Annotated in this window: 44 protein-coding genes, 3 tRNA genes, 3 rRNA genes and 1 pseudogene; 19 read left to right on the top strand and 32 right to left on the bottom strand. The window is 71.2% G+C overall.

Translation table 11 applies throughout. The features are described 5' to 3' along the window. Positions 1-127: 127 nt before the first annotated feature. Positions 128-913 (bottom strand): IS21-like element helper ATPase IstB, encoded by a 786-nt coding sequence (gene istB, locus CITRIK5_RS00570; RefSeq protein ID WP_010078636.1) that lies wholly within the window; start codon positions 911-913, stop codon positions 128-130. After that, on the bottom strand, positions 910-2,433 hold the full coding sequence (locus CITRIK5_RS00565; RefSeq protein WP_031943827.1) for an IS21-like element ISMlu14 family transposase: 1,524 nt from the start codon (positions 2,431-2,433) through the stop codon (positions 910-912). The genes istB and CITRIK5_RS00565 overlap by 4 nt, the downstream gene beginning before the upstream one ends. 233 nt (positions 2,434-2,666) lie before the next feature. Between CITRIK5_RS00565 and CITRIK5_RS00560 the strand changes: the two are divergent. The 3 genes and pseudogenes from CITRIK5_RS00560 to CITRIK5_RS00550 all read left to right on the top strand — a co-directional run. Then, positions 2,667-2,918: pseudogene (locus tag CITRIK5_RS00560) on the top strand (integrase core domain-containing protein); the annotation flags it as partial. 9 nt (positions 2,919-2,927) lie between these two features. Continuing rightward, positions 2,928-3,833 (top strand): inositol monophosphatase, encoded by a 906-nt coding sequence (locus tag CITRIK5_RS00555; protein ID WP_036317028.1) that lies wholly within the window; start codon positions 2,928-2,930, stop codon positions 3,831-3,833. Between the two features lie 67 nt (positions 3,834-3,900). Next, on the top strand, positions 3,901-4,425 hold the full coding sequence (locus tag CITRIK5_RS00550) for a pyridoxamine 5'-phosphate oxidase family protein (RefSeq protein WP_122053937.1): 525 nt from the start codon (positions 3,901-3,903) through the stop codon (positions 4,423-4,425). A gap of 23 nt (positions 4,426-4,448) precedes the next feature. On the opposite strand, the gene CITRIK5_RS00545 is transcribed toward CITRIK5_RS00550, so the two are convergent. The 6 genes from CITRIK5_RS00545 to CITRIK5_RS00520 form a co-directional block, all read right to left on the bottom strand. Then, positions 4,449-5,474 carry a 3,4-dioxygenase subunit beta gene (locus CITRIK5_RS00545; protein WP_159832859.1) on the bottom strand — a complete coding sequence of 342 codons (1,026 nt, stop codon included), beginning with the start codon at positions 5,472-5,474 and terminating at the stop codon, positions 4,449-4,451. Between the two features lie 258 nt (positions 5,475-5,732). After that, on the bottom strand, positions 5,733-7,448 hold the full coding sequence (locus CITRIK5_RS00540) for a thiamine pyrophosphate-binding protein (RefSeq protein ID WP_101967283.1): 1,716 nt from the start codon (positions 7,446-7,448) through the stop codon (positions 5,733-5,735). Further along, the gene (gene speB / locus CITRIK5_RS00535; RefSeq protein ID WP_129867225.1) at positions 7,445-8,461 is read right to left on the bottom strand and encodes an agmatinase; all 1,017 of its coding nucleotides are present in this window, start codon (positions 8,459-8,461) and stop codon (positions 7,445-7,447) included. The genes CITRIK5_RS00540 and speB overlap by 4 nt, the downstream gene beginning before the upstream one ends. 74 nt (positions 8,462-8,535) lie before the next feature. Further along, positions 8,536-9,105: an XRE family transcriptional regulator gene (locus CITRIK5_RS00530; RefSeq protein ID WP_041103047.1), complete on the bottom strand. Its 570-nt coding sequence runs from the start codon at positions 9,103-9,105 to the stop codon at positions 8,536-8,538. Beyond that, positions 9,102-9,818, bottom strand: a complete 717-nt coding sequence (locus CITRIK5_RS00525) for a cyclase family protein (RefSeq protein WP_255476792.1) — start codon at positions 9,816-9,818, stop codon at positions 9,102-9,104. The genes CITRIK5_RS00530 and CITRIK5_RS00525 overlap by 4 nt, the downstream gene beginning before the upstream one ends. Further along, positions 9,808-11,148 (bottom strand): cytosine permease, encoded by a 1,341-nt coding sequence (locus tag CITRIK5_RS00520; protein ID WP_129867224.1) that lies wholly within the window; start codon positions 11,146-11,148, stop codon positions 9,808-9,810. The genes CITRIK5_RS00525 and CITRIK5_RS00520 overlap by 11 nt, the downstream gene beginning before the upstream one ends. A 182-nt stretch (positions 11,149-11,330) precedes the next feature. On the opposite strand from CITRIK5_RS00520, the gene CITRIK5_RS00515 reads away from it, so the two are divergent. Together CITRIK5_RS00515 and CITRIK5_RS00510 are read left to right on the top strand one after the other, a co-directional pair. Beyond that, positions 11,331-12,938 (top strand): sodium:solute symporter, encoded by a 1,608-nt coding sequence (locus tag CITRIK5_RS00515; RefSeq protein ID WP_236557116.1) that lies wholly within the window; start codon positions 11,331-11,333, stop codon positions 12,936-12,938. Between the two features lie 95 nt (positions 12,939-13,033). Continuing rightward, on the top strand, positions 13,034-14,227 hold the full coding sequence (locus CITRIK5_RS00510) for an alcohol dehydrogenase catalytic domain-containing protein (RefSeq protein ID WP_101967281.1): 1,194 nt from the start codon (positions 13,034-13,036) through the stop codon (positions 14,225-14,227). Positions 14,228-14,302: 75 nt separating this feature from the next. On the opposite strand, the gene CITRIK5_RS00505 is transcribed toward CITRIK5_RS00510, so the two are convergent. Then, complete coding sequence (locus CITRIK5_RS00505) at positions 14,303-14,626, bottom strand: DUF202 domain-containing protein (RefSeq protein ID WP_061866963.1); 324 nt, start codon at positions 14,624-14,626, stop codon at positions 14,303-14,305. A gap of 4 nt (positions 14,627-14,630) precedes the next feature. After that, on the bottom strand, positions 14,631-15,050 hold the full coding sequence (locus CITRIK5_RS00500; RefSeq protein WP_041103054.1) for a YidH family protein: 420 nt from the start codon (positions 15,048-15,050) through the stop codon (positions 14,631-14,633). 98 nt (positions 15,051-15,148) lie between these two features. On the opposite strand from CITRIK5_RS00500, the gene CITRIK5_RS00495 reads away from it, so the two are divergent. Continuing rightward, positions 15,149-16,279 (top strand): VIT1/CCC1 transporter family protein, encoded by a 1,131-nt coding sequence (locus CITRIK5_RS00495; RefSeq protein ID WP_095353376.1) that lies wholly within the window; start codon positions 15,149-15,151, stop codon positions 16,277-16,279. A 179-nt stretch (positions 16,280-16,458) separates the two neighbouring features. On the opposite strand, the gene CITRIK5_RS00490 is transcribed toward CITRIK5_RS00495, so the two are convergent. Further along, positions 16,459-17,166: an ABC transporter permease gene (locus CITRIK5_RS00490; protein ID WP_060973830.1), complete on the bottom strand. Its 708-nt coding sequence runs from the start codon at positions 17,164-17,166 to the stop codon at positions 16,459-16,461. A 46-nt stretch (positions 17,167-17,212) separates the two neighbouring features. Beyond that, entirely contained in the window at positions 17,213-18,133 is a 921-nt protein-coding gene (locus CITRIK5_RS00485) for an ABC transporter ATP-binding protein (protein WP_060973829.1), read from the bottom strand. Between the two features lie 211 nt (positions 18,134-18,344). On the opposite strand from CITRIK5_RS00485, the gene CITRIK5_RS00480 reads away from it, so the two are divergent. From CITRIK5_RS00480 to CITRIK5_RS00470, 3 genes are read left to right on the top strand one after another with little or no spacing between them, the layout of a single operon-like run. Next, entirely contained in the window at positions 18,345-18,593 is a 249-nt protein-coding gene (locus CITRIK5_RS00480; RefSeq protein WP_060973828.1) for a hypothetical protein, read from the top strand. 40 nt (positions 18,594-18,633) lie between these two features. Then, positions 18,634-19,743: a sensor histidine kinase gene (locus tag CITRIK5_RS00475; protein ID WP_060973827.1), complete on the top strand. Its 1,110-nt coding sequence runs from the start codon at positions 18,634-18,636 to the stop codon at positions 19,741-19,743. Beyond that, positions 19,740-20,348, top strand: a complete 609-nt coding sequence (locus CITRIK5_RS00470; RefSeq protein WP_230956215.1) for a response regulator transcription factor — start codon at positions 19,740-19,742, stop codon at positions 20,346-20,348. The genes CITRIK5_RS00475 and CITRIK5_RS00470 overlap by 4 nt, the downstream gene beginning before the upstream one ends. Before the next feature lie 118 nt (positions 20,349-20,466). Here CITRIK5_RS00470 and sucD read toward each other — a convergent pair whose 3' ends face one another. The 3 genes from sucD to pcrA all read right to left on the bottom strand — a co-directional run bounded on the left by sucD (position 20,467) and on the right by pcrA (position 25,328). Further along, positions 20,467-21,387 carry a succinate--CoA ligase subunit alpha gene (sucD, locus tag CITRIK5_RS00465; RefSeq protein ID WP_159832857.1) on the bottom strand — a complete coding sequence of 307 codons (921 nt, stop codon included), beginning with the start codon at positions 21,385-21,387 and terminating at the stop codon, positions 20,467-20,469. A gap of 27 nt (positions 21,388-21,414) precedes the next feature. Further along, the gene (gene sucC / locus CITRIK5_RS00460) at positions 21,415-22,584 is read right to left on the bottom strand and encodes an ADP-forming succinate--CoA ligase subunit beta (protein WP_063190196.1); all 1,170 of its coding nucleotides are present in this window, start codon (positions 22,582-22,584) and stop codon (positions 21,415-21,417) included. A 182-nt stretch (positions 22,585-22,766) separates the two neighbouring features. After that, positions 22,767-25,328 carry a DNA helicase PcrA gene (pcrA, locus tag CITRIK5_RS00455; protein WP_159832855.1) on the bottom strand — a complete coding sequence of 854 codons (2,562 nt, stop codon included), beginning with the start codon at positions 25,326-25,328 and terminating at the stop codon, positions 22,767-22,769. 214 nt (positions 25,329-25,542) lie between these two features. Between pcrA and CITRIK5_RS00450 the strand changes: the two genes are divergently transcribed. Together CITRIK5_RS00450 and CITRIK5_RS00445 are read left to right on the top strand one after the other, a co-directional pair. Further along, the gene (locus CITRIK5_RS00450; protein ID WP_044659023.1) at positions 25,543-26,190 is read left to right on the top strand and encodes a hypothetical protein; all 648 of its coding nucleotides are present in this window, start codon (positions 25,543-25,545) and stop codon (positions 26,188-26,190) included. A 43-nt stretch (positions 26,191-26,233) separates the two neighbouring features. After that, positions 26,234-26,307: transfer RNA gene (locus tag CITRIK5_RS00445), tRNA-Arg, on the top strand. Positions 26,308-26,333: 26 nt separating this feature from the next. On the opposite strand, the gene CITRIK5_RS00440 is transcribed toward CITRIK5_RS00445, so the two are convergent. The 3 genes from CITRIK5_RS00440 to CITRIK5_RS00430 form a co-directional block, all read right to left on the bottom strand. Then, a complete protein-coding gene (locus tag CITRIK5_RS00440; RefSeq protein ID WP_186319878.1) occupies positions 26,334-28,202 on the bottom strand; it encodes an ABC transporter ATP-binding protein in 1,869 nt (622 codons plus the stop codon). Positions 28,203-28,278: 76 nt separating this feature from the next. Continuing rightward, positions 28,279-28,773: an HNH endonuclease gene (locus CITRIK5_RS00435; protein ID WP_020628346.1), complete on the bottom strand. Its 495-nt coding sequence runs from the start codon at positions 28,771-28,773 to the stop codon at positions 28,279-28,281. Positions 28,774-28,932: 159 nt separating this feature from the next. Beyond that, on the bottom strand, positions 28,933-29,655 hold the full coding sequence (locus CITRIK5_RS00430) for a metal-dependent transcriptional regulator (RefSeq protein ID WP_020628347.1): 723 nt from the start codon (positions 29,653-29,655) through the stop codon (positions 28,933-28,935). Between the two features lie 128 nt (positions 29,656-29,783). Here CITRIK5_RS00430 and serC point away from each other — a divergent pair, with 128 nt between their 5' ends. Continuing rightward, on the top strand, positions 29,784-30,911 hold the full coding sequence (serC, locus tag CITRIK5_RS00425; protein WP_020628348.1) for a phosphoserine transaminase: 1,128 nt from the start codon (positions 29,784-29,786) through the stop codon (positions 30,909-30,911). A gap of 91 nt (positions 30,912-31,002) precedes the next feature. Here serC and CITRIK5_RS00420 read toward each other — a convergent pair whose 3' ends face one another. Then, on the bottom strand, positions 31,003-31,488 hold the full coding sequence (locus CITRIK5_RS00420) for a DUF3027 domain-containing protein (RefSeq protein ID WP_101967277.1): 486 nt from the start codon (positions 31,486-31,488) through the stop codon (positions 31,003-31,005). A 3-nt stretch (positions 31,489-31,491) separates the two neighbouring features. Beyond that, positions 31,492-31,875 carry a cold-shock protein gene (locus tag CITRIK5_RS00415; protein ID WP_010079414.1) on the bottom strand — a complete coding sequence of 128 codons (384 nt, stop codon included), beginning with the start codon at positions 31,873-31,875 and terminating at the stop codon, positions 31,492-31,494. A 211-nt stretch (positions 31,876-32,086) separates the two neighbouring features. On the opposite strand from CITRIK5_RS00415, the gene CITRIK5_RS00410 reads away from it, so the two are divergent. From CITRIK5_RS00410 to CITRIK5_RS00390, 5 genes are all read left to right on the top strand, one after another. Then, positions 32,087-32,350, top strand: a complete 264-nt coding sequence (locus CITRIK5_RS00410) for a hypothetical protein (RefSeq protein ID WP_010079416.1) — start codon at positions 32,087-32,089, stop codon at positions 32,348-32,350. 78 nt (positions 32,351-32,428) lie between these two features. Further along, a complete protein-coding gene (locus CITRIK5_RS00405; protein WP_063190189.1) occupies positions 32,429-33,136 on the top strand; it encodes a response regulator transcription factor in 708 nt (235 codons plus the stop codon). A 1-nt stretch (position 33,137) separates the two neighbouring features. Further along, positions 33,138-34,943 (top strand): HAMP domain-containing sensor histidine kinase, encoded by a 1,806-nt coding sequence (locus tag CITRIK5_RS00400; RefSeq protein ID WP_101967276.1) that lies wholly within the window; start codon positions 33,138-33,140, stop codon positions 34,941-34,943. A gap of 55 nt (positions 34,944-34,998) precedes the next feature. Then, entirely contained in the window at positions 34,999-35,289 is a 291-nt protein-coding gene (locus tag CITRIK5_RS00395) for a WXG100 family type VII secretion target (protein WP_010079419.1), read from the top strand. Between the two features lie 67 nt (positions 35,290-35,356). Continuing rightward, the gene (locus tag CITRIK5_RS00390; RefSeq protein ID WP_101967275.1) at positions 35,357-36,289 is read left to right on the top strand and encodes a DUF4031 domain-containing protein; all 933 of its coding nucleotides are present in this window, start codon (positions 35,357-35,359) and stop codon (positions 36,287-36,289) included. Positions 36,290-36,399: 110 nt separating this feature from the next. Here CITRIK5_RS00390 and groL read toward each other — a convergent pair whose 3' ends face one another. From groL to CITRIK5_RS00375, 3 genes are all read right to left on the bottom strand, one after another. After that, the gene (groL, locus tag CITRIK5_RS00385) at positions 36,400-38,031 is read right to left on the bottom strand and encodes a chaperonin GroEL (RefSeq protein ID WP_036315916.1); all 1,632 of its coding nucleotides are present in this window, start codon (positions 38,029-38,031) and stop codon (positions 36,400-36,402) included. A 320-nt stretch (positions 38,032-38,351) separates the two neighbouring features. Beyond that, positions 38,352-39,350 carry a LytR C-terminal domain-containing protein gene (locus tag CITRIK5_RS00380; protein WP_101967274.1) on the bottom strand — a complete coding sequence of 333 codons (999 nt, stop codon included), beginning with the start codon at positions 39,348-39,350 and terminating at the stop codon, positions 38,352-38,354. Positions 39,351-39,353: 3 nt separating this feature from the next. After that, positions 39,354-39,698: a DUF3263 domain-containing protein gene (locus tag CITRIK5_RS00375; protein ID WP_152743975.1), complete on the bottom strand. Its 345-nt coding sequence runs from the start codon at positions 39,696-39,698 to the stop codon at positions 39,354-39,356. 36 nt (positions 39,699-39,734) lie between these two features. Here CITRIK5_RS00375 and CITRIK5_RS00370 point away from each other — a divergent pair, with 36 nt between their 5' ends. Continuing rightward, complete coding sequence (locus CITRIK5_RS00370) at positions 39,735-40,412, top strand: uracil-DNA glycosylase (protein WP_101967273.1); 678 nt, start codon at positions 39,735-39,737, stop codon at positions 40,410-40,412. 13 nt (positions 40,413-40,425) lie between these two features. Here CITRIK5_RS00370 and CITRIK5_RS00365 read toward each other — a convergent pair whose 3' ends face one another. The 5 genes from CITRIK5_RS00365 to CITRIK5_RS00345 form a co-directional block, all read right to left on the bottom strand. Continuing rightward, positions 40,426-42,342 (bottom strand): threonine/serine exporter ThrE family protein, encoded by a 1,917-nt coding sequence (locus CITRIK5_RS00365; protein WP_101967272.1) that lies wholly within the window; start codon positions 42,340-42,342, stop codon positions 40,426-40,428. Positions 42,343-42,510: 168 nt separating this feature from the next. Further along, a tRNA-Val gene (locus CITRIK5_RS00360) sits at positions 42,511-42,584 on the bottom strand. A 201-nt stretch (positions 42,585-42,785) separates the two neighbouring features. After that, a complete protein-coding gene (locus CITRIK5_RS00355) occupies positions 42,786-44,237 on the bottom strand; it encodes a S8 family peptidase (RefSeq protein WP_233569911.1) in 1,452 nt (483 codons plus the stop codon). A 276-nt stretch (positions 44,238-44,513) separates the two neighbouring features. Then, positions 44,514-44,590, bottom strand: a tRNA-Thr gene (locus tag CITRIK5_RS00350). Positions 44,591-44,709: 119 nt separating this feature from the next. After that, positions 44,710-45,582, bottom strand: coding sequence for a thioredoxin domain-containing protein (locus CITRIK5_RS00345; protein WP_036315925.1), 873 nt, complete (start codon positions 45,580-45,582; stop codon positions 44,710-44,712). A 107-nt stretch (positions 45,583-45,689) separates the two neighbouring features. On the opposite strand from CITRIK5_RS00345, the gene CITRIK5_RS00340 reads away from it, so the two are divergent. Beyond that, on the top strand, positions 45,690-46,991 hold the full coding sequence (locus CITRIK5_RS00340; protein WP_036315928.1) for a DUF4032 domain-containing protein: 1,302 nt from the start codon (positions 45,690-45,692) through the stop codon (positions 46,989-46,991). A 13-nt stretch (positions 46,992-47,004) separates the two neighbouring features. Here CITRIK5_RS00340 and treZ read toward each other — a convergent pair whose 3' ends face one another. The 4 genes from treZ to CITRIK5_RS00320 all read right to left on the bottom strand — a co-directional run bounded on the left by treZ (position 47,005) and on the right by CITRIK5_RS00320 (position 54,385). Beyond that, complete coding sequence (gene treZ, locus CITRIK5_RS00335; protein ID WP_159832853.1) at positions 47,005-48,975, bottom strand: malto-oligosyltrehalose trehalohydrolase; 1,971 nt, start codon at positions 48,973-48,975, stop codon at positions 47,005-47,007. Positions 48,976-49,025: 50 nt separating this feature from the next. After that, a 5S ribosomal RNA gene (gene rrf, locus CITRIK5_RS00330) occupies positions 49,026-49,142 on the bottom strand. Between the two features lie 192 nt (positions 49,143-49,334). Beyond that, positions 49,335-52,426 (bottom strand): 23S ribosomal RNA (locus tag CITRIK5_RS00325). Positions 52,427-52,862: 436 nt separating this feature from the next. Further along, positions 52,863-54,385 (bottom strand): 16S ribosomal RNA (locus CITRIK5_RS00320). The 16S, 23S and 5S rRNA genes sit together here, the layout of an rRNA operon. Between the last annotated feature and the right edge of the window lie 617 nt (positions 54,386-55,002).

Genomic DNA, 55,002 nt, shown 5'->3' with positions numbered 1-55,002 from the left:
TGTCAAGGGCCATTGAGTTCTGCCCATAGGCGGCCAGTGTTTCTTCCCGCTGGTGGCCATCAGAACTGCCCACTGGTGGCCAGCTGGTTTGCCCGTTTGGGTGGTGGTGCTGGCCACCGTGATGGGATCAGTTCAGTGGCATGACTCCCTTCCCGGCCATTGCCTGGGTCATCCGTACGGAGTCTCCGGTGGTCTGGCACACGTGGGCGTGGTGCAGGAGCCGGTCCACGGTGGCGGTGGCCAGGGTCTTGGGCATCAGCTCGTCGAAGCCGGCCGGGTGCAGGTTCGAGCTGATCGCTACGGAGCGTTTCTCGTAGGCGGCGTCCACGATGCGGTAGAGGCCCTCGGCGGCATCGTCGGCGACCGGCAGCAGGCCGATGTCGTCGATGACGATCAGGTCGGCGCGCAGGATTCGGGCGACGGCTTTGGTGATGGTGTCATCGGGCCGGTGGGCCCGGATCATCGCCCCGAGGTCCTCCAGGGTGAACCAGGCCACCCGCTTGCCCTCCTCCACGGCCTGCTGGCCCAGGGCCTCGAGGAAGAAGGTCTTGCCGGTGCCGGAGGGCCCGCAGACCACGAGGTTCTCTCTGCGCGAGAGCCATTCCAGGGTGCGCAGGGACTGCTGGGTCGGGGCCGGGATCGAGGAGGCGCCCGGATCCCAGGTCGTGAAGGTCTTGCCGGTGGGGAACCCGGCGGCCTTGCGCCGGGCGGCGAGCATGGATCGGGCCCGACCGGTGGTCTCCTCGACCAGCAGGGCCTTGAGGACCTCGGCCGGCTCCCAGCGTTGGGCCCGGGCGGTGGCCAGTACCTCGGCGGCGATACCGCGGGCGTGGGGCATCTTCAGCTGCCGCAACAGCGCCTCCAAATCGGCCGGCAGCGCCGGTGCGGCGGTGTTCGGGGTGTGGATGCTCACCGGGCTGCCCCCTCGGTGTTGGAGGTACCGAGGCCGGCCCAGCCGGCGGTGCCCTGGGTCAGGGACCGTTCCTCGGTGGCGGTGTGCATCCCGGTGCGGTGGCCGGCGGCGGTGAGCAGGGAGGCCAGGTCGCCGTGGGCGAAGCGCTGGTGCACCGCGGCCACCCCGAGGGCGCGGTCGACCTGGTCGGTGCCGGCGAGCTTGGCCAGGGTGACGGCCTCGGCCATCTTCTGACCGATCCGGCTGGTGCCGGCCGCGGCGGCCTCCACCAGCCAGGTCCTCGCTCCGGCCCCGATGGCCAGGAACTCGGCCTCCGCCGCCGAACGGGGCACCGGGGTGTAGTCCCCGGGCACCTTGTCCGTCTCGTGGCCGGGGAAGTGCGCGTCGTCGATGGCCGGGGACCCGGGCCGGGCCACCCGGTGCCGGGCGACCTCCACCGGCCCCTGCGCACCGGCGTGCATGATCACCACCATCGAGTCCGGTCCGGTGCCGTGATGGCGCACGAACACCTCGGCCCCGAGCAGGTGCGCGGGCACCGAGTACTGGGCGTTTTCGAAGGAGACCATCGGCGTGTTCTCCGGCACCTTCCGTCCCACCCCGTAGGCCACGGTGTGCGCCGTGGCGGGGATCCGATGCAACGCGCTGGTCTCCTCGGCGAGCATGTGGTCCGGGCGGCGCCGGGTCACCCGGTGCTCCCGGGAGTTCACCATGGCCATGAACCCCGCGCAGGCGGCCTCGAGCTCAGCGAACGAGGCGTACTGGTCCCGCAGGTTGGTGTCCTTCGGGACCAGGTCGGCCTTGGCCAGCTTCACCGCGTTCTCCACCCCGCCCTTGGCGGCCGGATCCGCTGGCTGGCAGGTCAGCACCTCCACGCCGTAATGCCGAGCGAACGCCACGGTGGCCTGGTTACGCACCGGCACCCCGGCCACATGAGAGACCGTCACTGTCTTCTCGTTATCCGTCAGCACATAGGTCGGCGCGCCCCCGATCAGCCGGAAGCACCGGTCCAGGGCGGCGAACACACTCGGAGCCGTCCTATCACGCAGGGCGATGACGATCCGGTAGCGGGACCAGGCCAGCCAGGCCACGAACAGCACCGTCTTGGCCCCGTCGATCGCCGGCCCATCGCCGAAGTCGTACTGCAGCCATGCGCCCGGCTCGGTGATCCAGGGCCGGTGCACCCGGCGCTTCCCGGCCCGCCAGGCGGCCTTCACCTCGGCCACCGCCCGCCGGGTGGAGCGCTCAGAGCCGGTGTAGCCCATTGCGGTGAGCTTGGCGTGCACGACATCGGCGCGGATCCTGCCCGTGGAGGCCTCGACCCATTCCTCGATCTTGGGCAGCCAGACATCGGTGACCTTCGGGCGGCTGGCTCCGGATCCAGGGGTCTGGCCGGCGTCGCGGGCCCGCACCAGCCGGGCCACGGTGTGATGGGAGCAACCGGCCAGCTCGGCGGCGCCCCGCAATGACTTGGTCAGGTCATAGGCACTGAGTATTTTCATGGTTTCTGCGGCATCCTTCATTCAGGGCCTCTTCCTCGCTGGATTCGATTCGACACCGATATCCAACCCGGGGAGGAGGCCCCCGCCGGCTCACGACGCGGCGGGCAACGAGCAACGCGGGCAAACCAGATGGCCAGCACCGGGCAGTTCCCGTGGCCATCACTGGGCAGTCCTCATGGCCGTCAGCGGGTCATTCCCTGGCCACCTATGGGCAGCTTTTCATGGCCGCTTACATCACCGCGAAGGTGGTCTCGCTCGGGGGCCGGCATCACCGGATCCGCCCCTACACCCCGCGCCATAACGGGAAGGTCGAGCGGTACAACCGGCTGATGGTCGATGAGGTCCTCTACGCCCGCCCGTATACCTCAGAGACAGCTCGGCGTGAGGCCCTGGCGGTGTGGGTGAACCACTACAACTACCATCGGCCTCATACCTCCTGCGGGGACGCCCCTCCGGCCTCGTTGGCCCCGGCCCGAGTCAACAACGTCATGACCTCTTACACCTAGGCTCGGGGCATGAGCCCAGCCCTGCCCCGCCCCGCCGAGCTCCGCGCGATCGCCCTCGACGCCGCCCGCGCGGTCGTCGGCGACCTCGCCGCCGCCTTCCGCTCCCCCACCGCCATCGGGCCCGAGGCCAAGACCACGCACCACGACCTCGTCACCGTGCACGACCGACACACCGAGGCCCGGCTCGTCGCCGCGCTCACGACGGCGGTCCCCGGCTCCGGCGTGCTCGGCGAGGAGCTCGGGGCGCAGGCCGGCACCGGTGAGGCCGCCCGGCTGACCTGGATCGTCGACCCCATCGACGGCACCTCCAACTTCACACACGGCTTCGCGATGTTCTCGGTGTCCCTGGCCGCCGAGGTCGACGGCGAGGTGGTGGCCGGCGTCGTGCTGGACCCCGTGGGCCGGCTGGCGTTCTCCGCCGACGAGGACGGCGCCTACCTCACCCGCGGCGACGGGCCGGAGCGCCCGCTGGCCGAGGTCGCCCGGCCGGCGCCGGCCGGCGGCGAGCGCGCCCAGAACCTCGTGACCTCCTACCCGGCGGGCGAAGCGATCGCGCGCGAGGGCGAGGACGCGCTGCGCCGCTTCGGGCGGCTCGTGACCGCCCACGCGACCGTGCGCCGCACCGTCTCCGGCGCCCTCGAGCTCGCCCACACGGCGGCGGGCTGGGCCGACGCCGCGCTGTACGTGGACACCAAGCCCTGGGACGTCGCGGCAGGGCAGCTGATCCTGCGCCGCGCCGGGGGCAGGTGGCTCACGCCGGACCCGGCCGCGCCGTCGTCGGGCCGGCTCGTCGACGACGGCCCGCGCGCCCACACGTGCCCGTTCGCGCTCGCCGTCGCCCCGGGCCGCGAGGCGCCGACGACGGCGGCGGTGCTGGGTGACATCGTCGCCTCGCGGGCGACCGACCATGTATAGAGTGGATGTGAGCCCGATCTCAGCGCCGCGCCCGACGGCGCCCGTCCCGGCATGCCAGGAGGCCCCGATGACCCAGCAGCACCATGACACCGACGACGCCCCGTCGATGCAGCGCCCCGATCCGGTCGCGGAGCCCGGGGACCACCTGATGTTCGAGCACCCGGACGGTGAGGCCGTCCTGGTGCTGGACGAGGACCAGGTCTGGCGACTGCTGCGCCGTGTGCGCCACGCGCGCCTCGGGCTGGCCGTGGACGGGCGGCCGGACATCGTGCCGGTGAACGTGCGGGCCCACGACGGCGCCATCTACTTCCGCACCGCGCCCGGCTCGAAGCTCGCCGAGCTCACGGTGAACCCGCGCGTCGTGGTGCAGGCCGACGGGATCCTGGCCGACCAGGCCTGGTCCGTGCTCGTGCACGGCACCGCGCGACGCCTGGACACGGAGGCGGAGATCGCGGAGGCCGAGTCCCTCGGCATCGAGCCGTGGGTGCCGACGCTGAAGGACTTCTACGTCCGCGTGGACGTCCAGCGCGTGTCCGGCCGCCACTTCGTGTTCGGCCCGCACCCCGAGCGCAACGAGTCCCAGACCGACTGAGCCGGTGACCGGGCCGGGAAGGCTCAGGGACGCGCCGGGGGCTGCCCGCCGCCGGGCCCGCCCATCCCGCCCTGCTCCTGCTCGGTGGTGGTGTCGATCGGGACGTCGATGGTGATGGCGAAGCCCTTCTCCACGGAGCCCGTGATCTGCGGCAGCTGCGTCTCGTAGCCGTCCGAGAAGACGTTGTCCGTCTCGAGGCTGACCCTGGCGAAGTTCGCCGCCGACCCGTCGTAGGCCGAGGTGGCGTAGACCTGCGCGGACTGCTCCTCGGGCATGGCGATCTGGGAGGTGAGGACGTTGTTCGTCGCGTCCGTGATGGACGCCTTGTCCGGGAACACCTCGAAGTGCAGGTGGGGCCACCGGCCGTCGTAGCAGCCGGGCCACACCGTGGTGAAGGTGACCGTGCCGTCGTCGCCCACCACCTGGACGCCGCGCAGGTAGGTCTCCTCCGTGATGCCGTCCGAGTACATCGAGTAGCGGCCCTGCGCGTCGGCGTGCCAGAGGTACACGGCGGCGCCGGTCATCGCGGCGTCGCCGTTGGCCATGTCGATCACGTTCATCGTCACCGTCAGCGGGACGCCCTCGGCGGCGGTGCCCGTGTCGATGCTCGTGGTCAGGTCGGAACGTTCGATGCCGGACGCGTCGAGCACGTCCGGGCCGTTGGAGCCGTCGCCCGGGTACGGGCCTGCGGTCTCGGTGACCATCTCGGTCAGGGTGGCGGACGGCGAGGCGCTCGCCGCCGACGAGGAGGAGGCCGCGGGTGACGAGGAGCCGGCGCTCGCCGACGTCGAGCCGGAGGAGGACGAGGCGCCCTCCTGGACACCGCACGCGGCGAGGACGAGGGCTCCCGCCCCCGCGCCGAAGATGCCCAGCGCGTTGCGGCGGGAGACGAGCGTGCCGACGTCGAAGGCGGCGCCCTGGTCCTCGACGTCCTCGGCGGGGCGATGGAAGGCCCGGCCCTCGAAGGTGGGCGTGACGGCGGGGGCCTCGTCTCCCTCGGTGACCTGGGGGAAGGGACGGCGGGAGCGGGTCGGGAGCCCGGGGGCCATGGAGTTCCTCTCGTGGGGCGCCCGCCGGGTGGCGGGCCGCGTCGAGAGGCCAGCATGGCAACGGATGCCGGACGTTTTCGTGAGATCGGCGGGATGGTTCCAGGACATCTCCTGGGCGGTTTCTGACACGGGCGGGACCGCCGGCGCCTCGGTCGACGTCTCAACTACCTGCCGGTCCAGCTCCGTTGCTGAAACATGCACCTGGAAAGGTGGCGCACACTCTCAGGGTCGAGTCAGCGATTCCGGCGCCGGGCCGCGTCAGACCTCCGGAGCCTCCCCCAGGTGGCTCGGCGCCCACATCGCCAGGCGGGTCTGCACCACGACGACGTTCGGCCCGTCCGCCTGGAACGCGCGCTCGAGCGCGCCGCGCACGTCCTCCACTCCCACCGTCTCGGCGGGCACGCCGAAGGAGGCGGCGAGGGCCTGGAAGTCCGGCCGGTCGAGCTCGGTGGCCGTGGCCTTGCCGAACGCGCCCTCCATGTACTCGCGCAGGATGCCGTACCCGCCGTCGTCGATGATCAGCCACGTCACCGCCGCACCGTGCTGCCGGGCGGCCGCGAGCTCGGCGAGGGAGTACATCGCCGAGCCGTCGCCGGCGACGGCGAGCACGCGCCCCTCGATCCCCGTGCGACCCTGGTGGGCCAGGCCCACCGCGCCGCCGAACGCGGCCGGGAACCCGTAGCCGAGCCCCCCGGCGCCCTGCGCCGAGTGGAACTCGCCGTCCTGCGCGTCCCAGCAGTTCCACGCCCAGTATGCGGCGATGGTCATGTCCCAGTACGTCTGCATGGTCGACGGGACGGCGGCCCGGATGTCCGCCAGGAGCCGGCGCTCCACGCCGAGGTCCTGGGCGTCGAGGCGGGCGGTGATGCGCGCGTTGACGTCGGCGACCACCTCGGCCGGGGTGCGGCCGTGCCAGACGGCGGCGTCCTGCGCCACCGAGCCCGACTCGCGCAGCGCCGCGGCGAGGGCCTCGAGCGCCTGGCCGGCGTCGGCGCGCACACCCAGCGTGGGGTGGTTGGTCTCCAGCACACGCGGCTCCGCGTCCACCTGGATGAGGCGGCCGCGCGGCTCGAGCGTGAAGTAGTTGGAGGTGACCTCGCCGAGCGAGGAGCCCACCACGAGCAGCACCTCCGCGTCCTCGAGCAGGTCCGTGACGAGGCGGTCCTCCACCCAGCCGCCGAGGCTGAGCGGGTGCCCCCACGGGAAGGCGGTGTTGCCGCCCGGCGAGCAGACCACGGGCGCCTGGAGCAGCTCCGCGACCTCCCGCAGGCTCTCCATCGCGGCCCGGCCGGAGCGGCGCACACCGCCGCCGGCCACGATCGCCACCCGCCCGGCCCCGCGCAGCCAGCGCACGGACTCGGCCACGAGCTCGGCGCGCGGCGGATGGTCGTAGGGCACGGCCAGGGCGTCCTCGACCGGGGGCACCATCACCTCGCCGAGCAGCACGTCCTGCGGGATCTCGACCCACACCGGCCCCTGCGGCACGGTGACGGCCTCGGCCCACGCGTCCTGGATCGCGGACGGGATGCCCGAGGCGTGGTGCACCGTGAACTGGGCCTTGGTGACGTTGCGGGCCGAGGCCTTCTGGTCGTCCAGCTGGTGCAGCATGCCCTTGCGCCGGGCGCCGAGCCCGGACAACGGGATCTGCGAGGCGATCACCAGCATCGGCACGCCCGTGGCGTAGGCCTCCTGCAGGCCGGCCAGCGCGGTGAGCGCGCCGGGGCCGGTGGAGAGGAACAGCACCCCGACCTCGCCGGTGGCCCGGGCGTACCCGTCGGCGGCAAAGGCGGCGTTGTTCTCCACGCGGTTCGAGACGAACTCCAGCGGGGAGCGGGACAGGGCGTCGAAGAGGCCCAGGGCGTGCTGGCCCGGGATGCCGAAGACCGTCCGCGCGCCCAGGGCGTGGAGCGTCTCCACGGCCAGGTCGCCGCCGTTGCGCCGCGGGGCCGCCGTCGTCGTCTGCTCGTCGGTCATCGGCCCGGCTCCTCACCGGCGGCCGCGCGGGTGGCGCGGCGGTCGGCCATCAGGGAGATGAGGTCGTAGGCCACATGGGAGGCGGCGACGCCGGTCAGCTCGGCCTGGTCGTAGGCCGGGGCCACCTCCACCAGGTCTGCGCCCACGATGTCGAGCCCGCGCAGCCCACGCAGGATCTCGAGCAGCTCGCGGCTCGTGATGCCGCCGGCCTCGGGGGTGCCGGTGCCCGGCGCGTGCGCGGGGTCGAGGACGTCGATGTCCACCGAGATGTAGAGCGGCCGACCCCCGATGCGCTGGCGCAGCTGGTCCACGATCTCGTCCACGCCCTGACGGAACACGTCCGAGGAGGTGACGATGCCGAAGCCCATGCGGTGGTCGTCGTCGAGGTCCTTCTTGCCGTAGAGCGGACCGCGCGTGCCCACATGCGAGATGGCCTCGGTGTCCAGGATCCCCTCCTCCACGGCGCGGCGGAACGGCGTGCCGTGGGTGTACTCGGCCCCGAAGTAGGTGTCCCACGTGTCCAGGTGGGCGTCGAAGTGCAGCAGGGCAACGGGCTCGCCCGCCCGGGCGGAGGCGGCGCGCAGCAGCGGCAGCGCGATGGTGTGGTCGCCGCCGATGGTCATGAGCGAGGAGCCGTCCTCGGTGAGGTCCATCGCGTCCTGCTGGATCGCCTCGATGGCCTCGCCGATGTCGAACGGGTTCACCGCCATGTCCCCGGCGTCCACCACCTGGGCCTGCGCGAAGGGCGAGGTGTCCGTGGCGGGGTTGTACGGGCGCAGCAGCCGCGAGGACTGCCGCACGTGGCCGGACCCGAAGCGTGCACCGGGGCGGTAGGAGACGCCGGCGTCGAACGGCACGCCGACCACCTTGATCTCCGGGGCGACGCCGGCCGCGGCCGCCTCGTCCAGGCGCGGCAGCAGCGCGTAGGTGGGGGTGCCGCCGTAGCGGGGCACGAGGGCGGAGTTCACGGGGCCGAGGCGGCCGTTGTCCTCGACGCGGGGGATCTCGAGCATCTGGATGTCCTCTCTGGGCGGTTCGGTTCGGTCTGGTCGGTCTGGTCTGTCCGGTGTGGGCGCGCCGGACGGGGTCACGCGTGGCCCACGAGGGTCCACAGCACGACGGCGGGGCGGTCGTCCGGATTGGCCCACGAGTGGGGCTCGCGGCCGGGGAAGGTGACGGTGTCCCCCTCCTCCAACAGGTGCACGGCCTCGGTGGTCCGCAGCTCGAGGCGGCCGGTGACCACGTGCACCGCCTCCACGCGGCAGTCCACGGTGTACAGCTCCGCCTCCCCGCGGCCGCGCGGCGCGATGTCAGCGCGCAGGATCTGCAGGTCACGACTGCCGCGCGGGGTGATCAGACGCTCGCGGATGCCCTCGCCGCCGAGGTTGACCGCGGGGGCGTCGGCGAGGCGCACGACCGTCACCTCGGGCGCGTCCAGGACGTCGCCCGGGCTCGCGCCGAGCACCTGGCACAGGGTCACGAGCGTGCTCACGGACGGGCTCGTCAGGTCCCGCTCGAGGCGGGAGAGGAAGCCCTTGCTGACGCCGGCCGCCTCGGCCAGCTGGGCCACGGTGAGCCGCCGCGCCTCGCGCAGCGCACGCAGCCGACGGCCGATCAGCGCCTGGCCCGGCGCGGTCTCGAGCGGGAGGGCCTTCATCGCGCTCCTCCCGACGTCGGCCAGGCGAGGACGCGGGCCGGGGCGCCGTCGCCGCCGGCCAGGGGCAGCGGATGCACCTCGAGCCGGGAGCGGGCGGACCAGTCAACGCGCGGCGCCGTTCCTGCGGGGCGGAGCGCGTCCAGCCCCACGAGGTTCTCGACGATGATCCCGTCGCCGCCGAGGAAGACCGCGTGGGTCGGAAAGTCTGGCTCACCGGCGAGCCCGGTGGGATCAGGACTGAGCATGTCCACCCCTAACAGACGGATGCCACGATCCCACAGCATGGCCGCGGCCTCTCCTGTGAGGAAGGGATGACGTGCGCGGAGGAGGTCGTCGCGCCAGTGTCGATCCCAGCCCGTGGCCAGCAGGAGTCGGGCGGGCGTCCACGCATCTGTGCCGGGCAGGAGGGGGGCCAGGCGCGCGGCGGAGATCGACTCCCCGGGGCCGAGCCCGGCCAGACCGAGGACGAGGGCTTCCCCGCACAGCTCGTCCCAGTTCAGCCCCTCGACGGTGCGGCCGCCCGGCACGGTGTGGCACGGGGCGTCCACGTGGGTGCCGGCATGCGATCCGATCTCGAGGGCCATGACCGCGACCCCGTCCTGGGCGACGGTGAGGGCGGGGCGGATACGCACACCCGGATCGCCCGGGTACACGGGCATGCGGTCCTCCAGGGGGCGCGAGAGGAGCAGGGGGGCAACGGTGTCAGGCGCCACGGCGTCCCTCGATCGACGCGCCGGCCTCGGGGCGGGCCTCCGGCCGGTGACGCGGCCAGGCGAGCAGGGCGTAGAGCAGGGCGCTCAGGAGGAACACCGGCACGGTGGCGCCGACGGGACTGGGCCACACGTCTGTGAGCAGCCACGACGTCGCGGCGCCGACGGCCCACACGGCGACTGCTCGCCAGTGGACACCCACGCGGAACCAGGCGCGCGGGCCACGGGCCACGAGCACGTCCAGGGTGATGCGGCGGCCCTGAAGCACGTAGTCCACGAGGATCACGGCGAACACCGGCACGAAGAAGGCACCGATCAGCGCAAGGAAGTCGGTGAAGCGGGTGAGCAGGTCGAACCACATCGCACCGATGACGCTCACCGCGCCGAGCACCAGGGCGACGGGAACGAACGGAAGGGGCCGGCTCAGCGAGGCGTGGGTGACCGACGTCGCCATCCCGTAGACCACCATCGTGTTCGTGGCCATGACCGAGAGGAACATCACCACGGCCAGCGGCCACCCGAAGGCTGTGACGAGGGTCGCCGGATCGAAGGGGGTGGCCGCGGCGTCGCCCAGGAGCACATGGGCGAAGGCCGTGAGGCCCAGGCTCATCGCGATGACGGTGGACAGGGTATAGCCGATGCCGGAGCCCAGCGCGGCCGCGCGCGGGGTGCTCGCGTTCCGGGTGATGTCGGCGGAGAGGACGGTCCAGGAGATGGCCGTGGCGAAGACGAGATCGAAGGCGAGGGCGGGAGTCAGCCCGACGGTGGGGTCCACCGGGATCGACGCCAGCTCGGCCGGGCCGTGGGCACGGAAGGCGGTGACGAAGATCCCGCCCATCACGGCGAGCATCACGAGGGCGAGCCAGGGTTCGATCCGCGCGATGCCCTCGTGCCCGAGGATCGCCAGGGCCACGACGACGAGCTGGCACAGGACCGCGAAGAGCATCGGTGAGGAGAATCCGGTGGCCGCGGACACCAGGGCGTCCACCGCGAGGCCGGCCAGCATGGCCTGCACCCAGGACCACCCCATCAGGACCACCACGTTGAACGTCACCGGCAACAGGGATCCGCGGTGGCCGAAGGCCGCACGGGTCAGCGCCATGGTGGGCAGACCGGTGCGGGCACCGATGACCCCGACCCCCACCAAGACGAGGGCGCCGAGGACGGTGCCCAGCACGATGCTGGTCAAGGCGGTGGCATAGGAGACCCCGGGCTGGAAGAGGGTCCCCGTCAGGAGCGTGGTGACCACGAGGTTGGCGGCCAGCCAGATCAGGAGCATGCGGAGCGTGCTCACGGTGCCGCGGGGCGGCGTCTGGACGACATGCTCGGACACACGCGCTCCTCTCTCTCGGCCCGGAGCCTGCACCCCGTCACCCTGGACTACATGTTGCCTGACAAGCAACATGTGTTTACCGTAGACCCGGTTCGTGTGATCGGCAACACGCCGATCACTCCTGTCCCGCCGCGGCGCCCCCACATCCGGCGCCCCGGATCCCCTCGCCCCAAGGACCGCCCGTGACCCTCAACCTGACCATCGTCGCCGTCTACCTGGTCGGCATGCTCGCCTTCGGCTGGTGGGGCAAGGCCCGCGCCGCCAGCTCGGAGGACTACCTCGTGGCGGGCCGCCGTCTCGGGCCGGTGCTGTTCACCGGCACCATGGCCGCCGTCGTGCTCGGCGGCGCCGCCACCGTGGGCGGCGTCGGCCTGGGGTACGAGTTCGGGCTCTCCGGCGCGTGGCTCGTGGCCGCCATCGGCGTCGGCGTGCTCATCCTGTCGGTGGCGTTCGCCCCGATCCTGGCCCGCCTGAAGATCTACACCGTCTCGCAGATGCTCCGCCTGCGGTACGGCCGCGGCGGGGCCTCGCACGCCTCCTCGTTCGTGATGCTCGCGTACACGCTCATGCTCGCCGCCACCTCCACCGGCGCCTACGCGTCGATCTTCGTGGTGCTCTTCGGCTGGGACCGCTGGCTGTCCGTCCTGGTGGGCGGCGGCATCGTGCTGGCCTACTCCGTGCTCGGCGGCATGTGGTCCATCACCCTGGCGGACATGGCCCAGTTCCTCATCATGACCGTCGGCCTGTTCGCCCTCATGCTCCCCCTCTCCCTGGCCAACGCCGGCGGCTGGGGTGCCATGCAGGAGCGCCTGGGCGCCGAGTTCTTCAGCTGGGACGGGATCGGCGTGCAGTCGATCGTCACCTACTCCGTGGTCTACACCCTCGGCCTGCTGATCGGCCAGGACGTCTGGCAGCGCGTGTTCACGGCCCGCTCCCCCCGCGTGGCGCAGATCGGCGGCGCCACCGCGGGCCTGTACTGCATCATCTACGGCGTCGCGGGCGCCGTGATCGGCATGGCCGCCCGCACGGTCACCGCGGACATCGCCACCCAGGACGACGTGTTCGCGTGGGTCGCCCAGAACCTGCTGCCCGTCGGCGTCGGCGGCGTGGCCCTGGCGGCCGCCGTTGCGGCCATGATGTCCACCGCCTCGGGCGCGATCATCGCGGCCTCGACCGTGATGCGCACGGACATCCTCCCCATCCTCCGCGGCGAGGCCACCGCCTCCGAGGACGGCGCCACCGCCGGGGACGAGGCCCCGGAGACCGCGGCGGAGCTCGCCTCGAACCGCGGCTGGGTGCTGCTGCTCGGCGCCGTCGTGCTGGGGCTGGCGATCGTCGTCCCGGACGTGGTGGCGGCCCTGACCATCGCGTACGACATCCTCGTGGGCGGCCTGTTCGTCGCGATCGTCGGCGGCCTCGTGTGGAAGCGCGGCACCGGGACGGCGGCCCTGTGGTCCATGGTGGTCGGGACGGTGGGCACCCTCGGCACCATGGGCTGGCTCGAGCTGAACGCGGCGGAGCCCTTCGAGGGCGTCTTCGCGAACGAGCCGATCTACGTCGGCCTGGCCGCCTCCGCCGTCGTGTACGTCCTCCTCAGCCTGATGACCCCGCCCACCGACCCCGCGGTCCTCGAGGCCTGGCGCGTGCGCTCCCGCCACGGCGTCGACGCCGTGGCGGGAGCGTCTCTGACCAGGAATCCCGGGGCCTGCGATCCTCCGATGCCCGCACGATGGTCAGGCCAGACGATGCGGCGGCGGGCGATCCTTCCTCAGGCTCCTCCCGGCCCCTAGTGTTTCCGTATAGCTCGGGACCGGGACGCCCCCTCGGGGCCGTTCCGGCTTCCATTCACCCGGGCCTCGCTGGAGACAGAAAGGCAACGGTTCCCATGACCACCAAGAATCGCGCCGTGGCATTCCACGGCATCAAGGACGTGCGCGTCGACGAGCTCGACTTCCCCAAGCTGGAGATGCCCGACGGCTCCGCCGCCCCGCACGGCGTCATCCTCAAGATCGTCGCGACCAACATCTGCGGCAGCGACCTGCACATCTACCGCGGGTCCTTCCCCGCACCCGAGGGCATGGTGCTGGGTCACGAGATGACCGGCCAGGTGCTGGAGGTCGGCAGCGACGTCCAGTTCCTGCAGGAGGGCGACCTCGTCTCCGTGCCGTTCAACGTGGCCTGCGGCCGCTGCCGCAACTGCCGCGCCGGCCGGACCGAGATCTGTGAGACCGCCAACCCGGAGCAGGCGTGCGCCGCCTACGGCTTCAATCTGGGCGGCTTCCAGGGCGGACAGGCCGAGTACCTGTTCGTGCCGTACGCCGACTTCCAGCTGCTGCGCTTCCCGGGCCAGGAGCAGGCGATGGAGAAGATCCTGGATCTGGCCGTGCTCTCGGACATCCTCCCCACGGCGTTCCACGGCCTCATGGAGGCCGGCGCCAAGCCCGGCTCCACCGTCTACATCGCCGGTGCCGGCCCCGTGGGCCGGTGCGCCGCGGCCGCCGCTCGGCTGCTGGGCGCCTCGTGCATCATCGTGGGCGACCAGGACGCCTCGCGGCTGGAGCTGGTGCGCAAGCACGGCTGCGAGACCATCGACCTCTCCGTCACGGAGAACCTGCAGGACGCCGTGAACGACATCCTCGGCGAGCCGATGGTGGACTGCGCGGTGGACTGCGTCGGCTCCGAGGCCCACGGCCTGGGCTCCGCGTCCGATGAGATGCAGCCGATCGCCGCCGTGAACCAGGTCCTGGACATCACCCGTCCGGGCGGCGCCACGGGCATCATCGGCATCTACGGGCCGGACCCGATCGCGGAGACGAAGGCCGAGCAGGAGGGCACCTTCCCGGTGGACTTCGGCAAGGCCTGGATCAAGTCGCCCCACATCATCGGCGGCCAGGCGCCCATCATGCGCTACAACCGCCAGCTGATGATGTCCATCCTGTGGGACCGGATGCCGTACCTGACGGAGATGGTCAACCCGCGCGTCATCAGCCTGGACGAGGCACCCCAGGCCTATGCGGAGTTCGACCAGGGCTCCCTGGAGAAGTTCGTCATCGACCCCCACGGCATGATCGCCCGCTGAGCGGTCCGCCTCCGGAGGCACGACGGCGCCCCTCACCTGCCCGCGCAGGTGAGGGACGCCGTCGTCGTCCGCGGATCATGCCGCGTGCAGCAGCGTGGCGGTGATCCCGAGGGCCGCCAAGCCCACCACCAGCGCGACCATGCAGGCCACCGACGCCAGGGCCGGCCGGGCCTGCTCCCGCGCGATTCCGTCCGCGTGCGCCACGTAGCGCCGGCGCTGCGTGGCCAGCACCGCCGCCCCGCCGACGGCCGCCACCACCGCAGGCCCGAACGCCCACGCGCCGACGGCCGGCCACCACCTCAGGAACGTGAGGCTGAGGACGCCCAGCGCCAGGACCGTGCGGCCCCAGCTCATCACGGTGCGCTCGGGCTGCAGCCCCGGGTCGTGATGCAGGCGCATCGTCTCAGCCTCGCGGAAGGACGACGGCGGCCAGCAGCACCACGACGGCCAGCACGACGCCCCCCGCGAGGACCGGGACGATCAGCGGCAGCGGCAGCGGACGGCCGCGGCGCATCGCCCGCTCCACCCGGAGCCAGCGCGCGCCCGCGCCCAGGGCGAGCAGCGCCGCCAGGACGAGCAGCACCGTGCTCAGCACCACCCGGACCGGCGGCGCGAAGAGGGCGCCGGTGAACGCCTCCACCGCGACCCCGCCGGCCAGCAGCGCCAGCGCCGTCCGGACCCAGGCCAGGAACGTGCGCTCGTTGGCGAGCGTGAACCGGGGGTCCGGCTCCTCCCCGCCCGCCAGGAGGCGGTGCTGCCAGGCCGGCCGGCCGCCGTCGTGGGCGGCGGTCTCGGGGCCGTCGGGGGTCTCTGCTGCGTCCATGCGGCCATGGTAGCGACGGCGTAGACTGGCCGGTCGGGCGCGCCCGGCCGCCGCGGCCGCGACGGCGCCGCCCCCCCCCGCCCATCCGATGGAGCCCCATGAGCCCCGCCCACACCGCCACTCCTGCGGCACGTCCCGAGCCGACCCGCGAACAGGTCCGACGCTGGCGCCGCTACCTCGCGGATGAGATCGCCGAGGGCCAGATCTACCGCGACATCGCCGCTCGCAAGGACGGCGTGGAGCGCGACATCCTGCTCGGCCTCGCCGAGGCCGAGCGCCGCCACGAACAGCACTGGCGGGCCCTCCTGGGCGAGCACGCCGAGAACCCGCCGCGCCCCTCCCTGCACCGCATCCTGCTGCGCTGGCTCGCGCGGATCTTCGGCTCCGTGTTCGTGCTGGCCCTGGCCCAGCGCGCCGAGTCGGACACTCCCTACGCGGAGGACCAGGACGCCCCCGAGGGCATGGTGGCGGATGAGGCCATCCACGAGGAGGTCGTGCGCGGCCTCGCCGCCCGGGGTCGCGAGCAGCTGGCCGGCAACTTCCGCGCCGCCGTCTTCGGCATGAACGACGGGCTGGTCTCCAACCTGGCGCTCGTGATGGGCATCGGCGCGACGGGCGTGGCGCCGTCCGTGGTGCTGTTCACCGGCGTGGCCGGCCTGCTGGCGGGCGCGCTGTCCATGGCGGCCGGCGAGTACGTCTCGGTGCGGTCCCAGCGGGAGCTGCTCGAGGCCTCCTCCCCCACCCAGATCACCCTCGAGGCGGCCCAGCACCTGGACCTGGACCACAACGAGCTCAAGCTCGTCTACCTGGCCCGCGGCATGACGCCCGAGGACGCCGAGCACCGCGCGCTCGAGCGCCTCGGCTATCTCACGTGCGACTGCAACCCGCAGTTCTCCGCCCGTCCCGACGGCTCCCAGGGCCCGGTGGACCACTCGGACTCCTTCGCGGAGATCGGCTCGGCGTGGAGCGCCTCCCTGTCCAGCTTCGCGTTCTTCGCCTCCGGCGCACTCATCCCGATCCTGCCGTACATCTTCGGCATGTCCGGGCTGTGGGCCCTGGGCCTGGCGGCGGCGATGGTGGGCGTGGCCCTGCTCTTCACCGGCGGTGTGGTCGGGCTGCTGTCCGGCTCCTCACCGCTGGCTCGGGGCCTGCGCCAGCTCGCGATCGGCTTCGGCGCCGCTGCCGTGACGTACGTGCTCGGCCTGCTCTTCGGCGCGAACGTGGGCTGACGCGGGGAGGGCGGTCTGGCGCCCCGGCCACGAGAAGAGGGTCCGGTCCTCTCCGTCCTCTCGGCGGCTCAGTTCCTCCAGAGCCCCGATGAGTGCACCGACAGCGGTGGGCCGGCCCGCTGTCGCAGTGTCGCTCTGCTCTGTGTCATGAGGAGCGGAAGGTGGTGACCATGCGGGCCTCAGGTACGCGGTTCCCACCGGAAGGTGCTCTTTGCCATGGCGAACGCCGCCACGACGAAGGCGAGGCTCGGCAGCAGCAGGCTGACGGCCTCGTGGAGGGCCATGCCGCTCCATCCCTCGATGATCAGCTCGGTCACCGCACCGCCGGGGAGCAGGCGTTTGACTCCGGCAAGCTCCTCCGTGCCGGTCAGACCGACCCACATGGAGGCGCCGAGGGCGACGACGAACAGGGGCAGCGTGGTCACCTGCGCGTGGTCCGGGGAGTTGGTGAGACCCGCCGTCGCGATGGCCGCGCCCACGAACATCAACTCCAGGACGACGACGGCGGCCACGACGGCCACGACCCCCACCGGAGGGGTGCCGACGACCGACAGGATCGCGACGATGACCCCGGCCTGCACCAGGTTCACCAGCGCAATCGGCAGCACGAGACCGCTCAAGATGGAGGCGTCCTTCGCCGACGTGGAGCGCAGCCGCTTGAGGAACAGGTTCTGGCGGCGGGAGGCCAGGGTGGTCGTCGCCGTGATGTAGGTGCCCATGGCGGTCACGGTGACCAGGATCAGAGCGGCCGTCACCGGGGTGCCCCCGAAGTTCTCGCGGTTGAAGATCAGGACCGCGCTGAAGGCGAGGGGGATGAACAACGACGAGGCTGCGACGAGGCGGTTGCGGACGAGCTGTGTCATCTCGCTGCGGGCGATGGCGAACATTGCGGGCTCCTCTTGTGGTGGTCGAGTCGGTCGTGAGGACGTGTGATCAGGCGTTAAGGGCGCGGAAGAGGGATTCGAGCCCCTCGGCTCCGACGTTCAGGCCCTCGAGCTCCACATCGCGGGAGCGGGACCACACCAGGAGGCGGTACAGGTCCTCCTGGAGGTTCGTGGTGGGGATGGTGACCGCGCCGCCGGGTGCGATCGTCGCGTCCTCGAACGGGACGGTGGGCTCACCACTCAGCCGGAAGCTGATGGTCGAGGGGAAGGCCGAGGTGAGCTCGGCGACTGTCCCCTGCCGATGGATGCGGCCGCTGTGCATGAGCGCGATGCGGTCGGCCCGCTCCTGGGCCTCCTCGAGGTAGTGCGTGGTGAGCAGGATCGTCGCGCCCTCGTCACGCAGCCGGTCCACGACGTGCCAGAGTGCGTCGCGTGCCTCGATGTCCAACCCCGTGGTGGGCTCGTCAAGGAAGATCAGCTCCGGTGAGCCGAAGATCGCCGTGGCGAAGTCGAGGCGGCGCTTCTCGCCGCCAGAGAGCTGCCCGGTCCGGGTGTCCCGACGCCGGCGGAGGTCCACGAGGTCCAGGACACGGTCGACGTCGTCGTCCCGCCGCGTCAGACGACCGATCAGCGCGAGGGTCTCGCGTACGGTCAGGTCCGGGGCGAACCCGCTCTCCTGGAGCATGATCCCCACCCGACGACGCAGGGTGCGGTCGCTCGGGTCCTGCCCGAGGACCCGCACGGAGCCGGCGGTCGGGGCCCGGTGACCCTCCATGACCTCGATGGTGGTGGTCTTCCCGGCACCGTTGGTGCCGAGCAGGCCGAAGAACTCCCCACGTCGGATCTCGAGATCGATCCCGTCGACGGCAGTGAAGTCCCCGTAGTCGACCCTGAGGTCGTGGATCTCGACGATCGTCTCCGTGCGAGAGTCGACGGCGGTGGGGGCGGGGAGAAGCGTCGTGTTCTGCATGTCCCCCACACAACCAACCGGAATCCGCCCCCGACAGTGAGGTCACGTCACTGCGCGGCATGACAGAGTTGGTGCGCAAGCATGACGCTGCGTCACTGGTGCGGGGCGGGCCGGTGACGGAAAGGTGGATGTCGTTCCGATCCCGCGGCACCCGCGGCGGATCGGGACCGCCGAAGAGAACCAACCATCGACCTGGACACGGGAGGCTCCCATGAAGACCATCCGGACCATCGCATTCATCCTGTTTCTCTGTGCCACCGCGTTCGGCGTCATGTTGACGCTGCACTACCTGCCCATCCCCGAGATCCTGCCCTCTGAGATCACCTCCTGGGTCCCCGCACGGGACACCGCCGACGCCACCTGGCTGATCGTCGGCATGGTGGTCGCCGTCGTCGCGACCGCTGTGGGGTTCTCGGCCAGCCACAAGGCCGTCGAGCGAGAGACGCAGGTGACCTCCTGAGGGGCACCCGATCCACGCGCTGACTGAACATGGAGTGCCCATGACCTCCGAGCACACGTCGGAGACGCGAAGGCTGCGCAGTAGGACGAGCTTCGTCCTGCTCGCAGTCTTCGGTGTTGCCGCCATCGTCGCCCTCCTGACGTCCGCTGTGGAGCCGTGGCCCCCTCTCGTCCTGGCACCCGGCCTCATCGCCGGCCTCTGGCTGCTGTCCCAGTGGCACCGGGAGGTGGCTGCTCCGACGCGTTGGGCAGTGCTCGCCCTGGGCACTCTCACCTGGGCGCTCAGCGCCCTCTGGGATCTGACTCCCCTGGGCGCCCTGGCCTTCGCCCTCGCCGGTGCGCTCGAGGTCATGTGGAGCCGACACGCCAGGGCCGTCGTGACCCTGCTGGTGCTCACTGTCGGGTCGGCGGCCGGCGCTCTCGTGTTCGTCACCGATCCCCAGGCCTTGTGGGTCTATGTCGGCATGGGCGCCCTGCTGACGGGCGTCGCGTGCGTGACCATCCCCGTTTCCCGAATCTCCTTCGACCTCATGCGCCTGCAGGACCAGCGTGCGGAGCAGGAGCGGGCAGCCTCTCTCGATGCCGAGCGGCTGCGCTTCTCCCAGGACCTCCATGACATCCAAGGCCATGCGCTGCACGTGGTGAAGCTCAAGATCGCCGTCGCCCAGCGGATGCTTTCCACGGACACCGACGCGGCCCAGCGGGAACTCGATGAGGCTCAGCAGACCCTGCGCCAGACCATGGCCGAGACCAAGGCGCTGGCACAGGACGGGCACACCTTGACCCTGCGCGGTGAGCTCGCGAACTCCGTCGCGCTGCTCGAGGCCACAGGCATCACCGTCACCACCGACGACGACGGCGGCCCGCGAGGCGAAGAGTTCGAGCATGTGGCCGGCGTCGTGATCAGGGAGGGGACCACCAACATCCTGCGTCACTCCGACGCCCGCAGGGTCGAGATCAGCCTTGCCCCCGGGCACGTGGTGATCTCCAATGACGGTGCGGCCGGTGTCTCCGCCGAGGACCACACGGGAGGGCTGGACAACCTCCGGTCCCGCCTCGCGGGGGTCGGAGGCCGCCTGGACGTCTCCTGTGTCGACGGACGGTTCACCCTCGGGGCACGATGGGAAGCGGACGAGGAGGAGTCGGTGTGAATGACATCAGGATCGTCCTGGCGGACGACGAGAAGCTCCTGCGCACAGCACTGGCCACTCTGCTGGAGATAGAGGGCGGCATCCGCGTCGAGGAGGTGGCCGCCGACGGCCATGAGGCGGTCGAGGCAGTGCGCCGCATCGATCCCGACATGCTGGTGACGGACATGGAGATGCCCGGTCTGGACGGCGTCGCAGCCGTCGCGACGCTCCGCGAGACCCACCCCGACCTCCCGGTGGTGATGCTCACCCGCCACGCCCGTCCCGGGGTGCTCCGACGGGCGCTGAAGGCTGGCGTCACCGGGTTCGTCACCAAGTCTGCGGAGCCGGGGGAAATCGCCGATGTGATCCGCAGGGTGAACAGCGGGCAACGATGGATCGATCCGGACACCACGGCCCGGGCGATCTCGGACGACTGTCCCCTCACCGACCGGGAGCTCGACGCCCTGCGTGCCACGGGCGAGGGGTACTCCGTGGCCAGGATCGCGCAGCAGCTGCACCTTGCGGAGGGCACGGTCCGCAACTACCTCTCCAGCGCCATGCAGAAGACCCAGACGTCCACGCGCCATGACGCGGCGCGGTTCGCCCGCCGCCACGAGTGGCTCTGACTACGCGTCTCCCGTCACCTCACAGGACCTCACCACGACGACGGCCCCTCACCCTGGCGGGTGAGGGGCCGTTCGCTGTGGTCGCCGTGCCGTCAGGCCCGGCGGCCGAGGGTCGGGATCAGGCCTGGGCCTGCAGGATCTCCCGCATGAGCTGGGCGGTCTCGGACGGCGTCTTGCCGACCTTCACGCCCGCGGCCTCGAGGGCCTCCTTCTTGGCCTGCGCGGTGCCGGCGGAGCCGGAGACGATGGCGCCGGCGTGGCCCATGGTCTTGCCCTCCGGGGCGGTGAAGCCGGCCACGTAGCCGACGACCGGCTTGGTGACGTTGGCCTTGATGAACTCGGCCGCACGCTCCTCGGCGTCGCCGCCGATCTCACCGATCATCACGATGGCCTGGGTGTCCGGGTCGGCCTCGAAGGCCTCGAGGGCGTCGATGTGGGTGGTGCCGATGACCGGGTCGCCGCCGATGCCGATGGCGGTGGAGAAGCCGAAGTCACGCAGCTCGTACATCATCTGGTAGGTCAGCGTGCCGGACTTGGACACGAGGCCGATGGGGCCGGAGCCGGTGATGGTGGCCGGGGTGATGCCGGCCAGGGCCTCGCCCGGGGTGATGATGCCGGGGCAGTTCGGGCCGATGATGCGGGTCTTCGGCTTGCCGTCCTCGCCGGTCTTCGACTGCGACAGGGCGAAGAACTCCGCGGAGTCCTGCACCGGGATGCCCTCGGTGATGACCACGAGCAGCGGGATCTCGGCCTCGATGGCCTCGATGGCGGCGTCCTTGGCGAAGGCCGGCGGCACGAAGGCGACGGACACGTCCGCGCCGGTCTTCTCCATGGCCTCCGTGACGGTGCCGAAGACGGGCAGCTCGACGGCGTTGCCGTCCTTGTCCTCGTGGGACACGGTGGTGCCGGCCTTGTGGGCGTTCACGCCGCCCACGATGTTCGTGCCGGCCTTGAGCATGAGGCGGGTGTGCTTGGTGCCCTCACCGCCGGTGATGCCCTGGACGATGACCTTGGAGTCCTTGTTCAGGTAGATCGACATAGCTGTTTCCTCAGTCTTTCCGAACGGTCAGTTCGCGGAGTGGGCGAGCTCGGCGGCCTTGTCGGCGCCCTCGTCCATGGTGGCGGCCAGGGTGACGAGCGGGTGGTTCGCCTCCTGCAGGATGCGGCGGCCCTCCTCCACGGCGTTGCCGTCCAGGCGCACGACCAGTGGCTTGGTGGCGGTGTCGCCCAGGATCTCGAGGGCCTTGACGATGCCGTTCGCGACGGCGTCGCACGCGGTGATGCCGCCGAAGACGTTCACGAACACGGACTTGACCTGCTCGTCGCCCAGGATGACGTCGAGACCGTTGGCCATGACCTCGGCGTTGGCGCCGCCGCCGATGTCCAGGAAGTTGGCCGGCTTCACGCCGCCGTGCTGCTCGCCGGCGTACGCGACGACGTCGAGGGTGGACATCACGAGGCCGGCGCCGTTGCCGATCACGCCGACCTGGCCGTCCAGCTTCACGTAGTTGAGGCCGTTGGCCTTGGCCTTGGCCTCCAGCGGGTCCTCGGTGCGCTCGTCGACGAGGGCGGCGTGGCCCTCGTGGCGGAACGCCGCGTTGTCGTCGAGGGAGACCTTGCCGTCCAGGGCGAGGATCGTGCCGTCGCCGGTCTTCACCAGCGGGTTCACCTCGACGAGGGTGGCGTCCTCCTTCTCGAAGACCTCCCAGAGCTTCTGGATGACCTCGGCGACGTCGGCGCGCAGCTCCTCGGGGAAGCCCGCCTCGGTGACGATCTTCTGGGCGGTCTCGGCGTCGATGCCGGTCAGCGGGGAGACGGGCACCTTGGCGAGGGCCTCGGGGCGCTCCTCGGCGAGCTGCTCGATCTCCATGCCGCCCTCGACCGAGCACATGGCCAGGTAGGTGCGGTTGGCGCGGTCCAGCAGCACGGAGAAGTAGTACTCCTCGGCGATGTCGGCGCCCTGGGCGATCATGACCTGGTGCACGGTGTGGCCCTTGATGTCCATCCCCAGGATGGCCTTGGCGTGCTCGTAGGCCTCGTCGGCCGTCTTGGCGACCTTCACGCCGCCGGCCTTGCCACGGCCGCCGACCTTCACCTGCGCCTTGACGACGGTGACGCCGCCGATCTTCTCCGCGGCCGCCTTGGCCTCGTCCGGGGTCTGCGCAACGATGCCGGCCAGCACGGGGACGCCGTGCGCCTCGAACAGATCGCGCGCCTGGTACTCATACAGGTCCACGGTGGTATGTCCTTCTTGGTCGAAGACAGGGTCTGCCGGCCTCGCCCGCGGGCGCGGCCGACGTCGACGCCCCCTCCGTGGCCGGGCCGGGCACGGAGGCACGGCAGGGCGCCGGACGGCGGCGTTCCACGGCTCACTCTAGTCCACCCCCGGGGAGACCGGGGGCCTGCGGGCCGGTCCCGTCAGCCCTCGACCTTCGTCAGCGGGGCGTAGCGCAGCAGCAGCCGCTTCTGCGCCCCGGTGGCGTCGAAGGTGACGGTCGCGACGGTCTTGTCCCCCGCGCCCGCGACGGCGTCCACACGCCCCTCGCCGAAGGTCGCGTGGGAGACGCGGTCACCCGGGCTGAGCGCCACGATCTCCTTCTGCGGCTGCACCCGGCTCGGCGCCTTCCCGCGCACCACGGCGGAGGGCACCGTCAGGTCCGCCGGCTCGTCCCCGCGGGTGAGGCGCTGGGGCCGCGCGCCGTCGTCGTCCCGGGACCGCCAGGCCGGTCGCCCGCCGCCGAACCGCCCCGCGTAGCGCGAGGTGCCGGCGCCGGTCAGGCTCAACGAGCCGGCCGAGCGCGTGGTGCCCTCCCGCTCCCAGTCGATGAGCGCCTCCGGGATCTCCCCGAGGAACTGGCTGGGCGGGTTGAACTGGTGCTGGCCCCACAGCGAGCGTGCCTCGGCGCGCGTCAGGAACAGGCGACGGCGGGCGCGCGTCAGGCCCACGTAGGCCAGACGGCGCTCCTCCGCGAGCTCCTTCTCGTCCGTCATCGAGCGGGCGTGCGGGAACACCCCGTGCTCCATGCCCGTCAGGAACACCACGGGGAACTCGAGGCCCTTGGCGGTGTGCAGCGTCATGAGCGTGACCTGGCCCTGCTGCTCGGCGAGCGCCTCGCCCTCCACGTCCGGGGCCGTGGGCAGCTGGTCCGCGTCCGCCACGAGCGCCACCTGCTCGAGGAAGTCGGACAGGGTGCCGTCCGGGTGCGTCGTCTCGAAGGAGCGGACGACGGCGACGAGCTCGCCGAGGTTGTCCGCGCGGGACTCGTCCTGCAGGTCCTCGGACTCGCGGAGGGCGGCCAGCATCCCGGACTGCTCGAGGACGGCCTCCAGGACGGTGGCCGGGCCGGCGGACTCGGCGACCTGGCCGAGGTCGTCCATCATCTGCACGAAGCCGCGGACGGCCTTGAGCGAGCGCGCGGCCATGCCGGGGGCGTTCTCGGCGTCGCGCAGGGCCGCGGAGAACGTGGAGCGGTTGCGCTCGGCCCACGCGGCGATGGCGCCCTCGGCCCGGTCCCCGATGCCCCGCTTGGGCTCGTTGAGGATGCGGCGCACGTTGACGTCGTCGTCGGGGTTGACGATCACCCGCAGGTAGGCGAGCGCGTCCTTGATCTCCTTGCGGTCGTAGAAGCGCGTGCCGCCGATGACCCGGTACGGGATGCCGCGCGTCACCAGCCGCTCCTCGAGCGCACGGGACTGCGCGTTGGTCCGGTAGAACACGGCGACGTCGGCCGGGCGGATCCCGTCCTCGTCCTGCAGCCGGTCGATGGTGGTGGCGATCCACTCCGCCTCGGCGGACTCGTTCTCCGCGGCGTAGCCGACGATCGCGGGGCCCTCCCCCTCGGCCGTCCACAGGCGCTTGGGACGGCGGTCCGGGTTGCGCTCGATCACCGCGTTGGCGGCGTCCAGGATGGTCTGCGTGGAGCGGTAGTTCTGCTCGAGCTTGATGGTGACGGCGTCCGTGAAGTCCTGCTCGAACTCGACGATGTTGCGGATGTCCGCGCCGCGGAACGCGTAGATGGACTGGTCCGAGTCGCCGACGACGGTCAGCTCGCCGCCGGGGGTCTCCACGCCCTCGGGGTCGCCCGCCGGGCCGGCGAGGAGCCGGATCAGGCGGTACTGTGCGTGGTTGGTGTCCTGGTACTCGTCCACGAGGACGTGGCGGAACCGGCGGCGGTAGTTGTCCAGCACGCGCGGGAACGCCTCGAACATGTGGACCGTCATGCCGATCAGGTCGTCGAAGTCCAGGGCGTTGGCCTGGCGCAGGCGGGCCGTGTAGTCCCGGTAGACGGCGGCGACGGCGCGGCCCCACGGGTCCCCCTCGGCCACGGTGGCGGCGTAGTCGTCCGCCTCCACGAGCTCGTTCTTCAGGGAGCTGATGCGGTTCAGCAGGGCCTTGGGCGCGAAGCGCTTCGGGTCCAGCTCGTGCTGCTTGGCGACGGTGGTGACCAGGCGCAGGCTGTCCGCCGAGTCGTAGATGGTGAACGTGGACTTCAGCCCGATGTTGGCGGCCTCGTTGCGCAGCAGCCGCACGGCGGAGGAATGGAACGTGGAGATCCACATCCGCTGGGCGGTGGGACCGATCAGACCGGCCACGCGCTCGCGCATCTCCGCGGCGGCCTTGTTCGTGAAGGTGATGGCGAGGATCTCGTGCGGCCGCGCCCGTCCGGTGGCGAGCAGCCACGCGATGCGGTGGGTCAGCACCCGGGTCTTGCCCGAGCCGGCGCCCGCCACGATCAGCAGCGGCGCCCCCGTGTGGGTCACCGCGGCTGCCTGCTGCGGGTTGAGCCCCGCCACGAGCGACTCGGGAGTGTGCGTCGGCGCGGCCGGCCGGACGTCCTCGCCCCAGGCCTCGGGGTCCGCGGCCGCGCGCGTGACGGCCGGGGGCACGAGCCCGGGCAGGGCGGTCTCCGGGTCCGCCGGGCGGCGGGTGCGGTCGAGGTTCAGGGGCGTGCGTCCGAGCGCGGAGAAGAGGTCAGCCATGGCGGACCCAGTCTAGGCGTGGCCCCGGACGCGACAGCGGGCGCCGCCGTCGTCGCCCCCCGCCCCCACCCCACCCGCACTCTCGAACGTGATGTGGGGCCTATCTCGCGTTCGAAAGTCCCCATGACCCCGATTTCACGTTCGAAAGTGAGCTGGGCGGCGCGGGACCGGACCGGCTCGGCCGGTCTGGGAGGATGGACCGCGGAGGTGCCCCGTGTCCCAGAAGTCTCGCAAGTCCCGTCCGCGCCCGTCGCGGCCCGCCGCGCGCCCGGTCGCCGAGTCCCCGCGCTCCCGTCCCACGCTGCGGGACGTCAACGTCCGTGAGGACCTCGCCGCGGCCGCTGAGCGCGAGGGCAGCCCGGCGATCCCGGTGAGCGCGCTGATCGTGACCACCCTGCTCGTGGGCGCGTACCTCCATCTGCTGGTGCTGCAGCAGATGACCCAGCTCAGCGGCGGCCTGGCGATGCCGGACTCCCTGCTGTTCTACGGGCAGGACCACATCCGCGCGCTCTCCGCGGTCATGGACGAGGACGCCCGCGGCCAGCTGAACTGGGTGCACAAGACGGCCGGCGTGATCTTCCCGATCGCCGTGGCACTGACGGTCACCGCGGTCGGCGCATGGCGCCTGCGTCCCGTCGGCGCCAAGTGGGCCGTCTTCGGGCTGGGCGTGCTGTTCGCGGTCGTGGACATCTGCGAGAACATCGCGATCGAGCAGGCGATCGCCGCCGGCGGCCCGGGCACCGGCCTGGCCGCCGCCCTGACGCTGACCCGCTGGGTCCTGCTGGCGCTGCTCGCGCTGGCGGTGGCCGTGATGCTGTGGGCCGGGCGGCGCCGTCGTGGTCGCGCCACGCGGGCGGCCTGAAGGGCTCGGCTAGACTCGCTCACCGGACCGACGCACGGTCCGCGCCCCAGTAGCTCAGTTGGATAGAGCGACCCTCTCCTAAAGGGTAGGCCGTCGGTTCGATTCCGGCCTGGGGCACCTGGGCGGCCGGTCCGGTCGCCGCCTCATTCCGCGTCGGCGAACTGCGTGGTGTAGAGCTCCGCATACCGCCCGCCCGCCGCGAGCAGCGCGGCGTGCGTGCCGCGCTCCACGATCCGCCCGGCCTCGACCACGAGGATCTCGTCCGCGCTGCGCACGGTGGAGAGCCGGTGCGCGATCACGATCGCGGTCCGCCCGGCCAGCGCCTCCCCCAGCGCCTCCTGGATGGCGCGTTCGTTGGTGGAGTCCAGCGCCGCCGTCGCCTCGTCCAGCACCACGACGCGCGGAGCCGCCAGCAGCAGCCGCGCGATCGTCATGCGCTGCCGCTCGCCGCCGGAGAGGCGGTAGCCGCGCTCGCCGACCACGGTGTCCAGCCCGTCCGGCAGCGCCTCGACCACGGGGCGCAGGCGGGCCCGCTCGACGGCGTCCCACAGCTGCTCGTCCGTCGCGTCGGGGCGGGCCAGCGTCAGGTTGGCGCGCACGGTCTCGTGGAAGAGGTGGCCGTCCTGGGTCACCATGCCCACGGCCCGCTGCAGGTCCGCGAACGCGAGGTCCCGCACGTCCACGCCGCCGATCTCGACGGCGCCGGAGGTGACGTCGTGCAGGCGCGTGACGAGCGAGGCTATGGTGGACTTGCCCGCACCCGAAGAGCCCACGAGGGCCACGGTGGCCCCGGCGGGCACGGCCACGTCGATCCCGTGCAGCACCTCCTCGCCGCCGCGCGTGTCCAGCACGGCGACCTCCTCGAGGGAGGCCAGGGACACCTGCTCCGCGGTGGGGTAGGCGAAGCGCACGTCCCGCAGCCGCACGGACAGGGGCCCCTCCGGCAGGGCCGCGGGCCGCGCGGGCTCCGTGATGAGCGGCTCCAGGTCCAGGACCTCGAACACGCGCTCGAAGCTCACGAGCGCGCTCATGATCTCCACGCGGGCGTTCGCCAGCGCGGTCAGGGGGGCGTACAGGCGGGTCAGCAGCAGGGCGAGGGTGACGACGTCGCCGGCGTCGAGGGTGCCCGCGATCGCCTGGAGCCCGCCCACGCCGTACACGGCCGCGAGCGCGAGCGCGGAGACCAGGGTGAGCAGCGTGGTGAAGACGGCCTGGCGCACGGAGATGTCCACGCCGGTGGCGCGCACGCGGTCCGCGCGGCGGGCGAACTCGGCGGACTCGGCGGCGGGGCGGCCGAAGAGCTTGATGAGTGTGGCGCCGGGAGCGGAGAACCGCTCGGTCATCTGGTCGCCCATGGCCGCGTTGTGCCCGGCCCGCTCGCGGGACAGGCCCGCCAGCTTCGAGCCGACCGCCCGGGCCGGCAGCAGGAACAGCGGCAGCATCACGAGGGACAGGACGGTGACCTGCCAGCTGGTGGCCACCATCACGCCCAGGGTCAGCGCGACGGACACCACGTTCGCGACGACGCCGGAGAGCGTCCGCGAGATCGCCGACTGCGCCCCGATCACGTCGTTGTTCAGGCGCGAGACGAGCGCGCCGGTGCGGGTGCGCTGGAAGAACGCCACCGGCATGCGCTGCACGTGGTCGAACACGGCGGTGCGCAGGTCGTAGATGACCTGTTCCCCCAGCCCGGCGGAGAGCCACTTGGTGAACACGGACAGCGCCGCGTCGAGCACCGCCACGAGGGCGATCAGCAGGGCCAGCCGCACCACGAGCCCGCGGTCCGCGCCGCCGGTGATCGCGTTGACGACGTCGCCGGCCAGCACGGGCGAGGCCACGCCGAGCACCGCGCCCACGATGGACGCCGCGACGAACACGATCAGGCGGGTGCGGTACCGGCCCGCGAACGCGATGGTCCGGCGCACCGTGCCGCGGGCGAGGCTCTGCTGGGCGTCGGACTGCCCGCGGGTCATCCGCATCATGGACATCCGTGCCGCCGACTCCATGCTCATGGGCCCCTCCGCTCTCTCGACCGTTGGAGAGTCTAGGAACCGCCGGGCACGGGCGGGCGCGATTCCGCTTCCGGCGTCAGGCCGCCAGGCGCAGGTAGTCCCGCCACGCTTCGGCGGGCCGCTCCAGCTCGCGGATCCGCCACTGGGCCCCGCGCGGGCGCACCGGCTCCACCCGCAGCCGCCAGCCCAGGGCCTCGAGCGAGCGGTCCGCCTTCGCCCCGTTGCAGCGCAGGCAGCAGGCCACGAGGTTCTCCCACGAGTTCTCGCCGCCCCGCGAGCGCGGCCGCACGTGGTCCACGGTGGTGGCGTGGGCGCCGCAGTAGGCGCAGCGGTGTCCGTCCCGGCGCAGCACGCCCTTGCGGGAGACCGGGGCCGCATCCGTGTGGGGCACCCGGATGTACTGGTGCAGCAGGATCACGAGGGGTCGGCCCCACGCGCGGGTGGGGCTGCGCATCGGGTCACCGGCGTCCTCGAGCACGCTCGCCTTGCCGGTGGCCACGAGCAGCAGCGCCCGGCGGTCGGAGACGACCGAGAGGGGTTCGTAGCCGGCGTTGAGGACGAGTGTGCGCATCGGGGGCCTCGGAAGCGTGGGGACACAGGGGCGTCGTGTCCCCACGCTAGACGCGGGTGCATCGGCGCGCCGCGTGTCGCCTGCGGCGGCGGAAGAGGTTCACCGGCCCGTCACCGGGCCATCACGCCCCCGTCACGCACGACGACGGCGCGCCGCGCCTCAGCCGTCGAGACGCTCGACCCACACGTGCGCGGCCGTGGCCTCGGCCAGCTCGAGGGCCCCGCCGTCCGCGGCCGCGCCGTCCTCCGCCTCGCCCTCGACCCGGATGTACCCGGCGTCGCGGGCGGCCTCGGCACGCACCACACGGCCGGGGGTCACGCCGGCGCCGGCCAGCTGGGCCAGCAGCTCGGGGTCGGTCTGCACGCCCTCGGCCAGCCCGCGGACGCGGAACCGGCCGGCGGTGGCGGCCTCCTCGGAGAGCCGGGCGCCCGCCAGGCCCATGTCGCGGCTCCAGTCCTCGGCGGAGGCCTGCTCGGGCCGGGGCGGGATCGGGGTGCCGTAGGGGGTCTCGGTGGGGTTCTCCAGGAGCGTGAGCAGGCGGCGCTCCACCTGGTCGCTCATCACGTGCTCCCAGCGGCAGGCCTCCTCGTGGACGAGCTCCCACTCGAGGCCGATCACGTCCGCGAGCAGGCGCTCGGCCAGGCGGTGCTTGCGCAGCACGGACACGGCCCGCTCGCGGCCCGCCACGGTCAGCTCCAGCCGACGGTCCGCGCCCACGTGCACCAGCCCGTCCCGCTCCATGCGGGCCACGGTCTGGGAGACGGTGGGGCCGGAGTGCTCCAGACGCTCGACGATGCGGGCGCGCAGCGGGGGGATGCCCTCCTCCTCGAGCTCGAGGATCGTGCGCAGGTACATCTCGGTGGTGTCGATCAGATCCGTCATGGCACGTCCTCTTCCCTCGGGCTCTTCGTCCCGGACATCCTAGCGAGGCGTGAGTCACGTGGACGGCCGGTGGTCCCGGGCGCGGGAGAATGGGCGCGACCCGCGACCCCGAAGCGTCAGGAGCACGCATGACCTCCCCCGCCGAGATCACCATCCCCCAGGACCTGCTGCCGGCCGACGGCCGCTTCGGCGCCGGCCCCTCCAAGGTCCGCCCCGAGCAGCTGAGCGCGCTCCAGGACGCAGCCGGGCTGCTCGGCACGTCGCACCGTCAGAAGCCGGTCAAGGACCTGGTGGCGAGCGTCCGGTCGGGCGTCGCCGAGCTGTTCTCGGCGCCGGAGGGCTACGAGGTGATCCTCGGCGTCGGCGGCTCCACCGCGTTCTGGGACGCGGCCGCCTTCAGCCTGGTCCGCGAGCGCGCCCAGCATCTGAGCTTCGGCGAGTTCGGCTCGAAGTTCGCCAAGGCCACCGACCAGGCGCCGTTCCTGGCGCCGTCGGACATCCGCACCTCCGAGCCGGGCACCCGCCCCGAGCCGGAGGCCGTGGCCGGGGTCGACGTGTACGCGTGGCCGCACAACGAGACCTCCACCGGCGTGATGGCGCCCGTCGTCCGCCCCGCGGGCATCGACGAGGACGCGCTGGTCGTCGTCGACGCCACCTCGGCCGCGGGCGGCCTGCCGGTGGACGTGTCCGAGGCGGACGTGTACTACTTCGCGCCGCAGAAGAACTTCGCGTCCGACGGCGGTCTGTGGCTCGCGCTGTTCTCCCCGCGGGCCCTGGCGCGGGTCGCGGAGATCAAGGAGTCCGGCCGCTGGATCCCGGCGTTCCTGGACCTGGCCACGGCCGTGGAGAACTCCCTCAAGGACCAGACCTACAACACGCCCGCGCTGGCCACGCTCGTCATGCTGGACGCGCAGCTGCGCTGGATGAACGGTCAGGGCGGGCTGGACGCGATGACCGCCCGCACCGCCGACTCCTCCTCGCGCGTGTACGCGTGGGCCGAGGCGTCGTCGTTCGCCACGCCCTTTGTGGCCCGGTCCGAGGACCGCTCCGCCGTGGTCTGCACCGTCGACTTCTCCGACGACGTCGACGCGGCGGCGGTCGCCCAGGCCCTGCGCGCGAACGGCGTGGTGGACGTGGAGCCCTATCGCAAGCTCGGCCGGAACCAGCTGCGGATCGCGACCTTCGCCGCGACCGAGCCCGAGGACGTCGCGGCGCTGCTGCGCTGCATCGACCACGTGGTCGAGCGCCTGGCCTGAGCCGTCCCCGGACGGGGACACGGGCCCGCGGGGGACTCCACCGCGGGCCCGTTGCGTGTCCGCCCCGGCGGGTCAGCCGGGGCGCGCCGTCTCAGCCGCGGTCGTCCGGCGCGGTCTCAGGCGCCGGGGCGCCGGGCACACGGCCCTCGGCCACGGCCTTGAGCCGCTCGCGCTCCTCCTCGTTCACGCGCTCGGCGTACGGCACCCACGGGGGCGCCACGAGCGCACCCTCCCCCGCCATGAGGCCGGTCTCGCACACGGTGACCTGCTTGGCGCGTGGGGCCCGGGCGATCGTCACGTACCAGAGCCAGCCCGCGTAGCCGGGCATGCGGCACGCGAAGCGGTGCGTCAGGAGCCGGTCGTCGTCCACGAGCACGTCCACGTGCTCCCCCACCTCGTCCGGGGCGGCCAGCCCGGCCAGCCCCGCGCGGGCGGCGTCCACGGCGGCGGCGAGCAGCTCGTCGCGGCGCGGGGCCCGGCGACGCGCGGGCGGCGCGGCCGTCCTCTCCTCGGCGGGCGCGGGCTCGGCGTCGGGGCTCCGGTGGTCGACGCGCGGGGCGTCGTCGTGGGTGGTCATGGCTCAGGCCTCCAGGTCGTCGGCGACACGGCGCAGCACCTGCGCCATCTTCTGCGCCTGGGCGCGCTGGGGGTAGCGGCCGCGGCGCAGGCCGTTGGAGGCCTGGTCCAGCCACGTGATGAGGTCCTCCATGAGGACGGCCATCTCGGTGGCGCCGGGTCGGTGGTTGCGGACCACCGAGGGCGCGGCGTCGAGCACGCGCAGCGAGAGCGCCTGCTTGCCGCGGCGGCCCTCGGCCACGCCGAACTCCACGCGGGTGCCTCCGCGCAGCTCGGTCACCCCGGCCGGCAGGGCCGAGGCGGGCACGTGGACCTCCTCACCCTCGTCCGTCTGGGCGAACCCGAAGCCCTTGGTCGAGTCGTAGAACTTGATGCGTCCGGTGGGCATGTGCGTCACCTGCTCCTCGTCATGTGGGTCCACCGCGTCGGGCCGGCGCCGCAGGGGCGGCCGTGCTCTCGTCTCGGGTCGGCGGGGTCCGGCACCGGCGTGGCGGTGCGCCGCGGCATCGGTGGGACCAGCCTGGCCGTGCGCCCGGAGGGGACGGCGGAGGACGTGGTCGTCAATGACCTCCCAGGATAGCCCGACTAGAGTGGCAGGCATGCCTCGGACCTCCACCCTCCCCGCCTCCGCGCCCGCCGCCGACCCCGCCGATCACCGGGGCGGTCGTGGCGTCGTCCTGGTGCTGGGCGTGGCCGTGACGGCGGTGTCCGCTCTGGCCCTGGTGGTCCTGCTGGTCGCGTACTTCCTGGCGTGGCCGGCGTCCCCGGCGCTGTTCGCGCTCGCGCTGTTCGGCCTGCCCGTCGGCTTCGGCCTGATGCTGCTGCACGTCGTGCTGGGTGCCGTCCGGCGCTCGCGCCCCTGAGCCGCCGGGCCGACGACGCCCCGCGACATCCAGCGCCCTTTCAGGGTGCTCCCAGGTCGGAGCGGTTGACTGGGTCCCATGCAGCCTCAGAACCCCGAAGCACGCCTCCTGGTGGTGGACGACGAGCCCAACATCCGCGAGCTGCTCTCCACATCCCTGCGCTACGCCGGCTTCGAGGTCACGGCCGCGGCCAACGGCCGGGAGGCCCTGGACGCCGCCGAGGAGTTCCAGCCGGACCTGGCCGTGCTGGACGTGATGCTCCCGGACATGGACGGCTTCACCGTGACCCGCCGCCTGCGCTCCGCCGGCCGTCACTTCCCCGTCGTGTTCCTCACCGCGCGGGACGGCACCGAGGACAAGATCACCGGCCTGACGGTCGGCGGCGACGACTACGTGACCAAGCCGTTCTCCCTCGACGAGGTGGTCGCCCGCATCCGCGCCGTGCTGCGCCGCACTGCCTCCCTCGACGACGACGCGGCGGTGCTGCGCGTGGACGACCTCGAGCTCGACGACGACGCGCACGAGGTCCGCCGCGGCGGCGAGGTCGTGGACCTCTCCCCCACCGAGTTCAAGCTGCTGCGCTACCTCATGATGAACCCGAACCGGGTGCTCTCGAAGGCCCAGATCCTGGACCACGTGTGGGAGTACGACTTCAACGGGGACGCCTCGATCGTCGAGTCCTACATCTCCTACCTGCGCCGCAAGATCGACGTCGGCGGCCGCGAGAAGATGATCCACACCAAGCGCGGCGTCGGCTACATGCTCCGCACCGCGGACAAGCGCTGACGTGCGTGCGCGGCTCGACGCCGCGGCGGCCCACGTCCGCCATCCGCGCGCCTGGCTGAGGGGCACGTGGCAGGGGCAGTCCCTGCGCACCAAGCTGGTCGTGATGATCGCGGCGCTCATGCTGGCCCTGGTCGCCGTCACCGCCCTGGCGACCGCTGCGCTGTTCCGCCAGGAGGCGGTGCGCCAGCTGGACGAGGACATGGCCGCCAACCGGGACACCGTCTCGATGTACCTGGCCAACGTCGCCCAGACCGGCGAGTACTACATGCCGCAGCTGCCCATCCTGCGCTTCTACGGCGTCGTGTGGGACAACGAGGGCGCGCGGGTCGTCCAGACCCCGGTGATGCCGGGTGCGGACGAGCCGGCCCTGCCGGACATCACCCCGGCCGAGGCCCTTGAGCGCGGCTCCGCCTCCTTCGAGGTGCCCGGCACACAGCCGGACTCGAGCGGCTGGCGCGTGCAGCTGTACGGGCTCAGCAGCGGCGACGGCACCATGGCCGTGGCCCTTCCCCTGCAGAGCGTGACCTCCTCCGTCGAGCGCGTCACCTCGATCGTCGTGACCATCGGCCTGCTCGCGACGGCGGGCACCGTGATCGTGGCCAACCTGGCGGTCCAGCGCGCGTTCCGCACCCTGAACCGCGTGGAGCGCACCGCCGCCAAGATCGCCGCCGGCGACCTGAGCCAGCGCGTGGAGAGCGCGGCGCCCGACACCGAGGTGGGCCGGCTCTCCCGCTCTCTCAACGCGATGCTCGCGCACATCGAGTCCGCGTTCCGGGACAAGGAGATCTCCGAGGACAAGATGCGCCGATTCGTGCAGGACGCCTCCCACGAGCTGCGCACCCCCCTGGTCACCATCCGCGGGTTCTCCGAGCTGTACCGGCACGGCGGGCTGCGCGAGGAGGAGGACGTCGCCGCCGCCATGCAGCGCATCGAGTCCGAGGCCACCCGCATGACCCGCCTCGTGGAGGACCTGCTCACCCTGGCCCGCCTCGACGAGCAGCGCCCCCTCGAGCACGCCCCGGTGGACCTGCTCATCCTCGCGATGGACTCCATGATGGACGCCTCCGTGAACGCCCCGGACCGCAAGGTCACCCTCGTGGGCCCCGACGGCGACCGGGCGGCCCCGGCGCCCATCCTCGGCGACGAGAACCGGATGCGCCAGGTGGTGGTGAACCTCATGGCCAACGCCCTGCGCTACACCCCCGCCGGCACCCCCATCGAGATCGCGGTCGGCACCGTCGACCACCTCGGCGGCCAGGCCGGGGCGGACGGCGCGGGCCGCAGCTCCGTGATCGAGATCCGTGACCACGGGCCGGGCGTGTCCGAGGAGGACCGCGCCCGCATCTTCGAGCGGTTCTACCGCGCGGACACCTCCCGGCACCGCGAGACGGGCGGCACGGGGCTCGGCCTGGCCATCGTCGCGGCGATCGTGGCCCAGCACGGCGGCTCCGTCCGGCTGCTGGAGACCGAGGGCGGCGGCGCCACCTTCTCCGTCCACCTGCCGTGGGCGCCGTTCGAGGACGAGGCGGACGAGGACGTCGAGGACGAGCGCCCGTCCGCACGGGACACCGACGACGACGCGGCCGGCCCACCCACCGGCCCTCTCGCCCAGACCGCGCCGTCGGGCGCCGGCGCCAGCGCCGCGGACGCCGCCCGGCGCAGCCGCCTGCTGCGGGCGGCGGAGCGGTTCCGTCGCGCCTCGGCCGAGCGCCGCCGCCGGGTGTCTGCTCCTGCACAGGCGCCTCAGGCCGACGCCCCGTCCCCAGGCGGGGACGACCCGGCGGCCGGGCGCGACGCGCGTCCCTAGCGTGGTGCCCGGCGGCACCCGCCGCCCATCAGCACTCATCAGAGGGGACAGTCACATGAGCATCGTGCAGATCGACGTCGAGGACCTGCGGGCCAAGAGCGGGGCGGTGGAGGGCTCCATCGGCCGCCTCCAGGCGGAGGTGAGCACCATGGAGGCCAACCTGCGCCAGCTGCAGGACACCTGGCGCGGCCAGGCGGCCGCGAACTTCCAGGGTGTGCTCACCGAGTGGCGCGCCACCCAGCAGCGCGTGGAGGAGTCCCTGGCGGGCATCCGCCGCGCGATGGACGCCGCCGCCACCCAGTACCAGGACGCGGAGACCGCCAACGCCGCGATGTTCCGGTTCTGAGCGCCCGGAACGGTCCGGGGTGCGGCCGGCCGGCCGCGCCCCGGTCCGTGCTTCCTAGAGTGGGGGCATGACCGTCCTGATCGACCCGCCCGCGTGGCCCGCCCACGGCACCGTGTTCTCCCACCTCGTCTCCGACGCCTCCCTCGAGGAGCTCCACGCGTTCGCGCGGGCGGCGGGGCTCTCGGAGCGGGCCTTCGACCGGGACCACTACGACGTGCCCGCGCACCGACGCGCCGAGCTCGTGGCCCGCGGGGCGGTGCCCGTCACCGGACGGGAGCTGGTGCGCCGCCTCGCCGCCTCGGGGCTGCGCGTGCCCGCCCGGAGCCGCGCCGAGAAGCGCGACGTCGTCCTCGCCCGGCGCTGGGCGCGGCTGTTCGAGGGCACGGCGGCGAGCCCGGACGCGGTGACGACGGCGGGACGCGACCTGCTGGCCCGCTGGACGGAGCCGCATCGGCACTACCACGACCCGGCCCACCTGCTCGCGGTGCTCGAGTCCGTGGACCTGCTCGAGCGGGCGGGGGCGAAGGCCGGGCCGGATCCGCGTGCGGTCCGCCTGGCCGCGTGGTTCCACGACGCCGTCTACGTCGGGGACCCCGCCGCGCCCGCCGGCCAGGACGAGGCGGACTCGGCCGCCCTGGCCCGGGACGTGCTCACCGACCCGCGGCTGGCGGTGCCGGCCGACGTCGTCGACGAGGTGGCGCGCCTCGTGTTGCTCACCGCCGCCCACGACCCCGCCCCGCACGACGCGGCCGGGGCGGTGCTCTCGGACGCGGACCTCGAGGTCCTCGGCCGCTCCCCCGAGGCCTACGCCCGCTACGTGGCCGCGGTCCGGCAGGACTACGCGCACGTGTCCGACGCGGACTGGGCCCGCGGTCGCGGCGCGGTGCTGGACGCCCTGCTGGACGCCGAGCGGCTGTATCGGACCGCGCCCGGCCGAACGCGCTGGGAGGCCGCCGCCCGCCGCAACCTGGCGGCGGAACGAGCCGCGCTGTCGGCCTGAGCGGGGCGCCCCGGTGCCGGCCCCGGACGCGGCGAGGCCCGCCTCCCCGGACGGGGAGACGGGCCTCGCTGGCTGGGCGCCCGAACGGGCCGGGCCGGCTCAGCGGCTGATCACATCATGCCGCCCATGCCGCCCATCGGGTCCATGCCCTCGGCGCCGGCGGCGGCCTTCTCGGGCTTGTCCGCGACGACGGCCTCGGTGGTCAGGAACAGGCCCGCGATGGACGCGGCGTTCTGCAGGGCCGAGCGGGTCACCTTCACCGGGTCGTTGATGCCGGCGGCCAGCAGGTCCTCGTACTCGCCGGTGGCGGCGTTCAGGCCGTGACCGTCGTCGAGGGTCTTGACCTTGTCCGCCACGACGCCGGGCTCCAGGCCGGCGTTGAAGGCGATCTGCTTCAGCGGGGCCTCGATGGCGACCTTCACGATGTTCGCGCCGGTGGCCTCGTCGCCCTCGAGCTGCAGGCCGCCGAACGCCTTGGCGCCGGCCTGGATCAGGGCCACGCCGCCGCCGGCGACGATGCCCTCCTCCACGGCGGCCTTGGCGTTGCGCACGGCGTCCTCGATGCGGTGCTTACGCTCCTTGAGCTCCACCTCGGTGGCCGCGCCGGCCTTGATGACGGCCACGCCGCCGGCCAGCTTGGCGAGGCGCTCCTGCAGCTTCTCGCGATCGTAGTCCGAGTCGGTGTTCTCGATCTCGGAGCGGATCTGGGCCACGCGGCCGGCGATCTGCTCGGCGTCGCCGCCACCCTCCACGATGGTGGTCTCGTCCTTGGTGACGACCACCTTGCGGGCGGTGCCCAGCAGGTCGAGGGTCGCGTTCTCCAGGGACAGGCCCACCTCGGAGGAGATGACCTGGCCGCCGGTGAGGATGGCGATGTCGGCGAGCATGGCCTTGCGGCGGTCACCGAAGCCCGGGGCCTTCACGGCCACGGACTTGAAGGTGCCGCGGATCTTGTTGACCACGAGGGTGGCCAGGGCCTCGCCCTCGACGTCTTCGGCGATGATCAGCAGCGGCTTGCCCGACTGCATGACCTTCTCGAGGATCGCCACCATGTCCTTCACGGAGGAGATCTTCGAGTTGACGATGAGGATGTAGGGATCCTCGAGGACGGCCTCCTGGCGGTCCGCGTCGGTCACGAAGTAACCGGAGATGTAGCCCTTGTCGAAGCGCATGCCCTCGGTGAGCTCGAGCTCGAGGCCGAAGGTGTTGGACTCCTCGACGGTGATGACGCCCTCCTTGCCGACCTTGTCCAGGGCCTCGGCGATGAGGGAGCCGATCTGCTTGTCCGCGGCGGAGATCGAGGCGGTGGCCGCGATCTGGTCCTTGGTCTCGATCTCGCGGGAGGCGGAGAGCAGCTCGGAGGTGACGGCCTCCACGGCCTTCTCGATGCCGCGCTTCAGGGACAGCGGGTCGGCGCCCGCGGCCACGTTGCGCAGGCCCTCGCGGACCAGCGCCTGGGCCAGCACGGTGGCGGTGGTGGTGCCGTCGCCGGCGACGTCGTCGGTCTTCTTGGCGACCTCCTTGACGAGCTCCGCGCCGATCTTCTCGTACGGGTCCTCGAGCTCGATCTCCTTGGCGATGGAGACGCCGTCGTTGGTGATGGTGGGGGCGCCCCACTTCTTCTCCAGCACCACGTTGCGGCCGCGGGGGCCGAGGGTCACCTTCACGGCGTCGGCCAGGGTGTTCAGGCCCTTCTCCAGGCCGCGGCGGGCCTCTTCGTCGAATGCGATGGTCTTGGCCATGTGCAGGTCCTTTCTGGACGTCGGCTTCCTACTTCTGGTGGCTGACCCGCGCCGATGCCCGCGACGGACGGCCCCTGGGGGCCTCATCGGTGGACAGGTCCTCCTCCACGGCGCCGGACCGACCGGGGTACGGCTGGCAGTCGCGCCTTCGGAGTGCTAACCCCATTATGAGCACTCGCACCGGGAGAGTGCAAAGGGTCCGCGGTGCGGGAGCCCGCTCTTCCGCGGACGGCGGACGGCCCCCGGCAGAACGCCTCGGGAGGCGCCCCGCCGGGGGGCCGGGAAGGGTGCGCGTCCGGCACGGCCGCACGGCGGGCGGGTCAGCCGGTGACGACCACCGCGACGCCGTTCACCTGCAGGTTCGGGGTCTGCATGACCGGGAAGCCGAGCTCCTTGCCGACCGCCTCGGCGGCGGCCTTGTTGGCCGAGCCGTTGTACAGGACGGTGGAGGACTGGATGCCGTAGCCGCTCCAGTTCTTCGCGTCCACCGAGGTGTAGCCGGCGCTCGTGAGCCGCTGCGCGTAGGAGGCGGCGAGGCCCTGGGAGCGGGTCGCGTTGTACACGGTGACGTGGGTGCCGCGCACGGCCGCGGACTGCGCGGCCGCACGAGAGCTCGACGCGGCCGCAGACTGCGCGGCCGCACGGGAGCTCGACGCGGCCGCGGACTGCGAGCGCGAGGCCTCCGCCGCGGCGGCCGAACGGGACGCGGCGGCGCGCGAGGACTCCGCCGCCTGGACGGCCGCCGCCGACCGGGACGCCTCTGCGGACTGCGCGGCGGCCTCGGAACGCGAGGCCTCCGCCGCCTGTGCCTCGGCGGCGGCACGGGACGACTCAGCGGCCTCCGCGGCGGCACGGGACGACTCGGCGGCCCGGGACGACTCGGCGGCTTCTGCGGCGGCCGCCTCCTGCGCCACCCGCGAGGACTCAGCCGCGGCCGCAGCCGCGGAACGGGACGCCTCCGCCGTGTCCTCGGACGGGGTGGCGGACTCGGTCGCGGATGCAGTCGACGCCGACGCGGAGGACGCCGAGGAGGACTCGGACGACGCCGACGTCGACGTCGACGGCGACGGCTCGACCGCCGGGGCCGTCGTCGAGCTCTCGGCGGCGACGGGCTCGGAGCGGTCGCCGGTGAGCCACGGCAGGACGACGCCCACGAACAGGCCGGCGAGCAGGACGAGGCCGGCCACCCAGAGCAGCGGGCTCAGGCGGCGACCCCCGCCCGCGGCGGTCGCGCCGGCAGCGGCGAAGGACTCGCGGTGCGCGCCGCGCTGGTCCGTGTACTCGGGGACCTCGTCGAAGCGGTCGGGCTGGTAGGCCATGGGTCAGTTCTCCTGGCGGGAAGCGGGCGTGGACGGCGCCGGATCCGCGGGTCCCCTCCGGGCCCGGCTGCGGGTGCCGCGCTTGCGCAGCAGCCGCGTGACCAGCAGGGGTCGGTAGGCCAGGGCGGCCTCACGGTCCAGCAATCCGTTCAACACCTGATAATAGGCGGTCGGAGGCAGCCCCAGACGCTCTCGGACGGCGTGGTCCTTGGCCCCGCCGTACCGCCAGGTGGCGGCCTCCAGGTCCAGGACCGCACGCTCCAGGTCCGTCAGCTCGTCCCGTCGCGCCCGCGCGCGGGCACCCTCGTCCGGGGCCGGATCGGGCGAGACGGGCGTGGGGTGGGACATGGCGGCCACTGTACCCACCCGGTCTACTCTCGGGGCATGGAGTTCATCGCGCCCCTGGATCCGGGCTGGGAGGCGGCCCTCGCCCCGCAGGCCGCCGCGTTCGAGCAGGTCGGCGAGGCCCTGCGTGCCCGCCGGGCGGCCGGAGAGCAGGTGCTGCCGGCGCCGGAGCACATCCTGCGGGCGTTCCGTCAGCCGTTCGCGGACGTCCGCGTCCTCGTGCTGGGCCAGGACCCCTACCCGACGCCGGGCCATCCGATCGGCCTGAGCTTCGCGGTGGACCGCCACGTGCGGCCGCTGCCCCGCTCCCTGGCCAACATCCACCGGGAGCTGCACGACGACCTCGGCATCACCCCGCCCGCCCACGGCGACCTCTCCGCGTGGACGGACCAGGGCGTGCTGCTGCTGAACCGCGCCCTCAGCGTGCGGGCCGGCGCACCCGGCAGCCACCGCGGCCTCGGCTGGGAGCAGATCACGGAGGCCGCGGTGCGGGCCCTCTGCGCGCGCGGCACCCCGCTCGTGGGGCTGCTGTGGGGAGCCGACGCGCGGCGCATGGCGCCGCTGCTGGCGGCGGCGGGGGCCGGCGTCGTGGAGTCCCCGCATCCCTCTCCCCTGAGCGCCCACCGCGGGTTCTTCGGCTCCCGGCCCTTCAGCCGGGTGAACCGGCTCCTCGAGGCGGCCGGCGCGGCGCCGGTGGACTGGCGCCTGCCCGACTGAGCCGAGCCGCCGGTCAGCGGCGCTGGTGCATCACGAGTTCGGTGGGCAGCAGCGTGCCCATCCGGTCGGTGATCGGCTTGGCCAGGGTGTTGCCGAAGGCGACGCCGGCCGCGATCGCCACGACGATGACCGCGGCGTTGAACAGTCCCTCGACGCCCAGCAGCGTGGCCCCGGTCTCCACGGTGAACCCGTAGACGGACCGGAACATGGTGAGTCCGGGAAGCAGGAACAGCATGGACGGCAGGACGATCACGAGCGCCGGGGCTGCGAGCCGCTGGGCCACCAGGCGGCCGAGGAACCCGACCGCCGCCGCGGCGACCGCGGGCACCAGCCGGTCGCTGACCCCGATCTGCTGCGCCGCCAGGTACGCGCCGAAGCCGGCCCCGGACACGAGACCGCAGGCCAGGATCTGGGGCCACCGCGACTGCTCCACCACCGCGTCCGCCATGCCCGCGGCCATCACGAGGCCCAGCAGCAGCAGCGGCGGATAGCTCAGCGTCCCCGCCTCGGCCAGGTCCAGCTGTTCGAATCCCAGGAGATCCCCGATGCCCACGGCGATCATGATCCCGGCCATCACGCCGGCGAACACGAGCAGCGCGGAGAGGAAGCGGCCCGCGGCGGTCACCGGGAAGCCGTGGATGGCGTCCTGCACCGCGGTGACGAACCTCGCCGTGGGCAGGAGCATCATGATGCCGCCGGCGATCACCAGCGCCGGGTTGACCGGCAGGTCGAGGGCGTGGGCCATCAGCGCGATCACCGTGGCCGTGATCGCCCCGAACATCGTGGAGAAGATCTCCGGGAAGCGCGCCTTGTCCGCCTGGACCTTGAGCCAGAAGACCAGCCAGGTGGAGACCATGCCCAGGGCCGCGCTCGTCCAGGTCCCCCCGATGAACGGCACGAAGCAGGCCACGAACACGCCGGAGAAGAGGACCTCGAAGACGGCGGGGAACGGCTTGGGCTGATGCCGGATCTCCACGAGCCGGCGCTGGGCCTCGGCCCGGTCCACCTCGCCCGCGGCGATCTCCTCGACGAGCCGGTGGACGGCCACGAGCCCCTCGAAGTTCACCGAGGACGAGCGGACCACCCGCTGGAGGGTGAACGGGGTCTCACCGCGTGAGGAGTCGGGCGCGTAGTTCAGGGAGATGGACTGGTTGGTCAGGTCCACCTCGGTCTCGAGGATCCCGTAGGCCTGCGTGGCCACGATGATCGAGGTCTCCACGTCCAGCGAGGCCGCGCCGAAGCTGAACATCGTCTCGCCCAGCTTGAGCGCGAAGTCCAGGGTGGTGCGGGCCTCGAGGGCCTGCGCCTCCGCGCGGCGCTGCTGCAGCGTGGAGCGCATGCGGCGCCCGTACGGCGAGGAGTGCAGGCGGTCGGCCAGCACGAGCGCCTGCGTCGGCAGGTTCTCGACGAAGACCTCGCGGGAGCGCCGGCCGCGCCGACGCCCGCGCTTCTCGGGCGGGCCCACGGGGACCACCGGGTCCGGGACGGTGACGTCCGGCTCGGGGATCACATCCGGGGCGGGCAGGGCGCCGTCGGCCTCCGCGGGCGCCAGGACGGAGGTGGGCACCTGCTCGGACGGCGGCGGCTCGGTCAGGGGCGCGTCCGCGGCCGGCTCCGGCAGCGTCTCCGCCTCCGGCTCGGCCGATTCCTCCGGCTCCGGCGCCGGCGTCGAGACCGGATCGGCGGCGGCGGGGCGGACCACGGGCGGCAGCGGCTCCGTCGGCTCGACGGCGACCGCGGCCGGGTGGGCCGACTCCGCCGGGTCGAGGTCGAGCAGGCCGGGGTCCTCCGGGTCGAGCGTGAGGTCGCCGACAGCGGCGGCGTCCTCGGCGCCGGCCGGGCGCAGCACGGGGATGAGCGTGGGGACGGCCGGGGGCTCCGCGATGCGGGGGTCGAACCGCGCCGGCTCCTGGGTGCCCTCCTGCTCCATGCGGCTCACCCTCTCCTTCCGTGTGCGGGCGCTGGACGCGCCACGGCGGTGGGCCGAGCCCCCCGCCGACGCGTCCATCCAACCACGCCGGCACCTCCCCCGCCGGGGCCGTCGGCACCGCGGCCCGGGGACGCGAAAGGGCCCTCCCGGAGGAGGGCCCTGCTGCGGTGGATCTTACTGGACTCGAACCAGCGACCTCTCGCGTGTGAAGCGAACGCTCTAACCAACTGAGCTAAAGATCCGGGCGTCGCCCCATGGGGGTGACAACTCGAAGAACGATACCTCAGGCGGCGCCGCCTGTCCACCCGGGCGACGGCCGCCCCGCGCACGGCGGAGCGGCCGTCGAGAGCCGACGAGCACGTCAAGGCGTCGGTCAGCGTGGCGCCGGGCTCGACGCCGCCCTGGGCGACCAACGAGGTCCCGGCGCCCGGGGCGGGCTCCGGTCAGGAGCTGCCGCCGAGGGAGGAGACCGCCCTGGTGGCGTCCGCCAGGCCGGCGCCGCAGCCCGCGGAGCAGGACACGGGCATGGACCGGGCCGTGGACGTGAGGGTGGACTCGACCTGGGCCGGGGTGAGGCTCGGCCGCTCGGCCAGCAGCAGGGCGGCCAGGCCCGCGACGTGCGGGGTGGCCATCGAGGTGCCGTTGTAGGCGGCGTGGCCGGCCGTCGTCGGGGTGGTGGCGCCGTTGTTCACGGTCGAGATGATGTTCGCGCCCGGGGCGGTCACGTCCACGGCGGAGCCGTAGTTCGAGAACGAGGCGCGGGCGCCCTGCGAGGTGGAGGCGGCCACCACGATGGTGTTCCGGCAGTTGGCCGGGCGCACGTTGGCGGCGGGCTGGTTCTCGTTGCCCGCCGCCACGACGACGGGCACGCCGCGGGAGACGGCCGCGTTGATCGCGTTCTGGTAGGTGGTGCCGCACGTGCCGGAGCCGCCGAGGGACATGTTGATGACGTCCGCCGGGTTCGGGTTGGCCGGCACGCCCGCCACGGTGCCGCCGGCGGCCCACACGACCGCGTCGGCGATGTCGGACAGCGAACCGCCGCACTTGCCGAGCACGCGGATGGGCTGGATCTTCGCGTTCGGGGCCACGCCGACGACACCCTGGGAGTCGGCCACGGCCGCGACGGTGCCCGCCACGTGGGTGCCGTGCCACGAGGAGTCGGAGGCACCGGCGGTGCCGCACTCGCCAGCGGCGTACCAGTCGCCCTCGTCGCGCGGGTTGGAGTCGCGGCCCCCGCCGTCGCGCGCCGCCCTGCCGTCGGAGATGAAGTCGTAGCCGGGCACGACGTTGCGGTCGAGGTCCGGGTGGGAGGTGATGCCGGTGTCGATGACGGCCACGGTCGCACCGGAGCCCGTCGTGCGGTCCCACGCACCGGGGACCCGCATGCCGTGGGTGCCGGTGAAGCCCCACTGCTGCGAGTAGAGGGCGTCCACGGGACTCAGGCCGGTGGCGGTGAGGATGGCGTCCGGCTCCACGGCCTCGACCGCCCCGGAGGCCTTCAGGTCGGCCATGAACTTCGCGGACTCGGCCTGGTCCAGCTTGCGGTCCGCCTTGATCACGCGGGAGCCGAGCGCGGTCTCACGCAGCTCCTTCACGGAGACGCCGGCCTCCTTCGCGGCCTTGCCCCAGGCGTTGGCTCGGCCCTTCGCGTGGGCGGTGGCGGCGGTCTCCTTGTAGGTGACGATGAAGGAGTCGTAGCCGTCGGCGTTCGGGTCCTCGACCTGCGCCGCCGCCAGGGGCGAGGCGGCGGTCGGGGTGGCTGCCGGTGCGGCGGGGGCGTCGCCGGAGGGGGCCGCGAGCGCGGGGGACGAGGTCAGGGTCCCGCCGGCGAGGACGGCGCCGGCCACGAGGGCGCCGATGCGGCGGCGGGTGCTGCGGAGTGGGGAGGACTGCACGGGATCTCCTCGGAGTTCTGGGCCACCGGACGCGGGTGCCCGAGGGGCTCGGGCCGGGGTGACTGGGATCACGGTAAGGTCACGATTCCGTCACGACGAGGCCCAGGGTCGAAGTCTGGCGGATGGTCGAGGCATCTCTGGCGGATCCGCCAGCCGAGCCCGGCGGATGGCCACGGGCGCGCACAGCGGCGCCCCAGCGTCGGCCCGCGCCGGACACGACGACGGCGCCGCGCCCTCCCGGCGGAGGTGCGCGGCGCCGTCGGGCCCGCGGTGGGGTGGAGCCCCCTGCCGGATTCGAACCGGCGACCTGCTGTTTACAAGGCAGCTGCTCTGGCCAGCTGAGCTAAGGAGGCCTGCGGCCGGCGCCCGGGGCGCCGCGGCCGGCCCTTTCAGCGTACAAGGCCCGGGCGGACGGCGCGGGGCGCCCCCTGCGTGGGGACGCCCCGCGGACCTCGGCGACGGGTCAGCCGGGTCAGCCGGCGATCTTGGCGCCCGCCCAATCGGCGAAGGTCTTGTCCTCGCCGTCGAGGGCCCAGTTCTTCCCGTCCACGAACACGGTGGGGGTGCCGGCCACGCCGGCGACGCGCGCCTGGCGGGTGGTGTGCTCGACCGCGGAGCGGAACGTGCCGTCCTCGACGCAGGAGGCGATGTCCGCGCCGTGCTCCTGCGCGAGCTGCGTGATCGCCGCGTTGTCCAGGCCCTTGCCCTGGTGCTCGTCGTAGGTGGCGAACAGGGCGGCCACGAAGCCGTTGTAGGCCTCGGGCTTCTGGTCCGCCACGCAGTACGCGGCGTTGGCGGCGCGGGCCGAGTAGTTCTGGTTGTTCGGGGCGCTCAGGTAGTCCACCATCCGGTACTCGACCGTGGCCTCGCCCTGTTCGAGCCACTGCTCGATCTGGTCCGCGTTGGAGGTCTCGAAGTCCGCGCAGTGCACGCAGTTGAAGTCCGCGTAGAGCACGATCCGCGTCGGCTCGCCGTCCGCCCGGGCCTCGGTGTCCGGCAGGGTCTCGGGCTGGGAGCTCGCGGACTGCTTCGGCACCTCGATCCTCGAGGGGTCGACCTCGCGTTCTCCCGCGCCCTCCGCCAGGCCCGTGGCCGAGGTCAACTCGATGCCGCCCTGCTCGTTCGTCACGGCAGGGATGGGGCCGGCGGCCGCGGCGTCGTCGCCGTTGCGGTTGAGCACGAACGCGACGACGAGGCCGATCACGAGCACCGCCGCGAGGACCGAGCCCCAGATGACGCCGGTGCGGCGGCGGCGGTCCTTCCTGCGCTGCTCCTCCTGGATCTGGCGGGCACGCGCACGGGCGTCCTTCGCCGAGGTGTGCGAGCCTGACGTGTTCCGGGCCAAGGGTCCTCCTCGTGGGGCAGTCGGTCCGGGTCGAGCACCGGAGCCGGCGGGCAGCGGGCGCGCCGCGCCAGGCGAGCATAGCGGCCCTGTCTGGAAGGATCGTGACCATGGACACCGTCGAGACCCCCTCCCCCGTCGATCGACTGACCATCACGGGGGCCCCCTCGGGGGACGCCTCCGAGGACCCGGCGACGTCGCTGCTCGCCCTGCCCTGGGCGCTCCCCCTCGAGACGTGGCCGCGTGAGGTGCTGGCGGCCCTGCCGCGGGGCATCTCCCGTCACGTGGTGCGCTTCGCCCGCATGGGCGGGGGCATCGTGGCGGTGAAGGAGACCACGGAGGAGCTCGCGTTCCACGAGTACCGGCTGCTGCGCCGGCTCGAGCGGGGCCCCGCGCCGTCGGTGGTGCCGGTGGCCGTGGTCACCGGGCGCACCCACGACGACGGCACGCCGCTGCCCGCCGCCCTCGTCACCCGGCACCTGCGCTTCTCCCTGCCGTACCGCGCCGTGTTCTCGGAGCGCCTCGAGCGCCGCACCCTCGTGCGGCTCATGGACGCGCTGGCGACCCTGCTCGTGGAGCTGCACCTCGAGGGGTTCTTCTGGGGTGACGTCTCCCTGTCCAACGTCCTGTTCCGGCGCGACGCGGGCGGGTTCGCCGCCCACCTGGTGGACGCCGAGACCGGCGAGCTCCGGCAGCGCCTGTCCACCGGGCAGCGCGAGCACGACCTGGACGTGGCCGCCGTGAACGTGGGCGGCGAGCTGCTGGACCTGCAGGCCAGCGGGCTGCTGGACCCGGAGGTGGACCCCGTCACCACGCCGGACCTGCTCGTGGCCTCCTACCGCCGGCTGTGGGACGAGCTGACCGGGCCCCTGCTGTTCCCCCGCGCCGAGCCGTGGCGCCTGGACCGCCGCGTCCGCCGCCTGCAGGAGCTCGGCTTCGAGCTGGCCGAGTACTCGCTGCGCGCCGCCGACGCCCCCGGGATGATGATCGCCCGACCCGTCGAGATCCACGCGGGCTACCACCGCCGTCGGCTGACCCGCCTCACGGGACTCGAAGTCCAGGAGAACCAGGCCCGGCGGCTGCTCGTCGACATCGAGGCCGCCCGCCGGGAGTGGGACCCGTACATGGACATCGAGAGCGCGGCGCACCGCTGGGTGGTGGAGGTGTTCGACCCCGTGGTCCACTCGGTGCCCCTCGAGCTGCGGGCCAAGCTCGAGCCCGCCGAGGTGATGCACCAGCTCCTCGAGCACCGCTGGTACCTCTCCGAGGCCCGCGGCCAGGCCGTGCCCCTGCAGGAGGCGGTGGACTCCTACGTGGACACGGTGCTGCGGACCCGCCGCGACGAGGACGCGGTGGCGCTGCACCCCACGACCACCATGCTGCGCGCCGTCCCACCCGCGGACGCGGACTGACGCCGGCCGCGGCTCAGCGGCGCAGGAGCAGGAAGCCGGGGGCCGGGACCGCCGCCGGCACCGCGCCGGGGCCGAGGGGGCCGTCGTCGCCGTGGCCGGCGAGGAGCTCGGCCCGCGTCAGGTCCGCGGGCACGGGCAGCGGCTCCGCGCCGAGGGCGACGAGCAGGATGACGTCGGCGTCCTCGCCGGCGCGGGTGAGGCGCACGTGGCGCCGGGCCGCGTCCACCTCGGCCCGGACGCGGTCGCGGCGAGGGTCGGTGAGCTGGGGCAGCGTGCGGCGCAGGCCGATCAGGGTGCGGTAGGCGGCGAGCACGCGCGCCCCGCGGCCGTGGCCGTCCGCGCCGCCCGCGGCCTCCGCCCAGTCCAGCACCGCCGCGTCCCGCGTGGCGGAGTCCTGCGGGTCGGGGACGTCGGCCGGGTCCCAGCCGTGGGCAGCGAACTCGCGGCGACGTCCCTGCCGGACGGCGTCCCCGAGCTCGGGCTCGCGGAACGAGGTGAAGAACGGCCACGGCGTCGAGGCCGCGAACTCCTCCCCCATGAAGAGCATCGGCACGTGCGGGCCGGTCAGCAGCAGGGCGGCCTCGGCCGCGAGCGCGCCCTCGGACAGGGCGGCCGCGGTGCGGTCGCCGCCGGCGCGGTTGCCCACCTGGTCATGGTTCTGGATGCTGGCCACCCACGCATGGTTGGGGAGGGCGTCCGGCACGGGGCGCCCGTGGTCGCGGCCGCGGAAGGTGGAGCGGGTGCCGTCGTGGAAGTAGGTGCGCTCCATGACCTTGGCCACCGCCTCCAGCGGGGCGAAGTCCGCGTAGTAGCCGTGGGTCTCCCCCGTCGCGGCCACGTGCAGGGCGTGGTGGACGTCGTCGTTCCAGGCCGCGGCGAGGCCGAGCCCACCGGCCTCGCGGGGCAGCACCAGACGCGGGTCGTTGAGGTCGGACTCGGCCACGAGGGGCACGGGTCGGCCGGCACGGGCCGCGATCCCGTCCGCGAGCGCGGCCATCTCCTCGAGCAGGTGCACGGCGCGGGCGTCCCGCAGGGCGTGCACCGCGTCGAGGCGCAGCCCGTCCACGCGCATCTCCTCGAGCCAGAAGCGGACGTTGTCCAGGACGAGCCGGCGCACCTCGTCCGAGTCGGCGCCGTCCAGGTTCAGGCCGTCGCCCCAGCCGGTGCCGCCCTGACCCAGATACGGCCCGAACACCTGCAGGTAGTTGCCGGAGGGGCCCAGGTGGTTGTGCACGACGTCCTGGACCACGCCGAGGCCGGCGGCGTGGGCGGCGGCCACGAAGCGGCGGTAGGCGGCGGGGCCGCCGTAGGACTCGTCGACGGCGAACCACGCCACCCCGTCGTAGCCCCAGTTCCGAGGGCCGGAGAAGGAGTTCACGGGCAGCAGCTCGACGTGGGTGACCCCGAGGTCCCTCAGGTGCGGCAGGCGGGCGATGGCGGCGTCGAGGGTCCCCTCCGCCGTGAAGGTCCCCACGTGCAGCTCGTAGAGGACGGCGCCGCGCAGGCCGCCGCCCTGGGGCGCGGCCGGATCGGACTCCACCCCGGGCGGCCCGGCCCAGCCCTCGTCCGGCCACGCGAAGACGCGGCCGGCGACGTCGCGGCGGGAGGGCCCGTGGACCGTGTCGGGCTGGCGGCGGGAGCGGGGGTCCGGCACGGGGTCCGCCCCGTCCACGCGGTAGCCGTAGCCGGGGTCGGCCGGCGGCTGGGCGGCGTCGAGGCCAAGGGCGGCCAGCGGGTCCTCCGTGGGCGTCCACCAGCCTCCGGCGGCGGGGGCCATGGCCACGACGGCGGCGACGGGCCAGCGGTCCTCGGCGTCGTGCAGGGCGCCGGGCTCGGTGTCGACGAGGACGAGGTCGACGCTCTCGGCGTGCGGCGCCCAGACGGCGTAGGGGATGGCGCGCGCGGCGTCGACGGCGGCCCGCTCGGCCGCGGCGGGGTCCACGGGGTCGGAGCCGATCGGGTGCAGGCTGTCCCTGATACACATCTCCGAGCCCACGAGACGCCTGAGCAGTGCGAGGCCCTCCCTCAAAGAATGTCCGGCGGCGACCTACTCTCCCACAACCTCCCGGCTGCAGTACCATCGGCGCTGTGGGCCTTAGCTTCCGGGTTCGGAATGGAACCGGGCGTTTCCCCCACGCTATGACCGCCGTAACCCTAACCCCACACCACCACCCTCAACACGGGCAACAGCAGGGAAACCTACGGGTCACACAACAGTGACACTATTCAATTCAAAACACCTCAACCACCCACCAACAAGCAGACAGCCGGTTGCAATCAGACAACCGCACAGTGGACGCGAACACCAACCCATCACCTTGAAGCAAGCAATAGGATAAGAGTGTGTGTAAGTCATCGGCCTATTAGTACTGGTCAGCTTCACGAGTCTTCAGTCCTCGCTTCCACATCCAGCCTATCAACCCAGTGTTCTAGCTGGGGGCCTCACACCCTCAAAGGGGCAAGGAAATCTCATCTCGAAGCCGGCTTCCCGCTTAGATGCTTTCAGCGGTTATCCATCCCGAACGTAGCTAATCAGCCATGCACCTGGCGGTACAACTGACATACCAGAGGTTCGTCCGTCCCGGTCCTCTCGTACTAAGGACAGACCTTCTCAAATTTCCAACGCGCGCAGAGGATAGGGACCGAACTGTCTCACGACGTTCTGAACCCAGCTCGCGTACCGCTTTAATGGGCGAACAGCCCAACCCTTGGGACCTACTCCAGCCCCAGGATGCGACGAGCCGACATCGAGGTGCCAAACCATGCCGTCGATATGGACTCTTGGGCAAGATCAGCCTGTTATCCCCGAGGTACCTTTTATCCGTTGAGCGACGGCCGTTCCACAACGAGCCGCCGGATCACTAGTCCCGACTTTCGTCCCTGCTCGAGCTGCCACTCTCACAGTCAAGCTCCCTTGTGCACTTGCACTCGACACCTGATTGCCAACCAGGCTGAGGGAACCTTTGGGCGCCTCCGTTACATTTTGGGAGGCAACCGCCCCAGTTAAACTACCCATCAGGCACTGTCCCTGACCCGGATCACGGGCCGAAGTTAGATATCCAGAGTGACCAGAGTGGTATTTCAACGGCGACTCCACGAACACTGGCGTGCCCGCTTCACAGTCTCCCACCTATCCTACACAAGTCACACCGAATACCAATACCAAACTATAGTAAAGGTCACGGGGTCTTTCCGTCCTTCTGCGCGTAACGAGCATCTTTACTCGTAATGCAATTTCGCCGAGTTCATGGTTGAGACAGCGGGGAAGTCGTTACTCCATTCGTGCAGGTCGGAACTTACCCGACAAGGAATTTCGCTACCTTAGGATGGTTATAGTTACCACCGCCGTTTACTGGGGCTTAAGTTCTCCGCTTCGCCGAAGCTAACGGGTCCCCTTAACCTTCCAGCACCGGGCAGGAGTCAGTCCATATACATCGTCTTACGACTTCGCATGGACCTGTGTTTTTGATAAACAGTCGCTTCCCCCTGGTCTCTGCGGCCCCGATCCCCTCACACCAGCACGTGGTGCTCAAGGTTGGGGCCCCCCTTCTCCCGAAGTTACGGGGGCATTTTGCCGAGTTCCTTAACCATGATTCTCTCGATCGCCTTAGTATTCTCTACCTGACCACCTGTGTCGGTTTAGGGTACGGGCAGTTTGAACCTCGCGCCGATGCTTTTCTAGGCAGCATAGGATCACCGGATCACCCACCATGTGGGCGCCCATCAGGTCTCAGGCATACAGCCGGCGGATTTACCTACCGGCAGCCCTACACCCTTAGACCAGGTCATTTCCATTGCCCGGCCCGGCTACCTTCCTGCGTCACACCTGTTAATGCGCTTGCCTCCCCGGTTCAGGTCCCGCGCTCCCCACCACCGTCCCCGTCAAAGACGGGGTTCGGGATGGTTCGGGCGGTTAGTATCACCGGCTCAGCATGGACGGTTCTTCACTGGTACGGGAATATCAACCCGTTGTCCATCGACTACGCCTGTCGGCCTCGCCTTAGGTCCCGACTTACCCAGGGCAGATTAGCTTGACCCTGGAACCCTTAGTCATCCGGCGGACGGGTTTCTCACCCGTCTTTCGCTACTCATGCCTGCATTCTCACTCGTCCACAATCCACCAGAAGTTACCCGCTGGCTTCACCTCGTGAACGACGCTCCCCTACCCATCCAGCAAAACTGAATGCCACGGTTTCGGCGGTGTACTTGAGCCCCGCTACATTGTCGGCGCGGAATCACTTGACCAGTGAGCTATTACGCACTCTTTCAAGGGTGGCTGCTTCTAAGCCAACCTCCTGGTTGTCTCAGCAACTCCACATCCTTTCCCACTTAGCACACGCTTAGGGGCCTTAACCGGTGGTCTGGGCTGTTTCCCTCTCGACTATGAAGCTTATCCCCCACAGTCTCACTGCCACGCTCTCACTTCCCGGCATTCGGAGTTTGGCTGAAGTCAGTAACCTTGTAGGGCCCATCGTCCATCCAGTAGCTCTACCTCCGGGAAGAAACACGTGACGCTGCACCTAAATGCATTTCGGGGAGAACCAGCTATCACGGAGTTTGATTGGCCTTTCACCCCTACCCACAGCTCATCCCCTCCATTTTCAACTGAAGTGGGTTCGGTCCTCCACGCGCTCTTACACGCGCTTCAACCTGGCCATGGGTAGATCACTCCGCTTCGGGTCTAGGACACGCGACTCAATCGCCCTATTCAGACTCGCTTTCGCTACGGCTTCCCCACACGGGTTAACCTCGCCACGTATCACTAACTCGCAGGCTCATTCTTCAAAAGGCACGCTGTCACCCCACAAGGAGGCTCCAACGGTTTGTAGGCACATGGTTTCAGGTACTATTTCACTCCCCTCCCGGGGTACTTTTCACCATTCCCTCACGGTACTGATCCGCTATCGGTCAACAGGTAGTATTCAGGCTTACCAGGTGGTCCTGGCAGATTCACACGGGATTCCTCGGGCCCCGTGCTACTCGGGCAACCCTCCAACAGCGGCGGAACACATTTCGACTACGGGACTCTCACCCTCTACGGTCCAGCATCCACACTGGTTCGTCTATATGCCCGCACCTCACTGCGCCATGCCGGCAGACATGACAAGGAGGGGCCCACAACACCGCACATGCAACCCCTGCCGGGTATCACACACATACGGTTTAGCCCCATCCGCGTTCGCTCGCCACTACTAACGGAATCACTTTTGTTTTCTCTTCCTGTGGGTACTGAGATGTTTCACTTCCCCACGTTCCCTCCACCCGGTCTATGTGTTCAACCGGGGGTCACACGACACGTCATGCGGGGTTTCCCCATTCGGAAATCCTGGTCTCAACGTCCGGTTATCGACTCCACCAGGCTTATCGCAGATTCCCACGTCCTTCTTCGGCTCCTGTTGCCAAGGCATCCACCATGCGCCCTTGGAAACTTTCACACACAATGAAAGTCCTCAAATGAGCAATATCTAACTAAGATGTCATTCTCGGCATCACCACACCTCACACACCACCCCAGGGGGAACAGTGCGATCAACGATGCAGCAACAAAAAAATAAGATGCTCGCGTCCACTATGCAGTTCTCAAACAACAACCCACACCCCATCCACCAACCCACAAGGCCAGCTTCACAAGATACGGAGACCAGAAACAACAACCCCAACCCCAAGGCCAGGGTGCCTGCTGTTCCAGGACCCAACAGTGTGCCAACACCAGCTCGCAGCCACCAACACCACCCATTCCAACCACACCCGCAAAGGCATGACGTACTCGAGCACTGCCGGCACCACCACTGGCACCATTCATTGATGTTCCACCCATGAGCAACCCGCCATCACACACGCGGTGATGCAACGGGCACTAATGCTCCTTAGAAAGGAGGTGATCCAGCCGCACCTTCCGGTACGGCTACCTTGTTACGACTTAGTCCCAATCGCTGGTCCCACCTTCGACGGCTCCCCCCACAAGGGTTAGGCCACCGGCTTCGGGTGTTACCAACTTTCGTGACTTGACGGGCGGTGTGTACAAGGCCCGGGAACGTATTCACCGCAGCGTTGCTGATCTGCGATTACTAGCGACTCCGACTTCATGGGGTCGAGTTGCAGACCCCAATCCGAACTGAGACCGGCTTTTTGGGATTAGCTCCACCTCACAGTATCGCAACCCATTGTACCGGCCATTGTAGCATGCGTGAAGCCCAAGACATAAGGGGCATGATGATTTGACGTCGTCCTCACCTTCCTCCGAGTTGACCCCGGCAGTCTCCCATGAGTCCCCACCACGACGTGCTGGCAACATGGAACGAGGGTTGCGCTCGTTGCGGGACTTAACCCAACATCTCACGACACGAGCTGACGACAACCATGCACCACCTGTGAACCCGCCCCAAAGGGGAAACCGTATCTCTACGGCGATCGAGAACATGTCAAGCCTTGGTAAGGTTCTTCGCGTTGCATCGAATTAATCCGCATGCTCCGCCGCTTGTGCGGGCCCCCGTCAATTCCTTTGAGTTTTAGCCTTGCGGCCGTACTCCCCAGGCGGGGCACTTAATGCGTTAGCTGCGGCGCGGAAACCGTGGAATGGTCCCCACACCTAGTGCCCAACGTTTACGGCATGGACTACCAGGGTATCTAATCCTGTTCGCTCCCCATGCTTTCGCTCCTCAGCGTCAGTTACAGCCCAGAGACCTGCCTTCGCCATCGGTGTTCCTCCTGATATCTGCGCATTCCACCGCTACACCAGGAATTCCAGTCTCCCCTACTGCACTCTAGTCTGCCCGTACCCACCGCAGATCCGGGGTTAAGCCCCGGACTTTCACGACAGACGCGACAAACCGCCTACGAGCTCTTTACGCCCAATAATTCCGGATAACGCTCGCACCCTACGTATTACCGCGGCTGCTGGCACGTAGTTAGCCGGTGCTTCTTCTGCAGGTACCGTCACTTTCGCTTCTTCCCTACTGAAAGAGGTTTACAACCCGAAGGCCGTCATCCCTCACGCGGCGTCGCTGCATCAGGCTTGCGCCCATTGTGCAATATTCCCCACTGCTGCCTCCCGTAGGAGTCTGGGCCGTGTCTCAGTCCCAGTGTGGCCGGTCACCCTCTCAGGCCGGCTACCCGTCGTCGCCTTGGTGAGCCATTACCTCACCAACAAGCTGATAGGCCGCGAGTCCATCCAAAACCGATAAATCTTTCCAACACCCACCATGCGGTAGGCGCTCCTATCCGGTATTAGACCCAGTTTCCCAGGCTTATCCCAGAGTTAAGGGCAGGTTACTCACGTGTTACTCACCCGTTCGCCACTAATCCACCCAGCAAGCTGGGCTTCATCGTTCGACTTGCATGTGTTAAGCACGCCGCCAGCGTTCATCCTGAGCCAGGATCAAACTCTCCGTAAAAAAATTACAGAACAACACCGTGGCAGCCGGAAATAACCACCACGACATCCATTCAATACCTAGCAGACCATCACCACACCACGGGGGTGGCAGGCGATGATCAACCAATATGTGTTAAAACAATTGGCATCAACAAACTTGGCACACTATTGAGTTCTCAAACAACAGGCGCTTCCAGCTTCAGCGACCCGCTCCGCGGGCCGTTTCGCTCTGGAGCAACTTCTCCATCCTAGACCATCCGTTTCGACCGTGTCAACTCCGTGTCCGAAGCATTCACCGTCCGTTCACATGGCCGGGCTAGAAAACCTTACCACGCGATCCGACAATGTCAACTCCGCTTCCGCGGGGCCAGACACTCACCGGACCATCCACGTGGAAGGCCTTGAAAACCTTACCACATGATTCCCGGCTGTCAAACCAGATCATCTTCTTCAGGAATCCCGACCCGCATCACTGCCGGCCGCGCACCCGGTGAGCACCACCCGCCCTGGACCTGCCATTCTCGGCATGAATCCGCGGATTCTGTGTTCTTCACCCCGCCTCCCGGTCACCCGGTCGGCGTCTTGAGCACGAGATGGAACTCTACACACGAACCCCACCGAACACAAAATCAGGGG

Origin of the sequence: Micrococcus sp. 116, assembly GCF_902506395.1 — a bacterium.
GTDB lineage: Bacteria > Actinomycetota > Actinomycetes > Actinomycetales > Micrococcaceae > Micrococcus > Micrococcus luteus.
Note: the sequence above shows the minus strand (reverse complement) of the source record. Positions and strands in the feature narration are given on the sequence as shown.

What these genes read in the sequence shown, in the direction of transcription:
- CITRIK5_RS00495 (WP_095353376.1), top strand. Translation starts at nt 15,149, where the DNA reads ATGAGCCCCGCCCACACCGCCACTCCTGCGGCACGTCCCGAGCCGACC.
- CITRIK5_RS00505 (WP_061866963.1), bottom strand. Translation starts at nt 14,626, where the DNA reads ATGCGCCTGCATCACGACCCGGGGCTGCAGCCCGAGCGCACCGTGATG.
- CITRIK5_RS00410 (WP_010079416.1), top strand. Translation starts at nt 32,087, where the DNA reads ATGCCTCGGACCTCCACCCTCCCCGCCTCCGCGCCCGCCGCCGACCCC.
- CITRIK5_RS00490 (WP_060973830.1), bottom strand. Translation starts at nt 17,166, where the DNA reads ATGTTCGCCATCGCCCGCAGCGAGATGACACAGCTCGTCCGCAACCGC.
- CITRIK5_RS00550 (WP_122053937.1), top strand. Translation starts at nt 3,901, where the DNA reads ATGACCCAGCAGCACCATGACACCGACGACGCCCCGTCGATGCAGCGC.
- CITRIK5_RS00530 (WP_041103047.1), bottom strand. Translation starts at nt 9,105, where the DNA reads ATGAAGGCCCTCCCGCTCGAGACCGCGCCGGGCCAGGCGCTGATCGGC.
- CITRIK5_RS00545 (WP_159832859.1), bottom strand. Translation starts at nt 5,474, where the DNA reads ATGGCCCCCGGGCTCCCGACCCGCTCCCGCCGTCCCTTCCCCCAGGTC.
- CITRIK5_RS00475 (WP_060973827.1), top strand. Translation starts at nt 18,634, where the DNA reads ATGACCTCCGAGCACACGTCGGAGACGCGAAGGCTGCGCAGTAGGACG.
- CITRIK5_RS00375 (WP_152743975.1), bottom strand. Translation starts at nt 39,698, where the DNA reads ATGTCCCACCCCACGCCCGTCTCGCCCGATCCGGCCCCGGACGAGGGT.
- CITRIK5_RS00390 (WP_101967275.1), top strand. Translation starts at nt 35,357, where the DNA reads ATGACCGTCCTGATCGACCCGCCCGCGTGGCCCGCCCACGGCACCGTG.
- CITRIK5_RS00440 (WP_186319878.1), bottom strand. Translation starts at nt 28,202, where the DNA reads ATGAGCATGGAGTCGGCGGCACGGATGTCCATGATGCGGATGACCCGC.
- CITRIK5_RS00420 (WP_101967277.1), bottom strand. Translation starts at nt 31,488, where the DNA reads ATGACCACCCACGACGACGCCCCGCGCGTCGACCACCGGAGCCCCGAC.
- speB (WP_129867225.1), bottom strand. Translation starts at nt 8,461, where the DNA reads ATGCTCGAGATCCCCCGCGTCGAGGACAACGGCCGCCTCGGCCCCGTG.
- CITRIK5_RS00555 (WP_036317028.1), top strand. Translation starts at nt 2,928, where the DNA reads ATGAGCCCAGCCCTGCCCCGCCCCGCCGAGCTCCGCGCGATCGCCCTC.
- CITRIK5_RS00370 (WP_101967273.1), top strand. Translation starts at nt 39,735, where the DNA reads ATGGAGTTCATCGCGCCCCTGGATCCGGGCTGGGAGGCGGCCCTCGCC.
- CITRIK5_RS00365 (WP_101967272.1), bottom strand. Translation starts at nt 42,342, where the DNA reads ATGGAGCAGGAGGGCACCCAGGAGCCGGCGCGGTTCGACCCCCGCATC.
- CITRIK5_RS00395 (WP_010079419.1), top strand. Translation starts at nt 34,999, where the DNA reads ATGAGCATCGTGCAGATCGACGTCGAGGACCTGCGGGCCAAGAGCGGG.
- CITRIK5_RS00435 (WP_020628346.1), bottom strand. Translation starts at nt 28,773, where the DNA reads ATGCGCACACTCGTCCTCAACGCCGGCTACGAACCCCTCTCGGTCGTC.
- CITRIK5_RS00405 (WP_063190189.1), top strand. Translation starts at nt 32,429, where the DNA reads ATGCAGCCTCAGAACCCCGAAGCACGCCTCCTGGTGGTGGACGACGAG.
- CITRIK5_RS00430 (WP_020628347.1), bottom strand. Translation starts at nt 29,655, where the DNA reads ATGACGGATCTGATCGACACCACCGAGATGTACCTGCGCACGATCCTC.
- serC (WP_020628348.1), top strand. Translation starts at nt 29,784, where the DNA reads ATGACCTCCCCCGCCGAGATCACCATCCCCCAGGACCTGCTGCCGGCC.
- CITRIK5_RS00340 (WP_036315928.1), top strand. Translation starts at nt 45,690, where the DNA reads ATGGACACCGTCGAGACCCCCTCCCCCGTCGATCGACTGACCATCACG.
- CITRIK5_RS00480 (WP_060973828.1), top strand. Translation starts at nt 18,345, where the DNA reads ATGAAGACCATCCGGACCATCGCATTCATCCTGTTTCTCTGTGCCACC.
- CITRIK5_RS00485 (WP_060973829.1), bottom strand. Translation starts at nt 18,133, where the DNA reads ATGCAGAACACGACGCTTCTCCCCGCCCCCACCGCCGTCGACTCTCGC.
- CITRIK5_RS00510 (WP_101967281.1), top strand. Translation starts at nt 13,034, where the DNA reads ATGACCACCAAGAATCGCGCCGTGGCATTCCACGGCATCAAGGACGTG.
- sucD (WP_159832857.1), bottom strand. Translation starts at nt 21,387, where the DNA reads ATGTCGATCTACCTGAACAAGGACTCCAAGGTCATCGTCCAGGGCATC.
- treZ (WP_159832853.1), bottom strand. Translation starts at nt 48,975, where the DNA reads ATGTGTATCAGGGACAGCCTGCACCCGATCGGCTCCGACCCCGTGGAC.
- CITRIK5_RS00415 (WP_010079414.1), bottom strand. Translation starts at nt 31,875, where the DNA reads ATGCCCACCGGACGCATCAAGTTCTACGACTCGACCAAGGGCTTCGGG.
- pcrA (WP_159832855.1), bottom strand. Translation starts at nt 25,328, where the DNA reads ATGGCTGACCTCTTCTCCGCGCTCGGACGCACGCCCCTGAACCTCGAC.
- CITRIK5_RS00380 (WP_101967274.1), bottom strand. Translation starts at nt 39,350, where the DNA reads ATGGCCTACCAGCCCGACCGCTTCGACGAGGTCCCCGAGTACACGGAC.
- groL (WP_036315916.1), bottom strand. Translation starts at nt 38,031, where the DNA reads ATGGCCAAGACCATCGCATTCGACGAAGAGGCCCGCCGCGGCCTGGAG.
- CITRIK5_RS00540 (WP_101967283.1), bottom strand. Translation starts at nt 7,448, where the DNA reads ATGACCGACGAGCAGACGACGACGGCGGCCCCGCGGCGCAACGGCGGC.
- CITRIK5_RS00500 (WP_041103054.1), bottom strand. Translation starts at nt 15,050, where the DNA reads ATGGACGCAGCAGAGACCCCCGACGGCCCCGAGACCGCCGCCCACGAC.
- CITRIK5_RS00565 (WP_031943827.1), bottom strand. Translation starts at nt 2,433, where the DNA reads ATGAAGGATGCCGCAGAAACCATGAAAATACTCAGTGCCTATGACCTG.